This is a genomic window from Paraburkholderia antibiotica, from assembly GCF_012927125.1.
GTDB lineage: Bacteria > Pseudomonadota > Gammaproteobacteria > Burkholderiales > Burkholderiaceae > Paraburkholderia > Paraburkholderia antibiotica.
Genome location: NZ_JABBFZ010000005.1, coordinates 1 through 55,750, shown reverse-complemented (window position 1 = coordinate 55,750; position 55,750 = coordinate 1). Strand labels below are relative to the sequence as shown.

The following is a 55,750-nucleotide window of genomic DNA, read 5'->3' as shown; positions in this document are numbered from 1 at the left end:
AGATCGACCGGATGTTGTCGTGGTTGCGTCACGGGCCGCCGGCGGCGCGCGTGACCGACGTGCACGGCGAAGAGCGCGCGACCGACAGGCGCTACGAGCGGTTCGAGCAGCATTGAGCGCGAGAGTGTGAGGCGGCGCTTGCGCGAGGCTGCAACGACGCTAGAACTTCACACCGAGTCTGCATAAAAGAAGCGGCGCGTCATCCTCAGGATGACGCGCCGCTTTTTCGTTGCCGTGTTTCCGCGCTTATCGTGCTTACCGCGCGACCAGCAGACTCTCCGCGAAGCCCCACTCGTCCTCGATCCATTGATGGCTGCACACGAAGCCGGCGCCATCGGCAATCGCGGGCAACTCCTCCGCGCGGTACTTGTGACTGCTCTCGGTCCAGATCGTCTCGCCCGCTTTCATCGTCACCGTCAACTGCGCGGCATGCACGTGCGCGGTGACGTCGTGCTTCGCGCGCAGATGCATCTCGATGCTGCGCGCGTCCGGATTGAAGCGCGCGACGTGCTCGAACGCATCGAGCGGAAAGTCGCCGTCGAGTTCGCGGTTGATGCGCGAGAGCAGATTCAGATTGAACGACGCGGTCACGCCGACCGCGTCGTCGTAAGCGGCGATCAGCACCGGCGTCGGCTTGATCAGATCCGTGCCGAGCAGCAGCGCGTCGCCGGGCGCGAGCATGTTGCGGATGTCGTGCAGAAAACGCGTGGCCGCGAGTCGACCGAAATTGCCGATCGTGCTGCCGAGAAACAGCACGAGCAGGCGATCGCCCGGCGCGCGCTGCCGGCTGACTTCGGCGAGCCCGGCCAGATAATCGCGCTCGTAACCGACGATCGAAATCCGCTCGATGTCGCCGAGTTCGCGCCGGCACAACTGCAACGCACTGCGCGAAATTTCAATCGGGCAGTAAGAAGTGGGGCGTTTTTTACACAGTGCTTCGAGGATGCGTCGCGTTTTGCGGCCGCTGCCGCTGCCGAGTTCGGCGACGGTCACGTCGTGCGGCAGATGCTCGACGATGTCGGCCGCGTGCTTCGTGAGCAGCCGTTCCTCGGCGCGCGTCACGCCATATTCGGGCAATACGGTAATCACTTCAAAAAGTGCGGAACCGACTTCGTCGTACAGATACTTCGACGGCAGCTCTTTTTGTGGCGTGTGGGTGAGGCCGGCGCGTACGTCGGCGGCGAACGCGCGGCGCAGGTCGGAAGGCGAGTTGCTAAGCGATAGGGCTGGCTGGGTCATGCTGGCTCCAGTAGTCACATTCGATGAGCGGGATAGCTGCCGGGGTGGCATACGCGCTGACGACGCGGTTCGCGCATGCCGTGGGCGAGAAGCGCGGGCGTCGGTTCGCTGCGGCCTGACGGACTGTGCAAGGCTGCGTTCGCCGACCCGGCTCGTGGGTGCTGCCGGTTTCGTTGCTGCCGCGGTTGCCGTTGTTGCGAGCGCCGCGGCCGCCGTGTGCAAAACAGCGTGCAAAAGCTGGTAGCAAGATTCGCGCACGGCGATGACGAACCGGTGATGAAGCGGAAACCAGCGTCTCCCGCCGCGGCGCATGAAGTTAAGTTCTAGTGCATCGACGCGCGCCGCGCACGACTAATTGCAGTCGATCGACGAAAAAGCGCGGACCGGCCGGCGGCGAACCCGTCTAGAATGCCCGATTCCGCCTGTTTCTGCCCGTTGCGCGCTGGCGCGCCGTCGGTGCGGAATGGCTTCAGAACAACAATGCAGGGTTCGCCTGCTCACGAGACACACTTTTCATGACGACCACCTGTGCCGCGCGCCCATTGCGCCTATTTCGCGCGCCGCAAGCCCGCATGCCGGCATGCTCGCCGTGGACCGCGCAATGAACGAGCACGACTTCAGGCGCGGCATCGCGTTGTCGGTCGGCGCGTCGGCGCTGTTCGCATTACTGTCGGCTTACGCGACGCTGCTCAAACCGCTCTCCGGTCTCGACATCTTCGCGTGGCGCATCGTCTGGACCGTGCCCGGCGCGCTGCTGCTCGTCGTATTGCGCAAGCGTCTGCCGATACTGCGCCAGTTGCTTGACCGGATGATGACGCAGCCGAAGCTCGGCGGCGCGATGGTGGTCGCCGCCGCGTTGCTCGGCGTGCAGCTGTGGCTGTTCTTATGGGCGCCGCTACATGGACGCATGCTCGAAGTGTCGCTCGGTTATTTCCTGCTGCCGCTCGTGATGGTGCTGGTGGGGCGCTTTCATTATCACGAGCGCCTCGATACGTTGCAGTGGCTCGCGGTCGCGTGCGCGGCGATCGGCGTCGCACATGAGCTGTGGGTGACGGGTGCGTTCTCGTGGCCGACGCTGGTCGTCGCGCTCGGCTATCCGCCGTATTTCATGCTGCGTCGCAAGATCAATCAGGATTCGCTCGCGATGTTCACCGTCGAAATGGCGCTGCTGCTGCCGGTGGCCGTCGTGTTCATCGTCAGCGGCGGCTCGCTGCACGCGATCGGCGCGCGCGTGGAAATGTGGTGTCTGCTGTTGCCGGGCCTCGGCGCGTTGAGCACGCTCGCGCTGGCGTCGTATCTGAAGGCGAGCCGGATGCTGCCGGTCGCGTTGTTCGGGATCCTCGGTTATGTCGAGCCGGTGTTGCTGGTGTTCGTGTCGATCACGCTGTTGCGCGAGACGCTGAGCGCCGCGCAACTCGCGACCTATGTGCCGATCTGGATCGCGGTCGCGCTGACCGCGCTGCATAGCGTGCGTTTCGTTCGCTTTGCTTCGAATTGAGTTAAAGCAGAAAACAGCATCGGGCCGCACGCCGCATTGCTCAGCGATGCGCCTCACTGCGTTCCGCGTTGATGCGCGTCGGCCCCACTTGCGCGTCGATCGCTTCGCGCAGATCGGGACGCCAGCCGAAACCGAACAGCGCTTCGGCGAGCACGAACAGCGGTCCGATCATCAGGCCGATCACGTCGTCGACAAAGGCCGGCTTGCGATGCTCGTACGCGACGTGGCCGACGAACTGGAACGCCCAGCCGATCACGAACAGACCGATGCCGGTGGCGAGCCACACGAGCGTCGTCTGCGCGGCGATCCACTCGCCGAACGCGATGCACAGCGCCGACACGCAGGCCATCATCACGCCGAGCGGCACGTCGAGCGCGAGATAGTAGACGGTCGCCGCGACGAACAGCAGCCACGCCGGCGACAGGCTCACCGGGAACATGCCGGCGCCGAACGTCGGGCGGCTCAGCAACACCGCGAGCGCCAGCACGATCATCGGAATGCCGACGAAGTGCGTGGCGATATTGCGCCGGTCGCGATGGTAGGCCGCGTATTGCGTCAGTTGCTCGGTCAGCGTTCTCATCAGTGCCGCTCCTGTGTGAAAGTCAGCATAATCGCGGGCGATGGAATTTGAAACCATCGGCTACCCGACAATTCACGCCAACCTTCGACCCCGCCGCCAGTATGCCGTCCATCACCGAGCGTTTTTCATCGCATGAGCTGGCCGCGCGGCTCGCGCGCAGCGCATGGTTTCGCGCGGCCCCTGCTGGAATGCAGACGCAGTTGCTCGACACGGGACGGGTGGAAGCACTTGCGGCCGGCGAACGGCTCTTCACGCGCGGCGATGCCGACGACGGCCTCTACTGTGTGCTCGACGGTCTGATCCGGATCGGCGCGGCGAGTTCGGCGGGCAAGGAAGCGTTGCTCGCGGTGATCGAGCCGGTGAACTGGTTCGGCGAGATCGCGCTGTTCGACCATCGGCCGCGCACCCACGATGCGTATGCCGAGCGCGATTCCGCGCTGTTTCATGTGCCGCGCGCGGCGCTCGCCACGTTGCTCGAACGCAATCCGGCTTACTGGCATGCGTTCGGTCTGCTGCTCACGCACAAGCTGCGTCTCGCGTTCGAAGCGATCGAGGAAGCCGCGCTGCTGCCCGCCGCGCCGCGTATCGCGCGACGCCTATTGCTGATGGCCGGCGGCTATGGCGAACCCGGCGCGTTGCGGCGTGTGCTGAAGGTGCCGCAGGAAGATCTCGCGATGCTGCTCGCGTTGTCGCGGCAGACGATCAATCAGACGCTCAAGCTCTTCGAGACGCAGGGCGCGTTGAAGCTGCGCTACGCGGAGATTGAAATCGTCGATGCGGGCCGGCTGCGCGCGTTGGCCGAATTGCCGAACGACGCGTCGCCCATGTCGCCCGTGTGAAGCGATACCGCCGGATGCCGCCCAAGCGGAATTAACGCGCGCTTGTGGACTGGCTGCTGATCCGACGCTTGAGCGGTCCGATCGTCGCGGCAGGCAAGGTCGCGAGCAGCGTATGCAAGGTGAAATCGAGATCTTCACGCGCGATGTCGAGTTGCACGCGAACAGCTTCGCGCACGGTTTCCGTGCTGACCACGTACACGCCGAGCGGCGAGTGCAGGAGCGTCTTCAACAGGAGATGCGGCAGCGTCACGTCGAGCAGCGCGCGTGACGACGGAAACGGAATGACGTTGTTGCGGCGAGTCGGTTGCTGGCCGGCGGATTGCGATGCGAACGCGTCGAGCGATTGCGTGAGAGCCATTTGAGGCGGCGTTCAGGTGACGCCGGTAGTGAGTCGGAACAGTTGGAGCGTACTCGTCCGCGAATAAAGACAGTGCAAAAATTCGGGCTTGCGTCGGTAAAAAGACACGGCACGCGAATAAGCATCAATCGCCATGAAGAAAAAAAGGCGAGTCATACGACTCGCCCTCCCTGAACGGCATCACCCGGCTTCGATAGACTTTTATTTCAACAGCATTTGCCTGGCCGGTAAGCGCCGGAACCGATCACGTGTTATTGCGTTTTCGTCGCGTCGGTTTGTGCGCCGTCGGCTTTTGCCGGGGCAGTGCTGGCCTCTTTCGCGCTCTCCGTTTTAGTCTTTGCGGCACTGGTCTCGACGGCTTTCTTCTTGCTGGACTTGTGGGTCTTCTTCGTATGGGCGGAAGTCTTCTTCACGTGCTTTTTCGGTGCGGCTTCGGCGGGCGCTTTGGTCGTGGCCGCGCTGTCGGTCGTCGCGCCGGCTTGCGCCGTGGTGCTGGCCTTCAGATTCGCCTGACCGGCAGCGGGCATCTGCGCGGCTTGAGCAGCGGGTGCGGCTTGCGTCGGTTGGGCGGCGGTCGGTGCGGCCGTTTGAGCGAATGCGGTCGACACGAGCAGAGCGGAAGCAACAGCGGCGAAAAGCGTCTTCATGGTGTGACTCCTTGTTGAATCGGTGGATTCGTTTTATCGCGGCTGAATTATTTCAGCGCTGCCGGTTTAACGTAGGCCGGAATACCGCAGTTGACGCGGTGCTGGTGACAAAACGTAACTAGTGCATCGGCGCTGATACATGTCGGAATGCGCGAATTGCGCGAGCGGCGCGCCGGATAAGGCGAAGCGGGCAGAGCCAAAGAAAAAGGCGGGAGAAAAGTTCTCCCGCCTCTTAACGATGCTTTGCATTTGCCGATGCATGCACCGGTCAACGCATGGTGAAGCCGCAGCGAATCGACTGTCAGTGAAGTGTTATTCGCGCGTGAATCAAGCAGTGAAACTACCGCTCGTCACTGAAACGGATTCTTGACGACGCCCGGTTTCTCATCCGGTTCGTCCTTCACTTTCGCCGGCAAGTCCGCTTGCGCCTGCAGACTCGCGACGATCGCATCGACCGCTTCCTTCAGTGCGAGCGCCGCCTTCAGGCCGCGCTGGTCGCGCGTCAATTCGAGCTCGCCGTTCAGCACGACGCGCGTCGTGCCGTTGCTGAGCGTGAGCGCGTCGCCCTGGATGTTGAGTACGTCGTCGTCGTTCGAATAGGGTTTAAACACCTTTCAGTCCTCCTGGCCGCTGGTCCTTGATGTTCTCCGGAATGCCCGGAAAACGGATACCCGATATCGCTTCGAGTTCGTGAATCGTACGGATGTCGTAGCGATTGGTCGACACATTATCGACCACGATCGCGAACGCCAGTTGCCGTGACGGCACATAGACGACCTTGTACAACTGTGTCGGCACGAATACGCGCGTCGGTCCGATGGTCTGCAACTGCTGACCGTTGAAAAGCGGGCCGGTGACGACATAAGTGTCGTCGTAAGAGATCGCGATCTTGCGCACAGCGGTTTCGATGCGTGCCCACAATCGTTGGTTGTTCTGACGGTTTTGCGGCACCACGTTCGCGAGCGAGAACGATTGCGCCATCGCCTGCTGGTTCCAGCGATTACCCGCCGGGCTCATATGGCCGCGATCGAAACCGCTGCGCTTGTAGTCGGCGAGCGTCGCGCCTTCGCCGTCGGGCAGACGCGCGTCTTCGAAGAATTTGTTGGTGCGCGTGATGTCCTTCGCGTCTTCGATGTGCGCTCGCGTCAAATGCTCGGCCGACCACAGCGGTCCGTGCGTGATGCCCGAATGCAGTACCGTGAAATCGCTATAGCAGAGCAGGCGCGTTTTCGGCGCCATCTTCTGATTGGTGAGGACGGGCCACTGCGCATTCGGTGTGAACTGGGTACAGGAGGATGCCGCGCTCGCATGAGCGGCGACGGCGAATAACAGACAGGCAAGCCACTTCTTCATGTGTCGGTCGTTCGATGGATGGGGGCGCAAGTATAGCGTCGCGACTCGCGTCGAGCGATCTCGATATGCGCGTTAAAAAAGCAGGGCGAAGAAGCAGGTCGAAGAAGCAGGCGGAAAAAGCGGGAACAAATGCGGCGGAGGAAAAGCGCGCTGCGTAGCGTGAGGGGTGGCGTAAAGCGTGGCGTAAAAAAATGGGCCGCTTCACAGCGACCCGAATGCGTGGACTTCCGACTCTACGCATGCAAGCTTAAGGAGTTCTGAAGCGTTGCGACGACGTCGAGCCGATCTGTGCGCTCGCGCACGCACATCTCGACATGAGCGAACGGCCGCTCGCTCATGAGCCGGAAGTTTCGACTGAAAAAAACAGCGCGACGAAGCGTGCAGGACCTAATTACCGAACAGACTGTTTTCGGCGTTGACCTTCTGACGGTCCACCGCCTGCAGACGCCAGAAGCCGTGGGTCGGCTTGCGGGTTGGCAGCGCGGTCCATGCGGCGTCGCCTTGCGCGGCGCTCACCCGTTCCTTGCGATCGACGTGCAGACCGCGCAGCGTACACAGCGGCGCATCGGCGCTAGGCGCGCAGAGGGCGGTCACGCCGTTCTGGTCGCGCAGCTCTCCCCATGGGGGCAGGTCGATCCCTTGATGCGCCTCTCTCGACCACCGGTGTTCGTCGGTGTCGAGCCAGAGCACGGCGTAATCATGGCTTACGGTGGGATCGGAACCGTTGATCAGGATGGTCAGTCGCATGTCAGTTCCGTACAAAGTGCGAAGTGGCGAAGTGCTTTATCAGTCTAGGCGGCGCCGTGCGTTATGCAAGGCAAAGGTATGACGAGCGGGACGAAAATATTTTTATCGAACGGGCGTGCCGAGGTATGGCTGTTGCTGCGATGCGCGGCGGCATCGGCGGTGTGCGCGTGGTCCGTGAAGGCACGCGCACACCGCGACCGCGGGCGACCGACTTCGGCGCGAAGCGGTCAGGCCAGATCGAGTGTGGCGGTCAGATCGCCGAGCGGTGCGAGACCGTTTTTCGCGAAGGCCTGATCTCGCGCGACCACGCCATCGAGCGGCGCGAGTCCGTGCACGCGGCTGATGAAACGCAGAATCGAATTGGTGTCGTACACCGTGTGATCGACGTAGCCTTTCTTCGCGAGCGGCGAGATCACCAGCGCGGGAATTCGCGAGCCCGGACCCCAGCGGTCGCCGATGGGCGGCGCGACGTGATCCCACCAGCCGCCGTTTTCGTCGACGGTGACGATCACGACCGTGTTCTGCCATTGCGGTCCGCGCTGGATGTGATCGATCAGCGTCGCGATGTGGCGGTCGCCCGACGCGACGTCCGCGTAACCCGCGTGCATGTTCAGGTCGCCCTGCGGCTTGTAGAACGTGACCGTGGGCAGACGACCCGCGTCGATATCGGCGATCAGGCGATTGGTCGACGCGTCGTTGCCCATGCCGCCGTCGCGCAGATAGCGGCGGCGCGCGGCGGTGCCCGGCGCGTAGTTGGCGAAGTAGTTGAACGGCTGATGGTGATACTGGAAGTCGGGCATCGCGCCGGTGTCGCGATGTTCTAGCGCGAATTGCCACGCGCCGCTGTACCACGCCCAGTCGACGCCCTTGTCGGTCAGCCGGTCGCCGATCGTCGCGTAATGCTGCGGCGGCATCACGTGCGGGTCGGACTGATCCGCGAGCGCGGGGTCGCCGCCTTCGGCCGGCCGCACGCTGCTCGGCTGATACGGCGGCGCCATCGTGTTGACCGCGTAGCCGTCGGCGGTGAATGCGCCGTCGTGGACGAATTTCGGCGGACCGTCGAGCGCCGACGCGGGCGAGTTCGGCGCGAGCTTCAGCCGGGTGCCGGTCGGATCGTCGCCTTCGACCACCGACACCATCTTCTTCGCCGGGCTGTTCTGAATGTTCGGGTAGTACGGCGCCTGCGCGGAGATCAGGAAGATGTGATTCAGCCACGAGCCGCCGAACGCGGCCATGAAGAAGTTGTCGCACAGCGTGTACTGCTGCGCGAGACCCCAGAGCCGCAGCGTATCCGGCGAATTGCGGTAATGCCCCATCACGAGACCGCCGGAATCGCCCCACGCGGCGAACTGGTTGTTGCGCCCGGCGTTGATCTGCATCTGGTTCTGATAGAAGCGATGCACGAGGTCGCGCGTGATCACGCCGGTCGGCAGCGGCGCGCCGTGTGCGTCGACGATGCGAAACGGCCGGTTGTGCAGATGATCGAGATCCTTCTCGCCGATCATGTAGCGCTTGCCGTCGACCTCCTGCGCCTGCGGCACGAGGCCGCCCCAGATCGCCGGCAGTCGCGGCAGCGGCGTCTTGCCGTCGCGGTCGAACTGGATGTATTGCTCGGCGGCGACCGCGTCGAGCGGATGCTGGACGCCCGGATAGTTGCCGTACAGGTTCGCGAAGCTGCGATTCTCCGCGTAGATCACGACGATGTTCTTCACCTGATCGTGCAGCGCGGCGTCCAGCCGCAAGTCGGCGGCGCTGCGTGGCGCGCCGTTACCGGCGAGGCCGTCGGTCTTGCAGCCGCTCAGCGCCAGGCCGAGACCGACCGCCGCGAGACCGGTGAGGACGCGGCGGCGCTCCGGGTCGTCGGGGGCGTCGCCGGCGTTATCGAGCGAGCTGGGGTTGTCCAGGTTCGGCGGCAGGTGAGGGTCGTGGTCGGTCATCGATGAGTTCCGAAGGAGACATGACGTTCGTATCGGCGACGCCCGCAGCGGCGCGAGCGACACCGGTTGCGATTCGAAAAGGCCGGCAGGCCTCGCGGTTCAAGGAAGTCGACGCTTCACGCGCCAGCTGTGATGCGTTGCATCGACGGCTAATAGTAGCCAGTGCCGTGCGTCGACCGGATGACGCTTTTGCGTTGCGTAACGGTCGACGGTCAATTCGAGTTCGTCGTGCGCGCGCAGATGGCAGGTGGCGTGCGCGCCGGAGCCGTCCGCGAATTCGACCCGCGCCTCGGCGAGCCCGGGCGCTACCGCCGGCTCGGGCAGATGCGCGATGCGCACTGCGCAGCCCGGATAAAGATGCGAGTCGGCGACCTGGATCTGGATGGCATCGGACATGGCGGGGCCTCCCTACGCTCGAGCGGCGCCAGCGCGCGGCAGCCGTGCCCGCGCTGCCGGGCCGGATCAAAGCATAGCACCGGGTGGCCGATTCGCCGCATGCTTCGCGCTATCATCATGGACTGGACCTAACGAACCGCACGAAAACGGCAGCCAAGATGGCAAAAGAAGAGCAGACAGGAGTGAGACGCAGGCAGGCCAAACCCCGCGGAGCCGCCGCATCGGTTTCGCAGAACGAAGCGGCGCAGTCGCTCGCGCAGAGCGAAGCGCTACCCGTTGCCGCCGACGACGACAGCGCCAGCGGATCGACTTATCTGGTGCCGGGCCTCGAACGCGGCCTGCGCATCCTCGCCGAATTCAGCGCGCGCGAGCCGGTGCTCGGCGCGCCCGAGCTGTCGAAGCGGATCGGCATTCCGCGCACCACCACCTTCCGTCTGCTGCAGACGCTCGAAGCGCTCGGCTTCCTCGAACGCGTCAATGGCGACCGCTATTTCCGGCTGAGCGTCGCGGTGCTGCGGCTCGGCTTCGAATATCTGAGCTCGCTCGAACTGACCGACGTCGGCACGCCGATTCTCGAACGCCTGCGCGATGCGACCGGCCTCAGCACGCATCTGTTGATCCGCGACCAGCGCGACGTGGTGTTCGTCGCGAAGGCTCAAACGCACGAGCCGATGTTCAGCTCGGTGAAGGTGCACGTCGGCACGCGCCTGCCCGCACACGCGACCGTGCATGGCCAGGTGCTGATGGGCGATCTGAGTTTCGAGGAGTTGCGCCAGCTTTATCCGGAGCCGCAACTCGAACGCTTCACCGAACGCACGCCCGCGACCGTCGAGGAACTGTACGGCCGGGTGCGCGAGAGCGCGGCGCTCGGCTATGCGGTGAGCGAGGCGTCGTTCGAGCGGGGTATTTCGGTGGTGAGCGCGCCGGTGCGCGATCAGAGCGGCAAGATCGCCGCGGCGTTGACCATCACGATTCCGCGTTCGGATATCGGCGAGTCGGCGGAGCGCGAGCCGCTGGTTATCTCGGTGTGTCAGGCGGCGCTCGAACTGTCCGAGCGTCTGAGCTATCGTCCGCGTTCGGACGATCCGACCGCGATGCAGGCGCGTCGCCGGCCGGTGCCCGCGCATTGAACACGCGTTGAGCGTGGCCGTCGCCGGCCGCCGCTCGTTATAGCTGTTACTTCACGCGCTTACTTCAAACCGCGTTTTTAAGTGGAGCGGCGAGTCCTGCTGTGTTGCACAGCAGGACTCGCCACATCGCATCACGCGCGTCGACTGATGTCGACTGATCAGAACGAGTGATGAATGCCGCTCAGAACGATCGCCTGGTTGCGGCCGCTCGATACGCCCGCGGTGAAGAACGCCGCATCGGTGTTCGACCCCGCGCGCTGATACAGCGCGTTGACATACACCTGGGTCGACTTCGACAGCGAATAGATGTTGCCGATCATGAACTGGGTCCAGCGATGGCCCGCCAGCGTCGTCGTCGCGGCGCCGCCCGCGATCGTGTTGAACGGTGTGACCTGCCAGTTCGCGCCCGCGTCGTAGCTCTGGTAGGTATCGGAGTGGCCGGCGCTTTCGAGCTTCACGCGCGTGTACAGACCGTGCACCAGCACGCTGCCGAACTGGTATGACAGACCGGCGCCCATGTTCTGCAGCTTGTCGGCCGTGTAGGTCGCGGCCGGCTGACCCTGGAAGGTCGTGATGCCGGTCGTGACGATCGACGGCGTGCGGTTGTTTTCGTTCGAGTAGCTCGCGCCGGCCTTGAAGCCGCCGTTCGCGTAGGTCGCCGCGAAGCCGTAGGTGCGGCCGGTCGCGAAGTTGGTCTGGTTGCCGAGACCCATCATCGCGCCGACGGTGAAGCCGCCGAACGACGTCGAGCGGAATTTCACCGAGTTGTCGTACGGCACGACCGCGGTGTTGGCGAGCGCGTCGATGTTGCCCGGGTGGAACGCGTACCAGCTCGCGCCCTGATAGGCCGTGCTGAAGGTGCCGAGCACGTCGAAGCTGAACGGCGTCTGATGGCCGAAGGTCAGCGTGCCGATCCGGTCGTCCGAGAGGCCCACGTAAGCCATCCGGTTGAACAGCACGCCGGATTTCGCCATCGCGCCGGTGTTCGTATAGAAGCCGTTTTCGAGCTGGAAGACCGCCTTCAGGCCGTTGCCCAGATCTTCCACGCCCTTCAGGCCCCAACGGTCCGGCTGCGTGTTGCCCTGTTCCATCATCCACTTCGAGCTGCCGCCCACGTTGCTGATATACGCGATACCGGCATCGAGGCTGCCGTACAGCGTCACGCTGCTTTGTGCCCACGCGCCCGTGGTCATGCAAGCTGCCGTCAAACCGGCCGCAATAGTTCGCTTCACCGTTGGTTCTCCTGATCAAACGACGTAGACACTCGCCGAATGCACCGTCCCTGATCTGTCTTCTTGGGGTTGATACGGCTCTGATACTTCGCCAGAGCCTCCTCGGGTCTTACGTTCCACCTATGGACAAACGTATCGCCTATGGAAAGTATAGATAAGCCGAGATCGGTCGAAATAAATATCGAGACCAGGACAAACCCTCCCGTTTTGGTTGCTGATCGTCTGAACATAGGCGCGCAGCCGCGCCCGCAAAGCGCTGCGTGGCGTGGACTTCAGCGCGATTCGCCGCGGCCGGCCGTCGGCGAAAAACGACACTCGGTGTTTTCCCTTAAGAGCGCATTTTTTTATTTTCTTCCGCTCCGGACGACTCCTATAATTGTCCATACACGAACTGATGTTCCTTATATGGAACATCTGGGCTCAGGAGAACGTGAGAAATGACTGAACAATGGCGCTGTGCCGGACATGCCGGTGACCTGTCCGAAGACTCCCCGCTCGAATTCAAATTCGACGACACGGAGGTCGGCATCTACAAGGTGGGCGACGAGATCTACGCGATGGAAAACGTTTGTCCCCACGCGTACGCGTTGCTGACGCAGGGCTTTATCGACGGCGATACCGTCGAATGTCCGCTGCACGAAGCCGTGTTCCATATCCCGACCGGCAAATGTCTGAAAGAGCCGGGCGGCCGCGACCTGAAGATGTACTCGGTGCGTCTCGCAGGTGAAGAAATCCAGATCAAGGTGGAATGACATGCGAGAGGTAGCCGTGAATTTCAATCCGTTTCTGAAGCCGTGGCTTGCGCCGCAACCGAACAACGTCGCCGGCAAGGGTGTGATCGAGAAGCCGGGCGAGAGCGGCAATATGGTCTGGCAAAACCGCAAGGCCGAGCCGACCCAGTATGAAAACGACTTCGGCGATGCACTCGAACGCGTTTTCGAAGCCGGCGCGATGGAGTTGCAGGAAGTCGTCGACGGCTTGAACCGCGATGGTTTCCGCACCCCCGAAGGCGCGCAATGGAATGCCGAGCGTCTTGCCGCCGAATTCCGTCTGCTCGCCGACTAAGCGCGCATTTCCGAACACGTTTCATCGCATTCGTACTGGAGCCTCTTCATGACGTCCCCCACTACAACCGAAGGCACGGCCGATCCCGTCAAGTCGTATCTGGACCGCGGCCTGCGCAACTACTGGTATCCCGTCGCACCGAGCTGGCAGGTCGGCAACGCGCCGATCGGCGTGACCCGCCTCGGCGATCAGATCGTGCTGTGGCGCGATAGCGAAGGCAAAGTCCACGCGCTCGAAGACCGCTGCCCGCATCGCGGCGCGCGTCTGTCGCTGGGCTGGAACCTCGGCGACCGCGTCGCCTGCTGGTATCACGGCGTCGAAGTGAACGGCAGCGGCACCGTCGTCAACGTGCCGGCCGTGTCGAGCTGCCCGCTCGAAGGCCGCACCTGCGTGAAGTCGTACCCGGCCGAAGAACACGCCGGCGCGATCTTCCTGTGGTTCGGCGACGACGCGAACAAGGAACCCGCGCCGCTGAAGCTGCCGGAAGAACTGGTTGGTGAGGAATACGCAAGTTTCCTGTGCATGTCGAACTGGAAGTGCAATTACCAGTACGCGATCGACAACGTGATGGACCCGATGCACGGCGCCTATCTGCACGCGACCTCGCACTCGATGGCCGAAGGCGACAAGCAGGCCGACATGCGCGTGCGCAAGACCGAAACCGGTCTGATGTTCGAGAAGATCGGCCAGCGCGACGTGAACTTCGACTGGGTCGAACTCGGCGATACCGGCGCGCTGTGGATGCGCCTCGCGATTCCGTACAAGAAGAAATTCGGCCCGGGCGGCAGCTTCGGCATCATCGGCTTCGCGGTGCCGGTCGACGGCGACAACTGCCAGGTCTACTTCTGGCGTACGCGCAAGGTGCAGGGCTGGCAGCGCGACGCATGGCGCTTCCTGTATCGCAACCGCCTCGAAGGTCTGCACTGGGACGTGCTCGAACAGGACCGCTACGTCCTCGAAAGCCTCGCGCCGAACGCGCGCGAACACGAGTTCCTCTATCAGCACGACGTCGGTATGACGCGTGTGCGCCGCATGCTGCGTCAACGCGCGCAGCAGGATCTCGCCGCGCTCGACGCGCATCGCGCGGCGAACGCGACGCCCGCCGCCACCGAAGCCGGTCACAGCCATGCATAACGACGCACTCGCGGCACTCAAGGGCCGGCGCGTTCTCGTGACGGGCGGCGCGCGCGGTCTTGGCGCGGCGTTCGTGCGCGCGCTCGTCGCGGCCGGCGCGCAGGTTGTATTCGGCGACGTGCTGCACGACGAAGGCCGTGCGCTCGCGGCATCGCTCGCCGAGCAGGGTCACGCGGCGACGTACTTTCCGCTCGACCTCGCCGATCCCGCCAGCATCGAGCAGTTCGCGCAAGACGGCGCGACACAGCTCGGCGGTCTCGACGCGCTGATCAACAACGCGGCGATCACCAACTCCGGCGGCAAGTTCGCGGACGAGCTGTCCGTCGAAACGTGGGACGCGGTGATGAACGTCAACGTGCGCGGCACCTGGCTGATGAGCACCGCCGCGCTGCCGTATCTGCGCGACTCGGGCCGCGGCGCGATCGTCAACATCGCGTCGGACACGGCGATGTGGGGCGCGCCGAAGCTGCTCGCGTACGTCGCCAGCAAGGGCGCGGTGATTTCGATGACCCGTTCGCTGTCGCGCGAATTCGGCACGCACGGCGTGACCGTCAACGCGATCGCGCCGGGCCTGACCGAAGTCGAGGCGACCGCCTACGTGCCCGCCGAGCGTCATCAGTATTACCTGCAAGGCCGCGCGCTCACGCGCGCACAAGTGCCCGACGACGTAACCGGGCCGGTGCTGTTCCTGTTGTCCGATGCCGCTCGCTTTGTGACCGGCCAACTGCTGCCGGTCAACGGCGGCTTCGTGATGAATTGATCTTGTCGAATCGAAAGGAGAAAGAGATGGCGGACGCCGACAACGAACGCAAATCCTGGGACCAACCCGCCGAGGCGAGCTTTGGCCAATGGCTTGACAGCCGCGTCGCACGTTTCGAAACGCGGCGCTACGACTGGGACGCGCTGAAGTTCCAGGCCGACTACGACCCGAAGTATCGCCGTGCGCAGATGCGCTACGTCGGTACCGGCGGCACCGGCGTCGCGAAGGACATGAACACGGTGCCGGCAGGCAACTTCACGTTCTCGACGATGGTGATCCCGGCCGGCAACATCGGCCCGAGCCATATTCATACGGATGTCGAAGAAATTTTCTTCGTGCTGCGCGGCAAGATGAAAGTGATCTGCGAGCGCGACGGCGAGACGTGGGAAGCGGTGCTCGGCGAGCGTGACCTGATCTCGGTGCCGCCCGGCGTGTACCGCACGGAAATCAACATCGGCGAGGAAGACGCGCTGATGTGCGTGATGCTCGGTTCGTCGAAGCCGATCACGCCGACGTATCCGCCGGATTCGCCGCTCGCGAAGATCAAGCGCTAACCGGGCTTAGCCAGGTGTGACCCAGGCGTCGCCAAAGCGCCACAAGAGCGCTGGCGACGCACTGCAAAACCATCCACGTCATTCCATTTCAGCCACGAAAGAAATCATGTCCGCCGTTCCGTCCGATCCATCCGCCCAGGCTGCGCAGCCTGCCGCGCTCGAAGCGTTCGAGGCACGTCTCGCGCGCTATCCGGCGCAGCCAGGCAGCCTCGCGGCGCAGCGCGTGCTGAGCTATCGCGAAGTCGATCGCGCCGGCCATGACGCGCTGCCGCTCGTGCTGTTGCACGGCATCGGTTCGGGCGCGGCGTCGTGGGTGCAGCAGTTCGACGCATTCGGCGCGACGCGTCGCGTGCTGGCCTGGGATGCGCCGGGGTATGGCGCGTCCACGCCGGTCGGGGCTTCATCACCAGTCGCAGCGGATTACTCGGAAGTACTGAAGGAATGGCTCGACGCGCTCCGTATCGAACGTTGCGTGCTGGTCGGACATTCGCTGGGCGCGATCATCGCCGGCGCGTTTGCCGCCGCTTATCCGCAGCGCCTCGCGGGCCTGCTGTTGTTGTCGCCGGCGGGAGGCTACGGCGCGGCAGCGGCTGAAGTCCGCGAGGCGAAGCGCGATCAGCGCCTCGCGATGCTGAACGAACTTGGGCCCCAAGGGCTCGCCGACAAGCGCAGCGCCAACATGCTGTCGGCCCATGCCAGCGACGAAGCGCGCGCATGGGTACGCTGGAACATGTCGCGCGTGATTCCGCACGGCTATGCGCAGGCCACGCATCTGCTGGCCAACGCGGACCTCGCGGGCGATCTCGCGCACTACCACGGCCGCGTCAACGTCGCGGTCGGCGCGGACGATGCGATCACCACGCCCGAAGCCTGCGAAAAGATCGCCCAGGCCGCGCGTACCCGCCTGCAGATCGTGCCGTGCGCGGGACACGCCGGTTATATCGAAGCACCGGCCGCGTACAACGCGATCATCGACGCGTTCTGCCGCGTCGGCGCCACCGAAGCAGGCCAGCAGCCTGCCCAGAATCAGAGCCAACGCGGAGCCAATCCATGACCCCCGACACTCTTGACGACGGGCGCGAAGCCGACGTCGAGCGCAACGAAGCGAGCAGCGACACCGGCTACCGCGTGCCGGGTCTCGAACGCGGCTTGAGAATCCTGATGGAGTTCTCGCCGCGCGAGCCGGTACTCGGTGCGCCCGAACTGTCGCGCCGCCTGAACATTCCGCGCACGACGGTGTTCCGTCTGCTGCAGACGCTCGAATCGCTCGGCTTTCTCGAACGTGCCGACAAGGACCGCAACTATCGCCTCGGCGTCGCGGTGCTGCGTCTCGGCTTCGAATACCTGAGCTCGCTGGAGCTGACCGATCTCGGCCTGCCGATCATCGAAGGTCTGCGCGATGCGACCGGCCTCACGGCCCATATCGTGATTCGCGACGGACGCGACGTCGTGTTCGTCGCCAAGGCGCAAAGCCATGCGCCGATTTTCAGCTCGGTGAAGGTCAACGTCGGCACGCGCCTGCCCGCGCATGCGACGACCCACGGCCAGGTGCTGATGGGCGATCTTACGTACGACGAACTGAAGAAGCTGTACCCGGAGCCGGAACTGGAGCGCTTCACCGCGCAGACGCCGGCCACGATCAACGAACTGTATGACCGGATTCGCGACGATGCGCGGCGCGGTTTCGCGATCAGCGAGTCGTCGTTCGAGCGCGGCATTTCGGTGGTCAGCGCGCCGGTGCGCAACGACACGCGCCGCATCGTCGCGGTGATCACGACCACGATTCCGCGCCGCGAGATCGATGCGGCGCTGCTCGACGGCGGTCTCGTCGACAAGGTGCGCCGCGCGGCCGACGAACTGTCGCAGCGGCTCAATTACCGGCCGACGTCTGGGCCGAATGGTGGCAACAAGTACATGAAGGCACTGGGGCTCTGATGATCCAAATCGATTTGACCGGACAGGTTGCGGTGGTGACGGGCGGTTCGTCCGGCATCGGTCTCGCGACCGCCGAGGTGTTTTTGCGCGCGGGCGCCTCGGTCGCGATCTGCGGCCGCGACACCGAACGTCTGCAAAGCGCGCAAGCCGCGCTGACGGAAAAGTTTCCGGGCGCCCAGTTGCTCGCGCAGCGTTGCGACGTGCTCGACGCGAACGACGTCGCCGCATTCGCGCAGGCGGTGCAGCAGCGCTTCGGCCGCACCGACATGCTGGTGAACAACGCAGGCCAGGGCCGCGTGTCCACCTTCGCCGACACCAGCGACGAAGCGTGGCGCGAAGAACTCGACCTGAAGTACTTCGGCGTGATTCGCCCGACCCGCGCGTTTCTGCCGATGCTGCGCGACACCGCCAGCGCCGGCCGCAACGCGGCGATCGTCAACGTGAATTCGCTGCTCGCGCTGCAGCCGGAGCCGCACATGGTGGCGACTTCATCGGCGCGTGCCGGTTTGCTGAGTCTGACGAAGTCGCTCGCGGTCGAATTCGCGCCGCAGCAGATTCGCGTCAACTCGATCCTGATCGGCATCGTCGAGTCGGGGCAGTGGCGCCGCCGTTATGCGACCCAGGCCGCGCCCGGTCAGAGTTGGGAAGACTGGACCGGCGAACTGGCGCGCAAGAAAAACATTCCGCTCGGCCGCTTCGGCCGCCCCGAAGAAGCCGCACAGGCGCTCTTTTATCTGGCTACCCCGCTGTCGTCGTACACGACTGGCAGTCACATCGATGTTTCTGGAGGCGTTGCACGACATGTCTAACAAAACCACCGTTGGCGAACTGATCGCCGCCTTTCTCGAGCAATGCGGCGTCAAAACCGCATTCGGCGTGATCTCGATCCACAACATGCCGATCCTCGACGCGATCAACACGCGCGGCAAGATCCGCTATGTCGGCGCGCGCGGCGAAGCCGGCGCGGTGAACATGGCCGACGGCCTCGCGCGCGTCTCCGGCGGCCTCGGCGTGGCCTTCACCAGCACCGGTACGGCGGCGGGCAACGCGGCGGGCGCGATGGTCGAAGCGCTGACGGCGGGCACGGCACTGCTGCACGTGACCGGCCAGATCGAAACCGAATACCTCGATCAGGACCTCGCTTACATCCACGAGGCACCGGATCAGCTGTCGATGCTGCAATCGATCTCGAAGGCCGCGTTCCGCGTGCGCTCGGTCGAAACCGCGCTGCCGACGATCCGCGAAGCGGTGCGCGTCGCGCAAACGGCGCCGAGCGGCCCGGTCAGCGTCGAGATTCCGATCGACATCCAGGCCGCCGAAATCGAATGGCCGAACGATCTTGGCGCGCCGCACGTGAGCACGCTCACGCATTGCAGCGAGCGCGTGAAGCAACTCGCTGAACAACTGGCCCAGAAGAAGCGCCCGTTGCTGTGGCTCGGCGGCGGCACGCGCCATGCGCGCGCGGCGGTCGAACGTCTGGTTGCACTCGGCTTCGGCGTGGTGACCAGCGTGCAGGGTCGCGGCGTGCTGCCCGAAGATCATCCGGCCACGCTCGGCGCGTTCAACGTGCACAGCGCGGTCGAAAGCTTCTACAAGACCTGCGACGCGCTGGTCGTGGTCGGTTCGCGTCTGCGCGGCAATGAAACGCTGAAGTACAAGCTCGCGCTGCCGCAGCCGCTGTATCGCATCGACGCTGACGCGCTCGCCGACAACCGCGGCTATCGCAACGAGCTGTTCGTTCACGGCGATGCTTCTGCAGTGCTCGACGAACTCGCCACGCTGCTCGAAGGCAAGCTGAAGATCGATCCGGCGTTCGCGCAGGATCTGGCCGCCGCGCGCGAAAGTGCGGTCGCCGACGTCAGCAAGGGTCTCGGTCCGTACAAGCGTCTCGTCGACGCGCTGCAGGACGCAGTGGGCCGCGACTACAACTGGGTGCGCGACGTGACGATCTCGAACAGCACGTGGGGCAACCGCCTGCTGAAGATCTTCAATCCGCGCGCCGGCGTGCACGCGCTCGGCGGCGGCATCGGCCAGGGCATGCAGATGGGTATCGGCGCGGCGCTGGCAGGCAATGCGGCGAAGACGGTGGCGCTGTGCGGCGACGGCGGCCTGATGGTCAACGTCGGTGAACTCGCGACGGCCGTGCAGGAAAACGCCAACGTGATGATCGTGCTGATGAACGACCAGTGCTACGGCGTGATCCGCAACATCCAGGACGCGCAGTACGGCGGCCGCCGCTGCTACGTGCAACTGCATCAGCCGGATTTCGCGCAGTTCTGCGAAAGCCTGAAGCTGCCGCACTACCGCATCAAGTCGCTCGACGACGCCGCTTCGATCATCCGCGAAGGCATGGCGCAGACGGGTCCGGTGCTGGTCGAAGTGGACATGCTGTCGGTCGGCTCGTTCGCGACCGCGTTCGCGGGCCCGCCGGTCAAGAAAGAGGAGCCGGAACATGCATGAGGCCGCGTACGCAGGACAGCACGCGCCCGTCGACATCGCGATGATCGGTTTCGGCGCGATCGGTCAGACGGTGTATCGCTCGGTCGTTGCCGATCCGGCGGTGCGCGTGTCGCATGTGATCGTGCCTGAGCATCAGGTGGCGTCGGTGCGCGAAGCGGTGGGCGCGTCGGTCGATGTGGTGTCGTCGGTGCCGGCGCTGAGCACGAAGCCGCAGTTCGTGCTCGAATGCGCGGGCCACGGCGCGCTCGTCGATCACGTGGTGCCGCTGCTGAAGAGCGGCGTCGATTGCGCGGTGGCGTCGATCGGCGCGCTGTCCGACGTCGCGTTGCTCGACGCGCTGGCCGCCGCGGCCGATCAGGGTGATGCGACGCTCACGCTGCTGTCGGGCGCGATCGGCGGCGTCGACGCGATCTCGGCGGCGCGCTTTGGCGGCCTCGACGAAGTGCTGTACACCGGCCGCAAGCCGCCGACCGGCTGGCTCGGCACGCCGGCCGAACAGGTCTGCGATCTGGCCACGCTCAGCGAAGAGAAAGTGATTTTCGAAGGTAGCGCGCGCGACGCGGCGCGGCTCTATCCGAAGAACGCGAACGTCGCCGCGACGATCGCGCTCGCCGGGCTCGGGCTCGACCACACGACGGTGCGGCTGATCGCCGATCCGCACGTGACGCGCAACGTGCATCGCATTCTCGCGCGCGGCGCGTTCGGCGAGATGTCGCTGGAAATGAGCGGCAAGCCGCTGCCGGATAACCCGAAGACCTCCGCACTGACCGCGTATAGCGCGATCCGCGCACTGCGCAACCGCGCGGCGCGCTGCGTGATTTGAAGAACCTGGCCTGACAGCAACCGGAACGACCGACATGACTCACTTCGATACCAGCCTCGTGCCCAACGGCGATATTTTTATCGGCGGCGAATGGCGGCCGGGGCGCGGCAACCCGTATAAAAGCCTGTATCCGGCGGATCAGTCGGTCAACATGGAAATCTCGACGGCCAATGCGGACGACGCGCGCGACGCGATCGAAGCCGCCGACGCGGCATGGCGCAAGCCGGACTGGTCGGGTCTGAAGCCGCATCAGCGCGCGCTGATCCTGTACCGCATCGCCGATCTGATCATGGCGCGCCACGAAGCGCTGGCGAATCTGCAACGCCGCGACAACGGCAAGCCGATCGGCGAGACGCGCGTGCTGGTCGCGAGCGCGGCAAACACGTTCCGCTATTTCGCGGCCTGCCTCGAAACGCTCGACGAAGAGCTCACGCCGTCGCGCGGCGACTATCTGACGATGAGCCTCTACGAGCCGATCGGCGTGATCGCGGCGATTACGCCGTGGAATTCGCCGATCGCCTCCGACGCGCAGAAGCTCGCGCCGGCCCTCGCGGGCGGCAACGCGGTGGTGCTCAAGCCGGCCGAAGTCACGCCGCTGGTGTCGCTTGCGCTCGCGCGCATCTGCGAGGAAGCGGGCGTGCCGAAGGGCGTGGTCAGCGTGCTGCCGGGCAAGGGCTCGGTGATCGGCGACGTTTTGGTGCGTCATCCGCTCGTGAAGAAGGTGTCGTTCACCGGCGGCACCGAAGTGGGCCGCGGCATCGCGCGCATCGCGGCGGACAAGCTGATGCCGGTGTCGCTCGAACTCGGCGGCAAGTCGCCGACCATCGTGTTCGACGACGCCGATCTCGATCATGCGGTCAACGGCGTGCTGTACGGCATCTTCAGCTCGTCGGGCGAAGCGTGCATCGCGGGTTCGCGGCTCTTCGTGCAGCGCTCGATCTACGACGCGTTCATGCAGCGCCTCGTCGAAGGCGCGCGCAAGCTGCGCGTTGGCGATCCGTCGCGCGAGAACACGCAGATGGGTCCGCTGATTACGCAGGCGCATCGCGAAACGATCGAACGCTATGTCGCGCTCGGTCTCGAAGAGGGCGGGCGTCTCTTGTGCGGCGGCGAGCGTCCGGTCGGCGATGGCCGCGAAGCCGGCACCTACTTCCAGCCGACGATTCTCGAAGGCCTCTCGAACGACGCGAAGATCTGCCAGGAAGAAATCTTCGGCCCGGTGCTCGTCGCAATGCCGTTCGACGACGAAGCGGCGCTGCTGAAGGAAGCGAACAATAGTGTGTTCGGTCTCGCCGCCGGCATCTGGACGCGCGATTACAAACGCGCGTACCGGATCGCGCGCGGGCTGGACGCCGGCACCATCTGGATCAACACCTACAAGCTGTTCTCGATTTCGACGCCGTTCAGCGGCTGGAAGGAGAGCGGCATGGGACGCGAAAAAGGCCGTCTCGGCATTCGCGAATACATGCAACAGAAGAGCCTCTACTGGGGCTTGAACGAAGCGCCGCTGGCGTGGGCGAACTAAAGCGGGCAACGAAGAGGCACGTTATGACGATTCTCGGCATTGAACAGATTACCTACGGCGTGACGGATCTCGCCACCTGTCGCAGCTTTTTCGCGGACTGGGGCATGAAGGAAACCGCGCACGACGACAAACACGCGCGCTTCGTCACGCAGAACGGCTGCACCGTGCTCGTCGTCGATGCGAACGAGCCGTCGCTGCCGCCCGCGTTCGAGGAAGGCCCGACGCTGCGCGAAGTGACATGGGGTGTTGCCACTAAAGCGGAACTCGACGCACTGCGCGGCCGCTTCGCCGGTCAGCCGGGCCACTACGAAACCGACGACGCCGTCGGCTGCATCGACCCGAACGGGATGGCGATCCGCGTCGAAGTCACGCGCAAATGGGCGATCGACGTGCAGGGTTCGCCGTCGAACGTGTGGGGCCAGACGCTGCGCGTCGATCAGCCGTCGCCGGTCTACGAACGCGCGGAGCCGGTCGAAGTGGGCCACGTGGTGTTCTTCACGAACAACCTCGCCGAGCAGGAAAAGTTCTATCACGAGCTGCTCGGCTTCGAGACGTCGGACCGTTATCCGGGCCGCGGCGCATTCATGCGCTGCGCGCCGCACGGCGGTCACCACGACCTGTTCCTGCTCGCGCTGCCGAACGGCAAACGCGGCCTGAACCACGTCGCGTTCACCGTGCGCGACATCCATGAAGTATTCGGCGGCGGCATGCACATCAGCCGCTGCGGCTGGGAAACGCAGCTCGGGCCGGGTCGTCATCCGGTGTCGTCGGCGTACTTCTGGTACTTCAAGAATCCGGCCGGCGGCCTGATCGAGTACTACGCGGACGAAGACCAGTTGACGCCCGAATGGCAGCCGCGCGATTTCGAGCCGGGCCCGACCGTGTTCGCCGAATGGGCGATCGACGGCGGCATCGACGGCAATACGCGTCGTCAGAGAGACGCGAAGGCGCCGGAGGGCAAGTTCATGACGGAGCGTAAAAATGACTGACGCTGCCACCGAACACGCGCAAGTCGCGCACGCCGGGCTCGAAGCGCCGCGCACGATCGTCGTGATCGGCGGCGGTCAGGCGGCCGGCTGGGTCGTGAAGACCTTGCGCAAAGAAGGCTTCGACGGCCGCCTCGTGATGATCGCCGACGAAGTGCATCTGCCGTACGAGCGGCCGCCGCTGTCGAAGGCGGTGCTGGCCGGCGACGCCGACATCGACACGGTGCGGCTCGTGAAGCCCGACGATTTCGACGCGTTGAACGTCGAGGCATGGCAGCCGGATTGCGCGACCTCGATCGATCGCGAGCAGCGCATCGTGCGCACCAAGGCGGGCCGCGAAGTGCGGTACGACCGCCTCGTGATCGCCACCGGAGGCGCCGCGCGCCGTTTGCCCGACGCGATCGTGCAGACCTCGCACATCGCCTATCTGCGCACGCTCGACGAAGCGGTCGCGCTCGGCGAACGGTTGCGCGCAAGCCGGCGCGTGCTGGTGATCGGTGGCGGCTGGATCGGTCTCGAAGTCGCGGCGACCGCGCGAAAGCTCGGTGTCGAGGCGAGTGTGGTGGAAGGCGCGCCGCGTTTGTGCGCGCGCTCGCTGCCGCCGCTGGTGTCGGATTTCCTGCTGGAGCTGCATCGCGCGAACGGCGTGGACGTGCGGCTGAACGCGGCGCTCGTCAAGCTCGAGGATCACCCGCACGACGCGAACCGGATTCGCGCGACCTTCGCCGACGGCTCGACGCTCGATGCCGATTTCGCGGTGGCCGGCATCGGCCTCACGCCGCACACGGCGATTGCGCAGGCGGCGGGCGTGAAGGTGGAAGACGGCATCGTGGTCGATCACTTCGGCGCGACCGACGATCCGCGCATCTTCGCGTGCGGCGACGTCGCGAATCATCCGAGCGCGTGGCTGAAGCGCCGCGTGCGGCTCGAATCGTGGGCGAACGCGCAGAACCAGGCGATCTCCACCGCGAAAGCGCTGCTCGGCACCTTCGAACCGTACGCGGACATTCCGTGGTTCTGGTCCGATCAGTACGACGTGAATCTGCAGATTCTCGGCGACATTCCGGCCAATGCCGAACTCGCCGTGCGCGGCGATCTGCCGGCGAAACGCGCGACGCTGTTCTATCTGGAAGACAACACGATCCGCGGCGTGATCGCGATCAACACTCCGCGCGAACTGAAGCTCTCGCGCAAGTGGATGAACCAAGGCCGGACCATCGACCTTGCCACCCTGACTGACGCCTCTACGGCGCTTGCCTAACCATTCTTACGGACGGCACCTCGGCATGAGAACCATCGATAACACTACTGGAGACCGTAGCAGCGCCGGCGTTTCAGGCGCAGTTACGCAAGGCTCGATCATCGCGCGTCTGGAGCGCTTGCCGAGGAACGGGATGCAGGTGCGCGCGCGTATCCTGATCGGCCTCGCGACGTTCTTCGACGGCTTCGACGTGATCGCCATCGCGGCGACGCTGCCGCTGCTGATCGCGAAGTGGAACCTGACGCCGTGGGACGTCGGCTTCCTTCTGGGCTCCGGTTCCGTAGGACAACTGATCGGCGCGTTCCTGTTTCCGTGGTATGCGGAACGTGCCGGCCGCGTGAAGGCGATTGCGCTGAGCTCGGGCATTATCGGCATCACCAGTATTGCCTGCGGCTTTGCACCGACCTTCGCGGTGTTCGTCGCGCTGCGCATCGTCCAGGGTCTGGGCCTCGGCGGCGAGTTGCCGGTGGCCGCGACCTACATCAACGAGATCAGCCGCGCGCACGGTCGTGGGCGCTTCGTGCTGCTGTATGAAATCGTGTTCCCGATCGGTCTGCTTGCGTCGAGCGCGCTCGGTGCGTGGATCGTACCGCGTTTCGGCTGGCAGGCGATGTACTTCATCGGCGGTATGCCGTTGATCCTGTTCTTCGTGCTGCGCCGGCTCGTGCCCGAATCGCCGCGCTGGCTCGCCGTGCGGGACCGGATGGCCGAAGCCGATTCCTCCGTGCTCGCGTTCGAACGCGCGGCCAAGGTGCCGCTGCCGCCGGTGGCACAGGCTGCGGAATTCGACGAGATGGTTAATCGCCATCCGAAGCGTCGCGTCGCGGATCTGTTCGGCCCGGCTTATCTGAAGCGCACGATCGCCGTGGCGATGCTGTGGGTCACCTGCGGCTTCATCCAGTACGGCCTGTCGACGTGGCTGCCGACGATCTACCGCACGATCTATCACGCGCCGCTGCAGCTCGCGCTGAACCTGGCGGTCGCGGCATCGGTGCTCGGCGTGCTCGGCTCGCTTGCCTGCGCGTTGCTGGTCGACAAGGTGGGGCGCAAGCCGATCATCAACATCTCGTTCCTGCTGTGCGCGTTGTCGCTGGCGCTGGCGGGTGTGCTGCACGCGTCGTCGGTGTATGTGGTCGCGACCTGCTGCGCATTCGCGCTCGGTTTTCTTGCCAGTGGCTTCATCACCGCTTACGTGTACACGCCGGAGCTGTACCCGACCAGCATCCGTGCGATGGGCTGCGGCGTCGGCGGCGCGTGGCTGAAGGTGGCGGCGATCTTCGCGCCGGCGATCGTGTCGAAGACGATGATCGGCGGCAATCTCGAAGTGGCGTTCTACATCCTCGCGGCCGTGCCGTTCCTCGCGGCAGTGGTCGTGCATCTGCTCGGGATCGAAACCAAGGGCAAGGTGTTGGAGCAGTTGGAGGCTTGAGGCCCGGCATCTAGCGCCGCGCTTTGACAGGCGGCACAGTAGCGAACAAAAAGGCGCACCCAGTGGTGCGCCTTTTGTCTTTGATGGGCTTTGATGAAGCCCCGTGTTTTAGAGCGCCTTGCGATACACGACGAACCCTGATTTATCCGCGACCTTGTCGTAAAGCCTCATCGCGGTCTGATTTGTCTCGTGCGTCTGCCAGTACACGCGTTGCGCGCCATCGGCTTGCGCGCGGGCATAGACGGCCTCGATCAACGCGCGGCCGACGCCCTTGCCGCGCTCGCTGTCGAGCGTGTACAGGTCCTGCAGATAGCAGATCGGCCCGGCCATCGTGGTGTGCCGGTGATAGAGGAAATGCACGATGCCGTGCAGTTGGCCGGCGCGTTCGGCGACGAACGCATGCATCGGCTCGTAGCCGTCGAAGAAGCGGCTCCACGTGATCTCCGTGATTTCGCGCGGTAACGCGGTGTCGCCCGAGCGGCCGTAGAACGCGTTATACGCGTCCCAAAGCGGCAGCCATGCGGCGAAATCTTCACGGGTGACGGCGCGAATCTGGAGCGGAGCGGACATGAGGCGGTTCCTGGTTGGCAAACGGTCGAACCGCCAGCATAGAAAATTCGTGGCGCGATTGTTAGCTCCACGCTTCGCGCGAAATCTGGGACCACCATCTGTGCGACAACAGGACATGGGGTACGCAAGCGTTCAGCGAATGCCTACTGAACGCTTGCGTTTGTCAGAGGAATGAACTGCGCGTCTGTAGCGACGAGGACGGTTGTGATGAGTCGCGGCACCGCGTGCTAGTCGCGCGTATCGCGTGTTCAGCGGAAGCCGGCGATGCGTCTATCTCCACGCAACGCCGCGAATCGTGAACTCAATGATCGTGCATTCAATGCTTGCGATGCGACTTGTGGCGAAGCTCGTTGCGCACCTTCTTCGCGGCGAACAGCGGCACGTAGTCGAACACGCGCGCCTCATGCCGGTAATCGGCCAGCGTATCGGCATACATGCGGGACACCGTGTCGGCCGGCGTGTCGGTCTCTTCGGCAATGCTTCGGACTACTTCGTCTATGTTCGGCTCGGGCTGCGACATGGGGCACTCCGGGTAGGGCGGCACTCAGGCTGGATGAACGGAACGGCGACAGCAGGTGTTCATTACAGGATGCGATTCGCGGGTGCGCCAATTGAATCGAACTATCGTGCGATTCGCTCCACAGAGATTTTTGTCTTGCGCCGAACCAGGTGCCCAGCCGACGGGGCGGCGCGGAAAATCAATGGCCGTAACGGTGGTGAATGTCCGGGAAATGTCTATGGGTGTGCGTAATTGGCGCATGGTGATGTGGATGGCTGTGCGGTTCCTCACCGTTCCATGCGAAATCGTGTTCGTGCTGATGATGCGCGTCATGGCGATGCCGATGCGTGTGATCGAGCGCGTCGTGCGTATGCGGATGTTCGTGGCGTTCGCGCATATGCAGCCAGACGCCGAGCGCCATCAATGCGGCCGCGATCCGGCTCGGTTACGGCGGAGTAAGGCTGGAGGCCGCGGGTTTGCAGTTTGCAGCTCGAAGCTTCAGGCTCACGCCACGCAGCTATTTGCCACTCCTCTGCGCAACATGCTCGATCCGATCACGCACGATGCCGATCGCCTGCTTCAGCGCGTAAACGTCCTGAAAGTAGCGATAAGGAATCCGTATCTGACTCGCGTTGGCGTCGATGCTTTCGATCTCGTCGCTCCATTGCGCGATTTGCGCGCGCGTCGGCTGACTGTTTTTCCACACTTCGTCTTCGAGCGATTTGATCTCGCGATACCAGACCACGAGCCGCTTTTTCATGCGCGCTTCGAGCATGCGCGGCAACGCCTGGATCAGACCGATCAACAGCGCCATGAACGGCAGCAGGATCAGCAGCCGTCGTTCGATCAGGCTCGCGAGCCAGAACGGCAGGTAACGATAGAGAAACGGTCGGCCCGATTTGAAGTAGCGCACGCTTTCGTCGGAGATCGGGAATTCCTCGGTGCGCAGATTCGGGAACGTGCCGAGCGGCGTGAAGTAATCCTCGCCGCCGTGCACGGTGCGCGCCGCGTCGAGCAGCAGATAGACGAGCGCCGGATGCAGCGTGTCCTTCGAGACCAGCAACGCGGTCGCCGCGAGCAGCGTGACGTCGCTGCGCGGCAGATCGTCGGCGACGCTGGCCGACGCGCGCGGCAACACGATCTTCGACAGCGACGGGAATTTCTGCGTCAGCGCATCGGCCTGCGCGAAACTCATCAGCTTCAGATGGCTGGCCAGCAGCGTGCGCTGCATCTCGGCATCGGGTCGGCCGATAAAAAACGCCGCGTCGATCTGGCCGTTTTCGAGCGCTTCATAGGCGGCGTTCGCATCCATCTGCAGCAGCGTCGTGTTCTGATTCGTGACGCCGCTATAGCCGAGCAGGGTCTGCGACACGTTGAGCAGGCCGCTGCCGGGCACGCCCATCGACACGCGCTTGCCGCGCAATTGCGAGAGCCGGTCGATCGTCACGTCGCCGCGGTAGAACACCCAGATCGGTTCGTACGAGACCGCGGCGATGGTTTGCAGGTTGTCGGTGTCTTTGGGGCTGGTCGTGCCGGACTGGATGAAGCCGACGTCGTACACGCTGTCGGGGTCGGTCAGCCGCTGGTAATTTTCGACCGAGCCCGACGAGCTGCGAATATCGAGCTTGATGCCCTCGCGTTTGAGGAGCGGCGCATAGCGATCGGCAAAGCCGCGGTAAATGCCGTTGTCCGCGCCGCTCGTGATGACGATCGTGCGCTGGAACGCGGGCTGCAGCACGAGCGTGAGCATCCAGCCGAGCGCGGCCAGCAGCACGATCGCACTGACGATCAGAAGACGCCGGCGTCGCCGCGTCATGGGCGTGTGTTGACTGCGGTGAAGCGTGGGATTGTATTTCGGCATCGTTACCCGTCTCGGCTCAGGTCCGGCCTTGGATGAATGATATGAACTCGGTTTATTTGAACTCTATTTGAGCTTTACGATACCAGACGGTTTGCTTCGAGCGGTAGTGATGCGACCTCGCGCGCTGAGCAACGCTCGGGTTGGGCTGAACCGGCCGCCGGTCCTCGCACCGGCGGCAGGCGCGAATGCTTCCGTCATGCGATCGTGCGATCGCCGCGGCTAGCGGAAGCCGTAGATCAGAATCTTCTTCCCTTCGAAACTCTCCTGTACGCCTTGCACGCAATTCATCGGGCAGCTGTAGCCGTCGGGTGCCGATGCGGCCGACGGAATGCTCGCGCGGTAGACCATGGATTTGATCAGCGTCCCGTCGTCGGCGATCACGATGTTCAGGTCGGTTTCCACGCCGGCCGGCACGGGGCCACCGCTGGTATAGCGGACCGACATGGTGCCGGTGCAATCGGGATTCACCGTGTAGGTGCCGCTCTGGTACGGATTGAAGCTCGTCTGGCCGCCCTTCGGCACGCCGTTGATGCTGCCGAAGTCGGTGCGTGTGAAACCGCCGGTGCCGTCGAAGGTCACGAGCGCGACGTCGTCGAGGATCGACGGGCTGGCGAACGCGTGCAGCACGTTGCTCGAATCCAGCAGGCCGAGAATTTCGCCGTGACCGCTAAAGCCATACGGTCCCTTCAGCGTGGCTTTCGAGCACAGGCCGCCGCCGTTACCGCCGCCATTGTTATTGCCATTGCCGCCAGCCTGGGCGGTGCCGCTCATTAGTAGAAGCACAATGGCGGTAGCCGACAAAATGCTTAAATGCGGGGTCTTCATCGTCATCTCCTTGTCAGCGAATCAGGCGAATCAGGCGCGCGAAATCTCAGCATGCGCGTGTGCCAATTGCGTGTCGGAAGCGGGCGCCCGATTCAAACGAATGAAACGAATGAAATGAATTGGACATGGCCGCGCGACTACCTGGCTGCCGCCGTCTGCAGGAACAAACAATGAGAGAACGAAGTGCCGTGAGTGCGGCGAGATGTTCCCGGCGTGCGAGAGGAGGAGCCCAGGTACGGGCCAAACTCATGAAGGTGCAATGCTTTCACCAGGCAACGATGCTTCACCCGGTGCCGGCGGATACGTGCCGAAAGGGTGCACGAAAGTCCGCGCGATTTTGTGACTTCGTGGGTCAGCTACGCTTTAAAGGCGCATAGCGAAAACCAGTGTAATGCACGCTATTCGCGGCGACCTGATGAATATCGGACAAAAGAGAGGCACATTCAGATCGCACGACGCGAATCGTCGTGTGGGCATCGGGCTCGTGCAAGAGCCTCGAAATAAAACGGCCGTCGGTGTGCAACACCGGCGGCCGTCGTTATCGATACAAGTCCGTGAGTGAGCGTGCGGGCGACTCACTCGCGTTCCCGCATGTCACGCGCTCAATTCTGCTTGACCCACACCCCGCCGCTGCTCGGCACATCGCCCTGGGTCCACCACTTCGCGCAGTACTTCACGTTGGCGTACATCACGCACGAACCGCCCGTGTAGGCCATCGTCGACGACCACGTCGGCGTTGTGCCGGCGGTCTGCTTCCAGACGGCGGCCTGCCCCGGCACGTCGCCCTGGGTCCACCACTGCGCCTTGTAGGTCGAGCCTTGATAGGTGACCGTCATGCCGGCGGTATAGATCTGCGTCGCCGACCATGCCGCGCCCGCGATCGGCGTGGTGCTGCCCGTCGTGCCGGTGCTGCTCGACCCCGTCGAGCCGGAGCTTGCGCTGCTGCCCGAAGAGCCGTTGCCGGAAGAACTGCTCGACGAGCTACCCGACGAACCGCTCGACGAACTGCCTGAGCTGCCGCTGGAACTGCTGCTACTCGACGATCCGGTGTACGAAGCATCGGTCGTCACGCCGGTGCCCCAATGTCCGTTGAGTTGCTCGAAGACCGACGCGAATGCATACGGGGTCTGCGTGATGCCGGAGCAATCCGACGCGGTGTACGCGCCGTTATTCGGGCACGACTGATCGCGGCCGACCGACCAGTTGGCCAGCATCCCGAAGCCGTCGCTGCGCGCGACGTTCAGCAGCGTCTGCGCATCGGCGAGCGTAAACGTTTCGCCCTGCACGTCGTTCATGCCGATCATCGGCGTGACGCCGACCATCTGCCACAGTTGCGCATCGGTCAGCGTCTGGCCGGCCGACTTGAACGCGGTGTCGAGTTGCGAATACAGCGACGACGCGGCCTGCGTAGCCGCCGTGCCCATTTCGATCGACGCGCTGCCGTAGTCCATCGCCATCACGTTGATCGCGTCGAACGTCACCTTGTTGGAGATCGCCGAATTGAGGATGTTGATGCCGTCCTGCGTGAGGCCCGTCGGCATGACCGGCAGCGTGAGCGTCACGTGCAGCGTCGAGCCTTTCGCGGTCGCGGCGGTCTGCAAGGCTTTCACGGCCTGGAAGTTGCGCGTGATCGCCGCGGTGTCTTCCTGAGCCGCGCCTTCGATGTCGAAGTCGATGTGCGTGACCGCGTAGCTATCGAGCACGGTCTGATACGCGGTTTGCAGCGCGGACGCGGTCGAGCATGCCTGCATCAGCGGCGTGCCGTTCTCGCCGCCGAACGAGATCGACACTTCGCCGCCCTTCGCGCGATAGTTCGTCAGCGACGTCGACAGCGACGTAAGCAGATCGGAGCTGTTGCCCGAGCCGATGTTCTGCACGCCGCCCCACGACGGCACGCACTGGCTGCTGCCGGCGGCGACCACGAAAGCCATCGTGAACTGCTGGATGCCGTGCTGTACGCCGATCACGTCGAACTGTGGCGTCGGCCAGGCCGTCACGTCGACATAGGGTGCATAGACGCCGGTCGCGAATGCGCTTGTCATCGCACTCAGGGACAGGGCCGATGCGGCAAGAATCCTCGTTGACTTTCCCTTCATTTTTCTCTCTCTCCGTTTTAATAAGAGACGCCGAAGCTTCCGTATCAACGGACTAGCGGTCGTCCCGCGTTTGAATGCGCGCAGTATTATTGGCAAACGTTTGCGCGCCGGAAAGTCGATTCAGCATAGATCGCGGCACCCTAGGGAATCTCCTTATCTCAAAATTACCGCAGGTGATGCGCGATGGATAAAACGGTGTGCAGAAGACGATTTCGTCACGTGTAGCAGCGGAGGGCGCGTGACGGCTGCGTGAAAAATATGCAAGCCCGATCGCTCGCTCGAACGCGTTCTGCCCAGCGTCTTCGAAGCGCGCGGTGTGCTCGGGTTGCGCGCGGGTTGTGCGTGTGCGACGAATAACCGCGCAGCGTCTATCCTGAAGGACGTGATACATCGACGCGACGGCTCGCCGGGCTGTCGCGTCTGCATGCACGACCTTCCCCGTGACCTCGCGGGATACGGAGACGAGATGACAACGCACGATGCTTCGCAGGCGCTCGATCCCTCGGACTATGTCGCCCAGCATTTGCAGCATTTCTCTACGGCGTCGTCGGCCTCGGCCTCGGCAGTGTCGGGGCAACACGTGGGCGTCGTGGTGTGGAACCCGTATGCGCTGCTTCTGGCGGCCGCGGTGTTCGCGGTGCTGATGGCCGTCGCCGCGCGCAGAGATCGCGGCGCGGTTTTCAGTCTCGGTCGCGACACGGGTTTCGCGCGACGCCTGTACGTCTGGTGGTCATGCGCGTGGCGCCAGGGGCTCGCGAGCACGCTGCTTTTCATCGTTGCCGCGGTGGCTTTCCATTTCCTGATGCCGCGGACGGCGGTGCCGCTGATGAAGTTTTCGCACGAACTCGTCACGTCGGAGCGCGCGCGGAATTCGCCGATGTTGTCGCTGATGATCGCGGCGATGCCGGTGCTCGTCGCGATCGGGATTTACTTCGTAGTGAGTTTGCCGCTGGCGGGATACATGGTGCGCAACGGATTCGACGCGCACGCTTTTCCCGGCCCCGAACGTTTCGGCTTCCGGCACGCGGTCCTGCTCGGACTCACGACGTATGTGTGGTCCGTGCCCGCGAGTCTCGTGCTTGCCGACTTTGCGGTGACGCTGCCGGATCATGCCGCCGATGTGCTGCGGGCCATTTTTGTCGTGGCGTGGGGCATGTACATCGTGCTGCCGCGACAGGTTCGCAGAGTGGGGCGGCTGGCGACGGCGTGAACGATAGCAGCGGGAAGCAGTGCTCAGGTGTCGGCATCGAGGCTCGAACGTGTGCATTGCAATTGCCGCCGTCGCACGATCATCAACAGGCAAACGCCGACCGATGCGGCGATATTGACCGCCGGATAAAAAGCGACGGCGACGCTCCACATGGGCAGCGCGAGAATCGCCAGCGCGTACTTGAGCACGCACAGCGCGAAATAGGAAAGACTTTCGCCCCACGGGTCGCGAATGGTTTTGCGCACCGTCGGCCCGAGCCCGACGAGCTCGATGAAGGTCACGAGGCAGATCGCCAAGGTCGGATCGCTGGTGAGCATCCACAGCGGGATCGCCGATAGTGCGGCAGCGAGGCACAGCCAATCGAATGCGGTCCGGCTGCGCTCGCCTCGAAAAATACTCGCCACGAAAACGAACAGGCAGGTGGCGGCAATGACCGCCGTGCACCAGGCCGAGGGACCGGCGCCGGCAACGAACTGACCCGCCGCCGCGATCGCCGTGACAACCGACCAGATGAGCCACGTGAAAAGATGCGGCCGCGTGGTGCCGCGCCAGATCGCGAGTCCGTATGGCAGAAACGCGAGCAACGAAACGATCGCACCCGCGACGCCGAAGAGGCGGGTCAGGTTGGGGGCGAGGGTGATCATGAGGACATCGCGGCGCTCACGGCGGATTAAAGAGAATTGGCGTTCGGTGCGACGCCTCAGACTACCATTCTCTTCGTGTTGACCCGCAAGCCCGGCGAAGCGCCATCACGTCATGCGCCGATCCGCTGCGTGCTTTGCGATTTGACGATCGACCCACCGCTGTCCCCATTCGAACGCGTACTGCGTGGCGTCGCTGCAGGTCCGAAACGGCGGCCCGACCAGTCCCGATCGTTCTATTCGTTTGCCATCCTTAATGATTTCGGCCTCGGCACGAAACATCTGGTTGCGTCCGGGCTGTGCCGTCGCATGGATGATGTAGCCGCGTTCGTCGGCGAATAACGCGCCGCCAGGCGAACGGTCGACCCGCCACGGATGGTTCGTGATCTGCTGCGCCGCGTCTCTCTGCGGGTCACTCGCATGGCGGACGGGATTAACGTTCTCGACGAGATGCAAATGCGTGACGTTTGTCGCGACGTCATGCTGCGACGCATTCGCACTTGCGATCGCGCGCACGTGGTCGCGCGTGCTGGTCAATTGCCGGGTCATTTGCGCAAAGGGATCGGCGGGCGCCGCTTCGCCGACACCGACGCGTGGCGGTTGCCAGAACTCGGGGCTGGTCCAGTGCGCGAAGCCGGGGTTGTCGGCGGCGCGTCGCACGCAGGCGACCGTACGGACTTCGCCGACAGACTGCCCGACGACGGACGGCACGTCCGGCACAAAGGCAAACTGCCGGCCAGTCAGCGAGAGAATCTGGACCATCCGCGCGAGCGTGCCGTTCAATTGCCACTCGGCGAAACGGCGCCGGCAGGTGGGACCCGACGGGAAGCGGCGCGGCAACCTCGACCAGGGCTCGCCGGTGGTGAGAATCCACAGGACCGCGTTGATGACGATTCGGAGGCTTGCGCGGGGCCGGCCGCGCTGGCCAAACCTTACCGCCGGAACATCCTTAAAGAGCGTCGACAGACACGCCCATTCGTCGTCGGTCAAATCATCGAAAGACATCTATTTCTCCATGCGGTGCGGTCGGCCCTTGACTTCGAAAACCGCGATTTTTATCCGCTCAATAACGGCGATTTGCACTTTCCGCCTTTGCTGAGGGAGATCGCTTCTGGACGTGTCGCACCCACGGTGGTTATCCAACGCATGCCGGGCAATGAAGGGGCGTTGTGCTGTGGCCGGTTAGATAGTTAGGATAGCTTTTGGTATTTTCGATCGTCAAGATGGCAAGTCGGCCTGCGTCATTGTTTTCGAGCGCCGAAATGCATTATCGAAGTATTTTACGCTGCGGCTGACAAAATTTAAACGTTAAGTAATTCAATTCGCTGACTATGGGATTTTTCATAAATCCGGACTGAACGGAATGCGAACTTATTGATGGGAAATGAAAAGCATCAATCATCAAAAAATGATGCGGCTACTTTGAATGCGATGTCATGACCAATATCCTGAAATAACGGTTCGCGGCCGATGGCGTGGGGGCAGGCTTTGATCTATATGCGGGTTATGCATCACGGATTTATTCGTGCGAGAAACAATATCTCATAAAAACTATTCAATCTGGTTATTCCGAATAAAATCGCAAATTGCGTATTAGAAATGCATTTTCTTATCCCAATATCATAAAGGCGAATATATTTGATATCCTGATCGGGAAAGCAGTGTTTTTGTTCTCGTATGAACTTCGATGTGAAATGCAAAGGCGCGTGATACACCCGGCGCTCACGGGAAATAAAAATCAGTATGAACGGGGTCAATCGGTTTTCTGCTGAACGGTTTTCTCAACTCAATGCGCTGAGGGGAATTGCCGCGCTCACGGTCGTATTGAACCACTTTACGGTAATTGATCCATTGCGCGAGCTATGGCGCACGCCATTGCGTTTCGTGTTGAACGGTCACAACGCGGTGATCCTGTTTTTCGTTATTAGCGGCTTCGTGCTGACGTTGCAGTTGACGTCGCCCGAGCCGCCTGGCTATCAGGACTATCTGGTCAAGCGCGTCTGCCGCATCTATCTGCCGTATCTCGCGGTCTTCGGGGCGGCCTGCGCGATCATGCTGCTGGTCTATCGCGGGCCGGTGTCCTGGGCGGGTGTGTGGACCAACAGTGCGTGGGACGGCAGGATCCCGGTCTCCGAGGTGCTGCAGCACGTGTTCTTCGTCGGCGTGTATCGGGCCGAACATATCGTGCCGGTGATCTGGACGCTGATCTACGAGATGCGCATCGCGCTGTTCTTTCCGCTGCTCGTGATGGCGGTTCGCCGCCTGCGTGTGCATCATGCGCTCGCGCTGGCCATCATCGCGTCGGCGTCGGCCTATCTGGCGCTACTCGTCGAAGGCAAGAACCCGTACAACGCCAATCTGAAAGTGCAGTGGGAATTGACCGCGCACTTCGCGGGTATTTTCGTCGTGGGGACGTTGCTGGCGTTGCATCGCGCGCGCTGGTCCGCGTGGCTGCAGGTGCGCGGGCGCAAGGCGTTGGTGCTCGGTGTGTCGCTGGCTCTGTACTTCCTTTCGCAAGCGGTGCTGCGCGTGGCGCCGAGCGGCATCGCGGACTTCCTGTTCGACTGGGGCGTGGCGACCGGCGCGGCCGGTATGGTGTGCGTCGCGTTGTCGTCGGCGCATATCACGTCGATACTGGCGTGGAAGCCGATCGTCTTCGTCGGGATGATTTCGTACAGCCTGTATCTGACGCACACGGTCGTGCTGCTGGCGGTGATTCATGCGATGCCCGCAGCCAATACTGCATGGCTCGCGCTCGCCATCGCGGCGCTGCTCGTGATTCCGGTGGCGACGCTCGTTTATTTCGCGGTCGAGCGTCCATCGGTTGCGATCGGCCGGGCGTTGACGTTGCGCAGGGTGTTACCTGTCGACAGAGATCGTCGGCGCAGGGGCGAATCCGCCAAAGAACCCGGCAACGCCTCCGCCGTTCAATCGCCCGGCAGACGATAGGCAAACTCGTACGAATGCGCGCCGTCGACGATCTCGATCCTGAACTCGCCGTCGATGCCGCTCAGCTCGCCCGTGCCCGAATCCGGCACGACGGTGACGGAGAGCGAGGAGGCGCCGCGATTCATCATGCCGTGATGCTGCAGCACGAACGTGCCCTGCTTGCCCGCGAGCGTGCCGCTCACCTGTTCGATCGCGACATAGCCGGCCGAGCCCTTCACGTCCGTCATCGCGCTCAGCATCTGCCCTTGCGTGGTCGCGACGAGGTCGCCGGAGATCTGCTTGTCGATCGACATGCGGCCGAGTTTCGCGTCGGTCGGCGCGTTCTCGAACGGCAGCGGTTGCAGTGAAACGATGAAGGTGCCTTTGGCGATGCGGGTCATCGGAGATGCCTCCTTGCATGAACGGGTGTGAGAGAAACGGCGACTCCAGGTAGCCCTGGGAGCGGCGCCACGGTGGCGACAATCGCGCGTTGCAACCGTAGCACACGCGGCTGTCAGGAAGCTGTATCCGCGTTGGCGTTTGCCGTGCCGAACGCGTCCGCGAACTCGCGCCGCAGCCACGCGAGCCCCTGATCCTGATCGTGCGCCGCGGCCCACATCGACGAAACCTCGTAGCCGGGCACGTCGAACGGCAGCGGACTCAGCGCGAGACCGAGCGTATCGCGCCACACGCGGCCGATAAAATCCGGCACCGTCGCAATCGCCGCCGTGCGTTGCACGATGAACGGGCTGGTCGCGAAGTTCGAGCTCGAAAACACGACCTCGCGCTCGACGCCCTGCATCTCGAGCCGTTCGTCGATGAAGCCGTGCAGCCCCGCGCTGAACGAGGTCAGGATATGGCGGTGACGCAAGAATTCGTCCATCGACAAACGCTTGCGCCGCGTTCTGACCAGGCTCGGGTTGTAGACGCTGACGAAGCGCCACGAAAACAGCGGGAACCGGCGCTGCCACGGCACGCATTCGCGGAACACGCCGAGCGCGAGTTCGATCGCGCCTTCGTCGAGCATCGCGGCGGCGCGCGTCGAATCGGTGGCGCGCGCGATCAGCTTGACGCCGGGCGCCTTGTCGGCGAGACGCGCCATGATTTCCGGCATCAACAGCACCTCGAGCGAATCGCTGAGGCCGATCCGAAAGACCCGCTGCGCGTGCGCCGGATCGAAGCCGGGCGGCTGCGTGAGCGCCTGATGCAGCGATTGCAGAAACGGCTCGATCTGCCGCGCGAGTTCGAGCGCGCGCGGCGTCGGCGTCATGCCTTGCGGCGTGCGCACGAACAGTTCGTCGCCGAAAGTTTCCCTGAGACGTTTGAGTGCGCCGCTCACCGCAGGCTGGCCGAGAAACAGCCGTTGCGCGGCGCGCGTGACGCTGCGCTCCTGCAGCAACGCGCGGAAGGTCAGCAGCAGGTTCAGGTCGAAACGCCGAAAATCATTTTCAATGATGTTGTCCATGATCTCAAACGATTTGAATGATGGGCGTGCACCGCGCATTCTACTGCCACGGGTCTTCCGTTCATCCACAGGAGCAGGGACATGGACTGGCAAAATCAGAAGGTCGTGGTGCTGGGCGGTTCGTCGGGCATCGGTCTCGCGACGGTCAAACGGCTTGCGGCGGCAGGCGCGAGCGTCGTGGCGGTGGGCCGCGAGCGCGCCAGGCTGGACGACGCGCTGCGCGACGTCGGCGGCCAGGTGACCGGCGAGGCGCTCGACTGCACCGATCGCGCCGCGCTCGAACGCTTCTTTGGCGGCCTCGGCCGCGTCGATCATCTGGTGATCACGCTGTCCGGTGGCGAGGGCGCCGGCCCATTCGCCGAACTCGATCTGGCGGCGCTGCGGCGCGGTTTCGAAGCGAAGTTCTGGCCGCAGCTCGAGGCCGCGCAGAGCGCGCTGCCCACGCTGCGCCGCGACGGTAGCCTGACGTTTCTGACCGCGATCTCGGCGCGCATCGCGAATCCGGGCACGGCGGGGCTGGGTGCGATCAACGGCGCGCTCGAAAGCATGATCGGCACGCTGGCGCGCGAGCTGGCGCCGCTGCGCGTGAACGCGGTGTCGCCGGGCGTGGTCGATACGCCGTGGTGGGACCGGTTTCCGGCGAGCGTGAAGACCGAGCTGTTTCGTCAGCAGCGCGAAACCTTGCCGGTGCGGCGCGTCGGCCAGGCCGACGACGTCGCGCATGCGCTGCAATTTCTGCTGGAGAACGCGTTCATGACGGGTGCGGTGATCGAATGCGACGGAGGTTTGCGGCTGCTGTGAATTCGCGTGCCGGCGTGCGTGGGGTGTGGTCAGGCGTGGTTTGCGCGATTCACCCGCCGCGGCAGGAACAGCGTGGCCGCGAAGCACAGCGCATGCAGCGCGGCGAGCAACGCGAAGACTGGCAGGAACTGACGCGGTTCGGCGTGCGCGGGACCGTGCATCGTCAGCGCGACGATCATCGACAGCACCGTCGCCGCGAACGGCCCGCCGATCCTCTGCGCGATGTTCAGCGACGTATTCGCGTCTGTGTTCCTGCTATTCGCTTATCTACCCGCTCAGGCCGTTTCGCGGCTCGCCGCCACCACGGCGGCCGGCTGCACCTGCGCGAGATGGCGCAGCAGCTTCGTCACCATCGCGACGACGACGAACGCGATCACGACGAAGAACAGCGCGAGCGGTGTGAGAATCTGCACCGACACGAAGCCGGCGAGCGCCATCATCGCCGACGACACCAGCAGCAGCGCGCAGCCGAGGATCGCGCTCGTCAGCCCGGCGATGTGCGGGAACAGCGAGTTGCCCTTGGCCATCAGCGTCGGATACATCGCGCCCGCGCAGAAGCCCATCACCAGTACCGGCGTGGCGAGCGTCCATACGCGCAGGCCGACCGTCAGCGCGAGCAGCAGCATCGCCACCGCCGCGCTCGCCATCAGTCGCGCGCCGATGCGCAGGCGTTGCTCGGCGCTCGGCAGACGCGGACCGTGCAGCCGGTTCGACAGACCGCCGAGGAAGTACATCATGCCGATGCCGAGCGCGAGGTAGCCGAAGAAGGTCGGCGGCTTGTGCAGCGTGTTCTGCACCATGAACGGCCCGATGATGTTGAAGATCAGCAGGATGCTGTAACACAGGCCCTGCGCGAGAAAGCAGCTCTGGAACACTGGGCTCGCGAGCACCTTGCGCGCGTTGGCGATCAACGTGCGCGGTTCGAGATGCACGGGCTTCGGCAAGGTCTCGCGATAACGCCACAGCAGCGCCCACATCACCAGCGAATAGAGCAGCAGGAACACGAGGCACGCGCGCCAGCCGAACAGCGTTTGCAGATGCGCGCCGATCACTGGCGCGATGATCGGCGCGAGTCCCCACGCGATCGACATGTAGGTGAACGCGTGCATCAGCGCGGCGCCCGCGAACGAATCGGTGATGATCGCCTTCGCGAGCAGGTTGGTGCTGGCGATGCCGAAGCCCTGCAGCGCACGGGCGAGGATGAACGTTTCCAGATTCGGCGCGGCGAGCGACAGCAGGCAGCCGATCGTGTAGACGGTGAGGCCGAACGCGAGCACGCGTTTGCGGCCGTACGCATCGGCGATCGGGCCGAAGATCAGCTGACCGAATGCGTAGGCGGCCATGTAGCCGGTCACGCTGGTCTGGATCGCCTGCGGCGAGGTCCCGAAGTAGCGCGCCATGGCGGGCAGCGCGGGTACATAGATGTCGATCGCGAGCTGCCCGGCTGACGCGAACAGGCAGATCAGGAATAGCAGGAAGCGCGGCGAATTCGGGGCGGAGGCGGCGGAAGCGGGCTGGTCGGCGGTGGCGTGGTTCATGGGTGCATCGAAAGGAAATACTGGCGGCGCGGCATCGGCGTGTTCGGATGGCGAACGGGATATGCGGAATGCCTGCCATTATCGCCGGGTATTGTGCCTGCGCGCTGGCGGGGAGAGGGATTTCCCCCTGGTGGGGGAGTGGATTGGCGGGGCTGGGAATGGTGCTGCCTGGGTAGTCGGGCGCGGAGTGAAGGCCGGCTGTTGGCGTTTGGCGGGTTTTTTGCGCCGATAGCGTGTCCGTTGCCAGTCCACGCGGTTTTACTTCGAGCAGGCCTCAAGCGCTTGCAGCAGCTCGCTCTGATCCGCCGGATCCTGGAAGAACGCCTCGTTCAGGCTTCCAGGTTCGTCGTTTGCGAAGCGGCTGCCCGGGCATGGCTGGCTGCGGGGCGGCACGCTGGAGGCCGCCCAGACCATCGCGCCAACCATGACGGCAAGCAACGCGGTGCATACGCCGAGGCCGATGATCCAGCGCTTCGTATCGGTGGCCATGGGCTGGCTGCCGCCCGCAACCCGCGAGGACTTGTTGTTGTGCGTCGAGGATGGATTCATGTTGGGTTCCCGATAGTCGGCGTTGAAGAAATCAGCATCACCATCTTCCATCCGCGCGTAAGATTGGAAAAGTTGAATTTACTGATCTATTAATTCAGTTTTTCTGACCAACGACTTTCGAGCGATTTCAATGAGAGAACTCAGTCTCGATCGCCTGCGCACGCTGGTTGTCATTGCCGATCTGGGCTCTTTCGCCGAAGCGGCTCGCGTTCTGCACCTCGCGCCGCCCACGGTGAGTCTGCACATCGCCGATCTGGAAAGCCGCGTCGGTGCGCCGTTGCTGTCGCGCAAGCGCGGGCAGATACGGCCGTCCGCGATCGGCGAGACATTGGTGGCGTCTGCCCGCCAATTGCTGACCAACGCCGAGCAGGCGCTCGACGAGATACGGCGGCAGGTGGAAGGCATCGGCGGGCGGGTTCGTCTCGGCGCTTCCACGGCGGCCATCGCGAATCTGTTGCCGCGGGCGCTGGAGAAGCTTGCCGCGGCGCATCCCGGGATCGACGTGCAGATCGCGGTGCTGACTTCCGGGGAAACGCTCGGCCGACTGGCGGACCACTCGCTCGATGTCGGCATCGTGGCGCTTCCTCAGGCACCGATCCGGGGACTCGCTATCGAGCGATGGCGCCACGATCCCGTTGTCGCCGTCATGCCGGCGAGCTGGAAGTGTCCGGCCCGCGTCACGCCGCAATGGATCGCCGCCAGGCCGCTGATCCTCAACGACTCCGGCACCCGACTTGCGCGTCTGACGACCGAATGGTTCAGCGCCGCGGGTCAACACCCGACGCCCCGCATCCAGCTCAACTACGCGGATGCGATCCGGAGTCTCGTGGCGGCGGGCTACGGCGCGGCACTGCTGCCGCAGGAGGGCGGCAATGCGTTGGCGGATGCGCGTGTCGTGACACGTCCACTGCGTCCGGCGCTCTGGCGGCAACTGGGTCTTGCCTACCGTGCGGGCACCACCGAGCAGCCTGTGCGGCATGTCCTCGACGTACTGCGGAGCTTGCGGGCGAGCCAGGCGTGAACCTGCGCTTCGGCGTCGGCTAATAACCGCTCATGCGGGACATTTGCGCGACGTCTGCGCAACGCTTGTGCGCTCGGCACTCGAAACAAACGGAAACATGTACGTTAAGCGCCCCAGGGAATAAACCGGCACACTTTGGCGTTAGCCTGCTACGGGCCGCGCGTTAGTGTGCGCGGCGACCCCGGATTCGAGAGCACATCGCCCGTCTCGGGTCAGTGGATTTTCAACCAGCTTTCGCCGTCTTCATCGCCTTCGCAACCGGAACGACCATGACTACCCCCGCGGACCCCCTGGCCGAGTCGACCGATGCCGCCGCACCGCGACGCTATACGCGTACCGCGATCACGCTGCACTGGCTGATCGCACTGCTGATGATCGTCAACGTCGTGCTCGGCCTGTCCGCCGATTCGTTGCCCGACGACTGGGTGCGTCCGGTGATCGACACGCACAAGTCGATCGGCATCACCGTGCTCGGCCTCGCGCTGCTGCGCATTCTGTGGCGCGTGTCGCACCGGCCGCCGCCATTGCCGCGCGAGTTTCCGGCGTGGGAAAAGCTCGCCGCGCATCTTGCGCACTTCGTGCTGTATCTGCTGATGATCGCGTTGCCGCTGTCGGGCTGGCTGCACGACTCGGCGTGGAAAGACGCGGCCACGCATCCGATGCAGTGGTTCGGCCTGTTCCAGTGGCCGCGCATCGGCTACGTGATGCAGCTCGCCCCCACGCTGAAGGAAACCTTGCACGACCGCTTCGGCGCATTGCATACGTGGCTCGGCTACGCGCTCTATGCGTTGCTGGCGATGCACATCGGCGGCGCGCTCAAGCATGAGTGGATCGACCGCAAGTCGGTGTTCCGACGCATGACGCCGTAAGCCGCGGCGCCGCCGCTTCCAAACCAGAGTCGACACGTCTTGAAGAAAACCCTCGAACAGGCCCTCGCGCTCGCGTCGCCCCGCATCCTGCCGCGTCGCGCGACGGCGGCGAGCGCGCTGATCCATGCCAGCGTCGTCGTGCTGTGGGCGTTGCTATTTGCGCGCGCGTTCTTTCTGCGCGGTACGTTCGCATGGTCGACGGGCATCGCGTATGTCGTCTACGACACGCTGCTGCTCGCGTTCGTCACGTGGAAATCGTTGCCGCTCACGCGCCGCGCGCCGCCGCTCGAAGCCGATTACGAGCAGCGCGAGTTGCCGGCGATGGGCGTGATCGTCGCGGCGCATAACGAAGCGGCCGTGCTGCCGGTCACGCTCGCCGCGCTGCTGCGGCAGACGCACGGCCCCGCGCAGATCGTGATCGCCGACGACGGCTCCACCGACGCCACCCGCGCACTGCTGACCGACCGCTTCGGCCTCACGCCCGCCGCCGACGGCGTACTGAGCGCACCGAGCGCGCTTTATCCGAACCTCTACTGGCTGCGCGTGCCGCACGGCGGCAAGGCGCGCGCGCTGAACGCGGCGATCACGCTGATGACGACCGAGACGGTCATGACCGTCGACGCCGACACGCTGCTCGACGACGACGCCACCTACGCGATGCGCGTCGCGTTCGCGAACGAACCGAAGCTCGTCGCGGCGACCGGCATCCTCGTGCCGGTGTGCGGCAAGACGGTATCGGGTCGCGTGTTCCAGTGGTTCCAGACCTACGAATACATGCGTAATTTCATCGCGCGCTTCGCGTGGATGCGTGCTGACAGTCTGCTGCTGGTGTCGGGCGCGTTCGCATCGTTCCGGCGCGATGCGTTGGTCGACGTCGGCGGCTTCGATCCGCAATGTCTGGTCGAGGACTACGAACTGATTCACCGGCTGCGCCGCTATTCGGTCGATCACGGCCTCGATTGGGACGTACGCGTGGTCGGCGAAGCGCACGCGCGTACCGACGCGCCCGACACGCTCGCCAGCTTTCTGCGTCAACGGCGCCGCTGGTTCGCGGGTTTCCTGCAGACGCAGTACTGGAATCGCGACATGACCGGCAATGCGCGCTACGGCACGCTCGGCACGCTGATGCTGCCGGTCAAGGCATTCGACACGATGCAGCCGATCTACGGGCTGACCGCGTTCGCGTTGCTGCTCGGCTTCCTGTTCGGCGGCCATGGCGCGATCGTCGTGTCGATCTTCAGCGTGATCGGCCTGAAAACGGCGATCGACCTCGCGTTCTATCTGTGGAGTATCCATCTGTACCGACGCTGGACCGGCGAGCGCAGCGGCAACAGTCTCGGCATGGCGATGCTCGCGGCGATCGCCGAGCCGTTCTCGTTCCAGCTCGCGCGTCATCTCGGCGCGGCGCTCGGCTGGCTGCACTTTCTGCGCGGCGGCCGTGCGTGGGGTGCGCAGCGACGCTCGGGGCTCGTCGCGAGCGACGAGCATTGAGTGTTCAGCATTGAGTGTTGAGCGGGACGCACGGTTCGCGAAGTCGACGTGTGTGCGGTCCGCTGAACGTGCCGCTGTGCCCGATCGGAGTCGACCCGGCGCACCTTCCCGCAACGTCCACTCAGGTCATTTTTTCCGTCGTGTCCGCATCGCGCAGGTAGCTCCTTCGCGTCGACGCGTGATGGTCCGCGTGGTCGTTTGCGCAAGCCGTGCTGCGACACTGGATGCATGCCGGCGTCGGACCTATCCGCTGGCGGCATCGGGTAGACTGGCGGCGATGCCTCTCGCGACATCGCAAGGCGGCAACCCACTATCCGCTCGCGCACGGAGGCTTGACTTTTATGCATGCTGTTCCCCCGCTCGAACAAGACATCGCCGACACCACCGTCGCCGCATCGCCTGCTCAGGCGGCGCCGCAGAATTCCGCCACGCCCGCATCGTCGAGCGGCGCCCACGCTTCCGGTCTCGCCACCAGCGGCGCGCCGGTGCGCGATCTGCGCCGCGTCGGCATCCATCCCGACTACTGGTATCCACTCGCGTGGTCGCATGAAGTGAAGCGCGGCAAGACGCATGGCGTGACCTTCGCCGGCGATCCGATCGTGCTCGCGCGCACCGAAGGCGGCAAGGTGTTCGCGCTCGAAGACCGTTGCGCGCATCGGCAGGTGCCGTTGCATCAGGGCGTGGTCGACGGCGAGTCGATCCGCTGCGGTTACCACGGCTGGACCTACGACTGCTCCGGCAAGTGTATCGACGTGCCCTATCTGGGCCGCGAGCGTCTGCCGAACGGCGTGCGCTCGTATCCGTGCCAGGAAGTGGAAGGGCTGATCTTCGTGTTTCCCGGCGATGCCGCGCTCGCCGAACAGCGTCCGCTGCCGGGCCTCGGTTCGGTGTCGGACCCGAAGTACAAGACGCGCCGCTTCGGCCGTCCGGTCAAGTGTCATTACTCGTTCATGCACGAGAACCTGATGGACATGAACCATCAGTTCCTGCACCGCCGCCAGATGGGGCAGATGCGTGCGCGTTCGCTCGGCCGGCGACACGGCGACGGCTGGGTCGAGGTGGACTACACGTTCGCGCGGATGGCGGGTCAGCAGCCGCTCGGCGAGGCGATCGTGTTCGGCCAGAACCGCAAGACCGGCGGGCACAACGACAAGGACGTGATGACGATCCGCACCGAGTATCCGTATCAGACGCTGCAGATCCGCAATGCCGATCAGACGCTGGTGATGGACCTGTGGATCGTCTACGTGCCGCTCGATCGCGAGCAGCGCACCAACCGGACCTTCGGCCTGCTGTCGATCCGCAAGCCCGGCATTCCCGGCGTGATGAATCTCGCGTGGCCGCTGCTGGTGTGGTTTACCGAACGCATCTTCAAGGAGGACCGCGAGATCGTCGAGGCTGAGCAGCGCGCGCACGATTCGCAGGGGGCGGACTGGAATCACGAGGTGTTTCCGGTCATCAACGATCTGCGCGCGTTGCTGCGCGAGTACGGCGCGCCGGATCAGGTGGTCGGCGTCGGCACCGGCGACACCGCGGTGATCCGCTTCTGGGATTCGCGCCAGGGCAATCCGCTCGCGAAAACCTGAGCGCGGCGGCGCGGCGCGCATCGGTTGATTCAGCCGGGCGCGCCTCGCTCCACGTCGCGCCCCAACTCCTCCCTTCCTGCATTGCTTCGCGCGGGTTTCCCGCCCTTCGCGAATTAATCCATCTCCCCACGGTAGACAATGCGCGCCACGCGAGCGGCGATAATGTCGCGCCGGTACGTTATTGCGCGCCGGCTTGCGCCAGATCGACGTGAGCCGCAAACGCGTGCGTGTACCATTGCGCTTTTTCCGAACTTCAAGACACGCCCGTGACCACGCAAACGACTACCACCACCTCGCGTAAATCCCTCACCCTGATGCAACTGCTGGGCCTGATCGGCGCCGCCGGCCTGATCTCTTCGATCGCGCTGAACATGCTGATCCAGGCACGCTGAAGCATCGCCCGCATTGCGCGGGTAGCCCGCAGGTAGCCTTACGCCGGCGTGCGTCGCCGGCCTCATCCAGATTCCGATTGCCATGTACAAGAAGGGCGTAGCCGTAGAAATCCAGTTTTCCCCCGAGCGACTCAACGACGGCGCCGGCGATCCCTACTGGATCGACCTGACCCAGGACGAAGCGCAGCGTCTGCTCGACGCGCTGCAGGCGCGGCTCGCGGGAACCGGCAGCGGCACGGTCGCGCCGCTCGTCGTGAGTCTCGACGCGACGTCGCGCGCTGCCGCGCCGCATCTCGAGACCTCGACGGCGCCCACGGCCGAACCCGCCGCCTCCTCCGACGATTTCAAGCAGTGGGTATGCGTGATCTGCGGCTGGGTCTACGACGAAGCCGCCGGCCTGCCGGACGAAGGCATCGCGCCGGGCACGCGCTGGGCCGACGTGCCGGCCGACTGGCGCTGCCCGCTGTGCGACGTGGGCAAGGAAGACTTCGCGCTGGTGGAGTTTTGAAGCTCTGAAGCTCAGACGCGGGACAGGGCCGAGGCCGATGGTTTGAGCCCCGGCACTTAAAGCCTGAAGCGTTGCGGCGCTTTTCACATCCCAGCGCTTCGACGGCGCCCCGCGTTCCCCCGCGTTTTCCAGGTTCCCCGCTCTCCGTTACGCCGTCCCTTCCGGATAATCCGCGCCTTCGGTCGTCGCCTTCCAGTCGTCGAAATCCTTGCGCATGAAATCGAGCTTCTTGTGCGCAAGTTCGAGCGCGATCTTGCCGAGCAGCAGACGCAGCCAGAGCGCGGCGTCCACGCTGTAACTCACCTGATCGGCATCTGACTTGACCGTCCCTGAGCCACTGCTGTACGAAACGTTCGACACGCCGAACGACGTCAGGTTGGCGTTGAATACGACCGCAGCCTTGCCAGCATCGACACGGTAGTTGACCGCAAAAATGTTGCTGGGAACGCCGGTCGTCATCGAGCCGTAGCGCATGAATCCGATCGGCCCGTCGCCTCCCACCAGATTCGTGTTGATCACGGTGCTGTTGTTCGACGTAAAGTTGCTCGCGTTGAGCTCGGTCGCCCGGAAAACGTCCGTGTTCGTCACGTAGATGCCGTCCTAGTCTGTCTCGTCGATGTGCGCCCCATCGGTGTTGACGTTGCCGGCGGACCGGATACCGTGGTAAAGCAGACCGGCCTACAGATTGCCGTTCACGTCTTTTGCGGACGATGCCCGGTTGCCGCATCGTCGATACCGATTCAGAATTGAGCCGTTAGCTGAAACCCAATCGTCACGCTCGACGCAGGAAAGCCCGACGGCGCATAGATGGGCGTACCCGCGAATACGTCGTAGCTGTACGTACCGAGACGCGAAGGCACCGAGCCCTTCAGGCCGATGGCCGCGCCCGCTAGTTGCGTGCCGGCAAGACTCGCCGCGGACGGACCCCACAGGTGGCCATAGTCGAGGCCTGCGTAGAGAACCTGTCCCGAAGCCCCAAGCAGATACTGGAGTTCGTTGCGCCAGTAGAAACCTTTTTCGGCCGCGAGCATCGTCTCGCCACTGAAACCGCGCACCGTATAGCGGCTACCGATGGTCAGGTCGTCGATATAGTTCAGTTCGTCGTTGGTGAACTGCCCGTGTACGGTTCCCTCGTAGCGTAGCGATTGGCCTGCCATCTTAAACGGCACCGAGAGGTTCGCGTCGAGCGTCGCCATGTGGAAGCGGTAGGTTGGCCCGCCAGGCGTATCAGGCTGGGCGCCTAGCCCGCCGATACCCTGCCGGTAAGCGAGCGTGCCGTCGAACTGCGCCGCACCAAAGTAATGCCGGTTGGTCAGCCCCGCCTCGATGAATGTGTTGTTGCGGTACTGCTGGGGTATTTCGGCATCCTCGATAAAGCTCGCGCCGAACCGCTTGACAAGCTGGAACTCGACGCCCGACACATCGTTCTGACTGCGGTGGATGACCCGTTCAAGTTTGAAACCCGCCGTCTGCGCATTGCCGCTCGCGACGAAAATCTGGCTGGCCTGTGCAACCTGCTGGTAGTAGGTGTTCGTGTAGCCGTATAGCGTGCCGGTCCAGTAACCCCACGGCACTGCATACGACGCGTTCCAGCCGTGCGTACCGAGGTCGTGATTGCCAAACTGCAAATCCTGGTTGAACCCCGCCGAGAGAATGTCGTTCAGGCCCAGGATGTTATATAGACCAAGCGATACGTTACCGATGTAGCGTCCCGTTTCGTCGGTCCCGGAGTTGTCTGCCGAGACGACGAGCGACCACGGTTTTGTACGCTTGACGGTCACGACGACATCGCTCTCGCCGGGCGACGTACCGGGAACAATCTGCATGGTCGCGTCCTGGTTCGGTACGCGCTTCATCTGTTCGAGACCCTGCTCGAGGTCGCGCAGCTGGAGCACGTCCCCATCGCGTGCGGGGAAAGCGGTTTTGAGGGTGCCGCGTGTATTGGTGTCCGCAAACTTCAGATTCCGGATGACGCCTGGTATGAGGGCAAACTTGAGCGTTCCCTTGGAGAGGTCCTGCGCGGGCAGGAGGACCCGCGTCGTAATGTAGCCACGACTCAGGATGACACCTTGCAGGCCCCTGGTCAGCAGGTCGAGGCCCTGTTTGCCGACGCATTGGCCCTCGTAGTGCCGTAGCCAGTCATTCAGGAACGCGAACGGGTCCACCGGCAATGCCGACGCGCCCTTTACGCGGTCGACCTCGGGCAACGTATCGGGTACGTCGACCGTGAAGGTGTCGATACGGAAACACGGCGTCTCGACGGGCAGCACGGGCCATTCTCCTGCCAATGGCGCAGCCGAGCGCACAACCGGCGCGGCGACCGCCGCCGCGCGTTGCTGCGCGTCGCGCTGCTGCTGGAGCTGCTGGTTCTGTTCGGCGTTCGTGCGGACCGCTGCCGCGGTGTCGGCTGGCGTAGGCGCTTGTTGAGCATTTGACGCGAGTGATACTAAGGCTATGAGCGGCAACGCCGCCAGCCTCTTTCTGATTTTCATGCGAGAAGTCTTTCTAGAACTAAATTTCATAGGGATTGCCGCGATGGTTGATCAACGCTTTCGCGTCACAAGCCGAATTTTCGTTTTCCATACTGACGGATCCCTTCACCACTTAGATTTGACCGATAAGGTCACTTGCCGGCAGTCTTCTCAGTAGTTCGCTGGAATCAGAACTGATTTCATCGTTGCCATGAGTGACTTTGACGTGGCCGTCCTTGAGCACAGCCGAAGAGGGAGCAGGTAATGCCAGAAACGGAATCACTTCCGGCCGCTTGCTCGCAATCTCAAACAGTGACGCTAAACGTCCATCGCTAGAAGTATTCTGCTCAGTCGTGAACAGCCACCCCGAATCGGTTCCGTTAGGCGTTTCGCGGAACATCTGAAAATTTTTCGCCCCCATGAAGTCGAGGGAGATGACTCCAGACTGCCTCAATGATGGAAACGAAGGCTCTACGCCCAGCTGTTCCGCTACGCTCTTTTGAACAATCAGTTGTTTGTACGTTTTGCTCGCGCCTCGCTCCCAAACAATCGAAACTTCACCGAACCGCGGTTCCCAAATGTCCAGCTCACCTGTTTCAGTGGATTTGAGCATGAGTAGCATCCAGCCCATCTGAACGGTTTCTCCCGCCTTGAAGACAGTGCCCTGTCTAACCGCGTCCTCAAAGTAAGAGAGTATTGGCTGTGCTCCGAACGCTGGGCCGGAAGGTAACGAGACAACGATGTTGGGATGTGCCGACAGTCCCCGAAAATTCGTTTTCACTTCAGTCATGATGTCATTTTCCAAGCATCACGTTAATCCGGCCAGTGATGTAGTTCTTCAACGCTGCGGCTTGTGCAGCACTAGCCTCAATGTAGTTCGGATCGAGCGGTTGTCCCTTATAGGTCGTCCACTCTCCTGGCATCTTCGCCTTTCGACGAGTTGAGTGAACCGGGTAGACCTTGCATGTTTACAGGATCGTTCAATAAGTCACTCTGGCGCACGGGGGGTGAGTAGTTTGAAGCCTTCCTGTTGTTTGATCCAGTTCTGCGGCAGGATACGGTCTGCTGCGAGTCTACCTTCAGCTTGCTTTACGTCGTTTGACAACGGATCAACGTATGTCCCGTTCGCGTTCGCGTTGTCGCGCGTGTCTGGATTCGGAGACTTGCTTAACGTGGCGTAGCCGTGGTCGTAACCAGCAATCGTACTACCGCTAGAGGCCGCCCCCGCAGCGAGCGCCCGAGCCGCCGCCGATTCCACCAGCACCGCCCCCGGACTCGCCACAGGCGGGACACGCCTCCGCCCATACCAACGACCGCATTCAGGCCGTTCGCAATGCTTTGCAGTGCCAGCGAGAACAGCGACGGCGACTTGCTCCCACTCTCTTATGTTTCAGAAATCGACATCACTGTTCATCGCCTAGCAATTGTTTGTCTTCCCATACATCTTCGTAGGCTTCGGTAACACGAAAACGCCAACCCGGTGGCAGGCCAAGATATGGCAACACCAAAGGCGCCCAATCCTGTAAATGTGCGGCGTGCAAAGGGACAAAGAAGTCGTGGTCTTCCGACATTTTCTCGCCGGCCCAGATATACCATCCACACGTATCACCTTCAGGAGTAACACGAAGGCCGTTTAGCGGACGCACGCCATCCTTAACGTTGCGAGAAATACCGACCTTTAGATTCAGATCGCAGCCTACGAAGGACGTGCCGAAGCGAGAACAAACGTTCTTTTGCTGTTCGTTGAGGTTCACGTTCATTGATTAAAATCCAAAATAATTTCGCGTCAATTTGCCAAACGCGCCCAATTGCCCACCTTGGATGTCACTGTTGCCCGTCGCGCCCGCAATCGCATCGGCCACGTTGTTCAGGCTGCCCGCGAGCGTAGCGGAGACACCCGCACCCGCCGCACCGCCAAGCGCTCACATGCCGCCCAGCCCGCCGGTAAGCGCTCCGCCTGCCCCGTGCAGCGCCACGCGGTACGTGCCGCCCTCATCCCGGTCAGCCGCCTCCTGCCCGTACTGCGCAACGAGCGCCGGGGCGCCGGCAGCAATGGCTATGTCCTGGTTGCGCAGAGCTTCGTTCTGTTTGCCTTCCGCGTACTGTCCGATCCAGGTCGCCACCGCTTCGCCCGCCGCAGTGTCACGCCGACGTTGAAAATGTAATTTCCGCAAGGAAATGCAGCGACATATCGTAAGCGGACGCCTGTTCCCAGATGTTCATATTTTTATTCAAAGAGCAGAGAGAAGACTTCACCTTCTAGTCGAATCTCCCTTCGCTTCCTTAGATAAAAATCTATCAACACCTTCGCAACGTTAGTTGAAAATTCAACATCAACCCCGTCCAGATAAAGCGAAAAATCGTATGCGCTACCATTCCTGCTCCACGCGACAAACACGTCAACTTCTTCTGACTTCCAAAATTGAACATTTGTTATTTCTCCTGTTCCGATCTTCTCCTGCAAACTAATTTCTTCGAATGAAATTTGCTCGCCTTCGTCTGTGCATGACGTTATTCGGCCATTCCCTGGATTCTCCAGCGACAGGCCGACAGTCCGTAGCAAAGAGGCTATCAAGCCGAATACAAGATCGATCTGTCCGGGAACAGTTAAACGATAGAGCGCTGACATCATTTACTCCCAGAGAAAATTTTTACATTGGATTCGCCAAGTATTTTGGTCGCAAGATTAATGGCCGATTGTGGCGTTCCTTCGGCAAAGTAGACTTGCGCAGAGACACCGCGTTGATCCGCGATGGTCTGATAGATACGAAGCTCCGTCCCCAGCTTACCCAAATTGTTTGCTTTGGCAGGCCCACCAACTGCGATCAAGTCACCATTTTCTGCAACTACATCTATATCCGTCGAGCCCAACCCCTTAACGGCGACTTGTTCGCCTGATGTTGAGCCGTTGACCAGATTCGCAACCGTTTCTTCTCGTTGCTGTCCAACTAGACGAGCTGCCTCGCCAGAAGAAGAGGTGCCTCCAGTGTTAGCGCCTTGGCTACTGCTTTCATCATTCCCGCTATTGAGCGTCGAGTTACCCGGCCCATACCCCGTAGTAGTGCCCCCGGCCATTGCCCCTTTAGCCGCGCCGCCGCCTGCCGACACCGGACTCGGACTCGGGCCAACCGGTGGACCTCCTTCCAGCGCCAACCCCACTCCCAGCGCATCCCTTACGCCCATCATGAGCATATCAAACAGCGTGGGTGACTTCTTCCCAGGATCGCCCGTCAATGCCCGTTCGTCATCGACTGACTGGTTATACAACTGGACGTTCGACGCCATCGCCGCGCCCGCCGTACCACCGACCACAGCTCCGCCTACGCCCGCTGCAATGTTGGCCGCGAGATTGCCGATCAGGTCCGACCCCGTCGCCGATGCTACACCCTTCGAGATATCGTTCAGTGAACCGGCCATCTTCGATGCCGCGCCCGCGCCAGCAGCGCCGCCAATTGTGCTGAACACGCTACCGCCGCCGAGCCCGCCAATCAGCGCGCCGCCTGCGATGTGCAGTTCGGCGCGCGAATCGCCGCCTTCCTTCCAGTTGTTGTAGTCAGCCGCCGCCGCTGCCATGCCCTCGCTGTCACCGCTCTCGGACGCAGCCTTGTAGGCCGCCGCCGCGTCGTCGCGCTTCATATCCGCATACGCGCCGATACCCTGCGATACCACCTGACCCGCCGCCTGGGCAGCCTGCATCGTGTCGGCCTGCTGCGACAGGATGGCGTTCACGTCCGGCGTTTTCGCGACCGTGCCATTCGTGTTCGCCGTATCGCGGGAGAGACCCGCCACGTCCTGCGTCTGGTCGGCGCCGTTCGTCACGTTGATCGTGCCCGCGCTGATCGCGCTGCGCGTCGTTGCGCTCTGGTCGCCGCCTTCGTTCTGCGAAATCATCGGCGACACGCCTGGATGGCCGCTCACCGAACCGGGGCCAGCCGCGTTGCCGGTGCTACCGCCGAAACCCACACCTGCGCTGACGCCGTTGCTGGTCGCGTCATAGTGATCCAGCTCGGCCGCCCCGTCATCACGCCAGACTGAGCAACGCCATAAACAGCAAACCCAGCTCGAAGGTTGGGTTTGCTTTTAATGCACCTTGGTTCTCGTTGTCTGCCAATGCTTACGGGCCTCATTCAGGCTGCTTTGATTGGCACCTCCTGCGAATGTGGGATCATCTGACTGCACTGGATCGTCTTCCCAGCCACACACAGGACAGATTTCATAATCGTCTCGTACACCAATTGTCAAGCTCTCACAGCATGGGCACGGTAAGCGACTTTCTTTCTCTTGCATCATTGTTTATTCCAATAGTCCATTCCAGCCGCCGGTTTGAACATCGTCTTTGGCGCACCGTCTTTGGTTTTTGATGCAAACGTGTTCGTCGCTGGATCGTAATACAAGGTATCGCCATTGGGCCGCGTCTTGGTAAGCGTCCCATCGGGTGGATTGTTCACGAAGTCCTGCGCTGCCTGAACATATTGCATCGAGTTTTGATACTCAGGGAACTCGTCGCCGTGTTTCGTCGAATGGCCGTAGGCATTCTCAACTGGCGTCTTGTCCTTTGTTGAAGACCAGAACGTACTCTTATCGCCATCGCCGCTGTTTGCGTCGCTATTGTTCCCACTATTGAGCGTCGTATTACCCGGCCCATACCCCGTAGTGCCCCCGGCCATTGCCCCTTTAGCCGCGCCGCCGCCTGCCGACACCGGACTCGGACTCGGGCCAACCGGTGGACCTCCTTCCAGCGCCAACCCCACTCCCAGCGCATCCCTTACGCCCATCATGAGCATATCAAACAGCGTGGGTGACTTCTTCCCAGGATCGCCCGTCAATGCCCGTTCGTCATCGACTGACTGGTTATACAACTGGACGTTCGACGCCATCGCCGCGCCCGCTGTACCACCCACCACCGCTCCGCCCACGCCCGCTGCAATATTGGCCGCGAGATTGCCAATCAGGTCCGACCCCGTCGCCGATGCTACACCCTTCGAGATATCGTTCAGTGAACCGGCCATCTTCGACGCGAAGCCCGCGCCAGCAGCGCCGCCAATTGTGCTGAACACGCTACCGCCGCCGAGCCCGCCAATCAGCGCGCCGCCTGCGATGTGCAGTTCGGCGCGCGAATCGCCGCCCTCCTTCCAGTTGTTGTAGTCAGCCGCCGCCGCTGCCATGCCCTCGCTGTCACCGCTCTCGGACGCAGCCTTGTAGGCCGCCGCCGCGTCGTCGCGCTTCATATCCGCATACGCGCCGATACCCTGCGATACCACCTGACCCGCCGCCTGGGCAGCCTGCATCGTGTCGGCCTGCTGCGACAGGATGGCGTTCACGTCCGGCGTTTTCGCAACCGTTCCATTCGTGTTCGCCGTATCGCGGGAGAGACCCGCCACGTCCTGCGTCTGGTCGGCGCCGTTCGTCACGTTGATCGTGCCCGCGCTGATCGCGCTGCGCGTCGTTGCGCTCTGGTCGCCGCTTTCGTTCTGCGAAATCATCGGCGACACGCCGGGATGGCCGCTCACCGAACCGGGGCCAGCCGCGTTGCCGGTGCTACCGCCGAAACCCACGCCTGCGCTGACGCCGTTGCTGGTCGCGTCATAGTGAGACTGGTTCTGGATGTCACTGAACGTGAGCGTGCCGGTCGTCAGGCTGTTCTTCGATGCGTCTGCCGTGCTCGATATCACGCCGCCCGTCAGGTCCGTGTTGCCCTTGACGTTGACGTTAAATCCACCATCACCCGCATTGATCCCAGCCTGTTCGTTGACGCCTGCGTAGTTCGAATCCGCATGGCCGTTCTGCGCGCTGAAGCTGGCGCTTCCGCCACCCTGGCTGATCGTGAACCCGCCGCCTGTGCTGCTCTGATGCGCGGCGCTATTCGTCACGTCCTGCACACTCACGATATTCAGGTTGCCGCCCACGTCGGCCGCAATCTGTTTGCCATTGATCTGCGAGCCGATGATGTTCGTGTCTCCACCCGATATCACCGTGACGCTGTTCGCACCGTTCACATGCGAAGCGTTCTGGATCGACGCGTCGCTGTTGGCATCACCATGCGCGTTCGACATCGCAGCCGAGACACCAAAGCCGCCACCCAGCGTGTACTGCACGCCAACACTTGCGCTGCTGGAACTGTTCGAGCTACGCGTCGAATCCGTGTCCGTCGTGTTGATGACGTTCACCTGGTTTTTCGCCGCCAGAATGACATCGTTCGCGCTTACGTTCGACCCGGCGATAGTCAGGTCGCCGTTCGTCGCCACGAACCCCGCCGTGCCGCCTGCCTGCACGCTGGAGCCGCGTTGCATCGTTTGATCTTCCGACGACTGGCTTTCGCTTTTGCTCGATCCGATGCTGACCTTGATGCCGATATCCGGCTTGCCGTCCGCTGTCACGCCCGCAGACGTCAGGCCGGTCAAGGCCACATCGCCCGCCGCCGCAATACTGTGCAGCGCAGCCGCACGGTCGTTGCCGGTGCTAGCCGAATTCTTCGCCGCCTGGCTTTCCGAATACGCGTTGTTGATCGCATCACCGACCGAACCCGCCAGACCGATCGTGA

The 55,750-nt window shown here is 63.3% G+C and carries 57 protein-coding genes and 2 pseudogenes (1 of these 59 cut by a window edge); 28 read left to right on the top strand and 31 right to left on the bottom strand.

Features of this window, described 5'->3' with window-relative positions; all coding sequences use genetic code 11:
* On the top strand, positions 1 to 116 hold the final stretch of the coding sequence (locus tag HHL14_RS11215) for an acylphosphatase (protein WP_169497677.1). It extends 178 nt beyond the left edge of the window; the window shows 116 of its 294 coding nt (coding positions 179-294); the start codon falls outside the window, past its left edge; the stop codon is at positions 114 to 116.
* Positions 117 to 255: 139 nt separating this feature from the next.
* Here the strand turns inward: HHL14_RS11215 and egtD are convergent, their stop codons facing one another.
* On the bottom strand, positions 256 to 1,239 hold the full coding sequence (gene egtD, locus HHL14_RS11210; protein ID WP_169497676.1) for an L-histidine N(alpha)-methyltransferase: 984 nt from the start codon (positions 1,237 to 1,239) through the stop codon (positions 256 to 258).
* Positions 1,240 to 1,840: 601 nt separating this feature from the next.
* Here egtD and rarD point away from each other — a divergent pair.
* Positions 1,841 to 2,737 (top strand): EamA family transporter RarD, encoded by an 897-nt coding sequence (gene rarD, locus HHL14_RS11205; RefSeq protein WP_169497675.1) that lies wholly within the window; start codon positions 1,841 to 1,843, stop codon positions 2,735 to 2,737.
* A gap of 40 nt (positions 2,738 to 2,777) precedes the next feature.
* Here the strand turns inward: rarD and HHL14_RS11200 are convergent, their stop codons facing one another.
* Positions 2,778 to 3,317, bottom strand: a complete 540-nt coding sequence (locus HHL14_RS11200) for an Mpo1 family 2-hydroxy fatty acid dioxygenase (protein ID WP_169497674.1) — start codon at positions 3,315 to 3,317, stop codon at positions 2,778 to 2,780.
* A 101-nt stretch (positions 3,318 to 3,418) separates the two neighbouring features.
* On the opposite strand from HHL14_RS11200, the gene HHL14_RS11195 reads away from it, so the two are divergent.
* Entirely contained in the window at positions 3,419 to 4,156 is a 738-nt protein-coding gene (locus HHL14_RS11195) for a Crp/Fnr family transcriptional regulator (protein WP_169497673.1), read from the top strand.
* 31 nt (positions 4,157 to 4,187) lie between these two features.
* Here HHL14_RS11195 and HHL14_RS11190 read toward each other — a convergent pair whose 3' ends face one another.
* The 7 genes from HHL14_RS11190 to HHL14_RS11160 form a co-directional block, all read right to left on the bottom strand.
* Positions 4,188 to 4,514 carry a hypothetical protein gene (locus HHL14_RS11190; protein ID WP_169497672.1) on the bottom strand — a complete coding sequence of 109 codons (327 nt, stop codon included), beginning with the start codon at positions 4,512 to 4,514 and terminating at the stop codon, positions 4,188 to 4,190.
* A 251-nt stretch (positions 4,515 to 4,765) separates the two neighbouring features.
* Complete coding sequence (locus HHL14_RS11185) at positions 4,766 to 5,161, bottom strand: hypothetical protein (protein ID WP_169497671.1); 396 nt, start codon at positions 5,159 to 5,161, stop codon at positions 4,766 to 4,768.
* Between the two features lie 350 nt (positions 5,162 to 5,511).
* Positions 5,512 to 5,772: a hypothetical protein gene (locus HHL14_RS11180; RefSeq protein WP_169497670.1), complete on the bottom strand. Its 261-nt coding sequence runs from the start codon at positions 5,770 to 5,772 to the stop codon at positions 5,512 to 5,514.
* Positions 5,765 to 6,514: a DNA/RNA non-specific endonuclease gene (locus HHL14_RS11175; RefSeq protein WP_169497669.1), complete on the bottom strand. Its 750-nt coding sequence runs from the start codon at positions 6,512 to 6,514 to the stop codon at positions 5,765 to 5,767. The genes HHL14_RS11180 and HHL14_RS11175 overlap by 8 nt, the downstream gene beginning before the upstream one ends.
* A 387-nt stretch (positions 6,515 to 6,901) precedes the next feature.
* Positions 6,902 to 7,261, bottom strand: a complete 360-nt coding sequence (locus HHL14_RS11170; protein WP_169497668.1) for a DUF3564 domain-containing protein — start codon at positions 7,259 to 7,261, stop codon at positions 6,902 to 6,904.
* Positions 7,262 to 7,488: 227 nt separating this feature from the next.
* Complete coding sequence (locus HHL14_RS11165; RefSeq protein WP_169497667.1) at positions 7,489 to 9,198, bottom strand: acid phosphatase; 1,710 nt, start codon at positions 9,196 to 9,198, stop codon at positions 7,489 to 7,491.
* Between the two features lie 99 nt (positions 9,199 to 9,297).
* Positions 9,298 to 9,594, bottom strand: a complete 297-nt coding sequence (locus HHL14_RS11160; RefSeq protein WP_169497666.1) for a hypothetical protein — start codon at positions 9,592 to 9,594, stop codon at positions 9,298 to 9,300.
* Between the two features lie 158 nt (positions 9,595 to 9,752).
* On the opposite strand from HHL14_RS11160, the gene HHL14_RS11155 reads away from it, so the two are divergent.
* Entirely contained in the window at positions 9,753 to 10,724 is a 972-nt protein-coding gene (locus tag HHL14_RS11155) for an IclR family transcriptional regulator (RefSeq protein WP_169497665.1), read from the top strand.
* 158 nt (positions 10,725 to 10,882) lie between these two features.
* Here HHL14_RS11155 and HHL14_RS11150 read toward each other — a convergent pair whose 3' ends face one another.
* The gene (locus HHL14_RS11150) at positions 10,883 to 11,956 is read right to left on the bottom strand and encodes a porin (protein WP_169497664.1); all 1,074 of its coding nucleotides are present in this window, start codon (positions 11,954 to 11,956) and stop codon (positions 10,883 to 10,885) included.
* Between the two features lie 437 nt (positions 11,957 to 12,393).
* On the opposite strand from HHL14_RS11150, the gene HHL14_RS11145 reads away from it, so the two are divergent.
* The 14 genes from HHL14_RS11145 (at position 12,394) to HHL14_RS11080 (ending at position 25,888) form a co-directional block, all read left to right on the top strand.
* On the top strand, positions 12,394 to 12,708 hold the full coding sequence (locus HHL14_RS11145) for a non-heme iron oxygenase ferredoxin subunit (protein WP_075298394.1): 315 nt from the start codon (positions 12,394 to 12,396) through the stop codon (positions 12,706 to 12,708).
* A gap of 1 nt (position 12,709) precedes the next feature.
* Positions 12,710 to 13,021: a recombinase-like helix-turn-helix domain-containing protein gene (locus tag HHL14_RS11140; protein WP_169497663.1), complete on the top strand. Its 312-nt coding sequence runs from the start codon at positions 12,710 to 12,712 to the stop codon at positions 13,019 to 13,021.
* Between the two features lie 48 nt (positions 13,022 to 13,069).
* Positions 13,070 to 14,155 carry an aromatic ring-hydroxylating oxygenase subunit alpha gene (locus tag HHL14_RS11135; RefSeq protein WP_169497662.1) on the top strand — a complete coding sequence of 362 codons (1,086 nt, stop codon included), beginning with the start codon at positions 13,070 to 13,072 and terminating at the stop codon, positions 14,153 to 14,155.
* Entirely contained in the window at positions 14,148 to 14,915 is a 768-nt protein-coding gene (locus HHL14_RS11130; protein ID WP_169497661.1) for an SDR family oxidoreductase, read from the top strand. The genes HHL14_RS11135 and HHL14_RS11130 overlap by 8 nt, the downstream gene beginning before the upstream one ends.
* Before the next feature lie 26 nt (positions 14,916 to 14,941).
* Positions 14,942 to 15,469 carry a cupin domain-containing protein gene (locus HHL14_RS11125; protein ID WP_169497660.1) on the top strand — a complete coding sequence of 176 codons (528 nt, stop codon included), beginning with the start codon at positions 14,942 to 14,944 and terminating at the stop codon, positions 15,467 to 15,469.
* A 106-nt stretch (positions 15,470 to 15,575) separates the two neighbouring features.
* Positions 15,576 to 16,523: an alpha/beta fold hydrolase gene (locus HHL14_RS11120; RefSeq protein WP_169497659.1), complete on the top strand. Its 948-nt coding sequence runs from the start codon at positions 15,576 to 15,578 to the stop codon at positions 16,521 to 16,523.
* Positions 16,520 to 17,404 (top strand): IclR family transcriptional regulator, encoded by an 885-nt coding sequence (locus HHL14_RS11115; protein WP_169497658.1) that lies wholly within the window; start codon positions 16,520 to 16,522, stop codon positions 17,402 to 17,404. Before HHL14_RS11120 ends, HHL14_RS11115 begins: the two co-directional genes overlap by 4 nt.
* Positions 17,404 to 18,213 (top strand): SDR family oxidoreductase, encoded by an 810-nt coding sequence (locus HHL14_RS11110; RefSeq protein WP_169497657.1) that lies wholly within the window; start codon positions 17,404 to 17,406, stop codon positions 18,211 to 18,213. Before HHL14_RS11115 ends, HHL14_RS11110 begins: the two co-directional genes overlap by 1 nt.
* On the top strand, positions 18,206 to 19,864 hold the full coding sequence (locus HHL14_RS11105) for a thiamine pyrophosphate-binding protein (protein WP_169497656.1): 1,659 nt from the start codon (positions 18,206 to 18,208) through the stop codon (positions 19,862 to 19,864). The genes HHL14_RS11110 and HHL14_RS11105 overlap by 8 nt, the downstream gene beginning before the upstream one ends.
* Complete coding sequence (locus HHL14_RS11100) at positions 19,857 to 20,687, top strand: aspartate dehydrogenase (RefSeq protein ID WP_169497655.1); 831 nt, start codon at positions 19,857 to 19,859, stop codon at positions 20,685 to 20,687. Before HHL14_RS11105 ends, HHL14_RS11100 begins: the two co-directional genes overlap by 8 nt.
* A gap of 34 nt (positions 20,688 to 20,721) precedes the next feature.
* On the top strand, positions 20,722 to 22,212 hold the full coding sequence (locus HHL14_RS11095) for an aldehyde dehydrogenase (RefSeq protein ID WP_169497654.1): 1,491 nt from the start codon (positions 20,722 to 20,724) through the stop codon (positions 22,210 to 22,212).
* 23 nt (positions 22,213 to 22,235) lie between these two features.
* Positions 22,236 to 23,201 carry a VOC family protein gene (locus HHL14_RS11090; RefSeq protein ID WP_169497653.1) on the top strand — a complete coding sequence of 322 codons (966 nt, stop codon included), beginning with the start codon at positions 22,236 to 22,238 and terminating at the stop codon, positions 23,199 to 23,201.
* Positions 23,194 to 24,459: an NAD(P)/FAD-dependent oxidoreductase gene (locus HHL14_RS11085; protein ID WP_169497652.1), complete on the top strand. Its 1,266-nt coding sequence runs from the start codon at positions 23,194 to 23,196 to the stop codon at positions 24,457 to 24,459. Before HHL14_RS11090 ends, HHL14_RS11085 begins: the two co-directional genes overlap by 8 nt.
* A gap of 25 nt (positions 24,460 to 24,484) precedes the next feature.
* Positions 24,485 to 25,888: an MFS transporter gene (locus HHL14_RS11080; protein ID WP_169497651.1), complete on the top strand. Its 1,404-nt coding sequence runs from the start codon at positions 24,485 to 24,487 to the stop codon at positions 25,886 to 25,888.
* A 108-nt stretch (positions 25,889 to 25,996) separates the two neighbouring features.
* On the opposite strand, the gene HHL14_RS11075 is transcribed toward HHL14_RS11080, so the two are convergent.
* The 6 genes and pseudogenes from HHL14_RS11075 to HHL14_RS11050 form a co-directional block, all read right to left on the bottom strand.
* Positions 25,997 to 26,458 carry a GNAT family N-acetyltransferase gene (locus HHL14_RS11075; RefSeq protein WP_169497650.1) on the bottom strand — a complete coding sequence of 154 codons (462 nt, stop codon included), beginning with the start codon at positions 26,456 to 26,458 and terminating at the stop codon, positions 25,997 to 25,999.
* A 316-nt stretch (positions 26,459 to 26,774) separates the two neighbouring features.
* Positions 26,775 to 26,978: a DUF3562 domain-containing protein gene (locus HHL14_RS11070; RefSeq protein ID WP_169497649.1), complete on the bottom strand. Its 204-nt coding sequence runs from the start codon at positions 26,976 to 26,978 to the stop codon at positions 26,775 to 26,777.
* A 178-nt stretch (positions 26,979 to 27,156) separates the two neighbouring features.
* Positions 27,157 to 27,390, bottom strand: a pseudogene (locus tag HHL14_RS33160) (EamA family transporter); the annotation flags it as partial.
* 84 nt (positions 27,391 to 27,474) lie between these two features.
* Positions 27,475 to 28,773, bottom strand: coding sequence for a TAXI family TRAP transporter solute-binding subunit (locus HHL14_RS11060; RefSeq protein WP_169497648.1), 1,299 nt, complete (start codon positions 28,771 to 28,773; stop codon positions 27,475 to 27,477).
* Between the two features lie 264 nt (positions 28,774 to 29,037).
* Complete coding sequence (locus HHL14_RS11055; RefSeq protein WP_169497647.1) at positions 29,038 to 29,643, bottom strand: hypothetical protein; 606 nt, start codon at positions 29,641 to 29,643, stop codon at positions 29,038 to 29,040.
* Between the two features lie 602 nt (positions 29,644 to 30,245).
* Entirely contained in the window at positions 30,246 to 31,739 is a 1,494-nt protein-coding gene (locus tag HHL14_RS11050; RefSeq protein WP_407945280.1) for a chitinase, read from the bottom strand.
* 466 nt (positions 31,740 to 32,205) lie between these two features.
* Here HHL14_RS11050 and HHL14_RS11045 point away from each other — a divergent pair, with 466 nt between their 5' ends.
* A complete protein-coding gene (locus tag HHL14_RS11045; RefSeq protein WP_169497646.1) occupies positions 32,206 to 32,949 on the top strand; it encodes a hypothetical protein in 744 nt (247 codons plus the stop codon).
* A gap of 23 nt (positions 32,950 to 32,972) precedes the next feature.
* Here HHL14_RS11045 and HHL14_RS11040 read toward each other — a convergent pair whose 3' ends face one another.
* Positions 32,973 to 33,593, bottom strand: coding sequence for a hypothetical protein (locus HHL14_RS11040; RefSeq protein ID WP_169497645.1), 621 nt, complete (start codon positions 33,591 to 33,593; stop codon positions 32,973 to 32,975).
* A gap of 105 nt (positions 33,594 to 33,698) precedes the next feature.
* The gene (locus tag HHL14_RS11035; protein WP_169497644.1) at positions 33,699 to 34,580 is read right to left on the bottom strand and encodes a transposase; all 882 of its coding nucleotides are present in this window, start codon (positions 34,578 to 34,580) and stop codon (positions 33,699 to 33,701) included.
* 753 nt (positions 34,581 to 35,333) lie between these two features.
* On the opposite strand from HHL14_RS11035, the gene HHL14_RS11030 reads away from it, so the two are divergent.
* Positions 35,334 to 36,539 (top strand): acyltransferase family protein, encoded by a 1,206-nt coding sequence (locus HHL14_RS11030; RefSeq protein ID WP_169497643.1) that lies wholly within the window; start codon positions 35,334 to 35,336, stop codon positions 36,537 to 36,539.
* Here HHL14_RS11030 and HHL14_RS11025 read toward each other — a convergent pair.
* Together HHL14_RS11025 and HHL14_RS11020 are read right to left on the bottom strand one after the other, a co-directional pair.
* The gene (locus HHL14_RS11025) at positions 36,518 to 36,919 is read right to left on the bottom strand and encodes a DUF3224 domain-containing protein (protein WP_169497642.1); all 402 of its coding nucleotides are present in this window, start codon (positions 36,917 to 36,919) and stop codon (positions 36,518 to 36,520) included. The two genes, HHL14_RS11030 and HHL14_RS11025, sit on opposite strands and share 22 nt — an antisense overlap.
* A 113-nt stretch (positions 36,920 to 37,032) precedes the next feature.
* Complete coding sequence (locus tag HHL14_RS11020; RefSeq protein WP_169497641.1) at positions 37,033 to 37,983, bottom strand: LysR family transcriptional regulator; 951 nt, start codon at positions 37,981 to 37,983, stop codon at positions 37,033 to 37,035.
* An 81-nt stretch (positions 37,984 to 38,064) separates the two neighbouring features.
* Here HHL14_RS11020 and HHL14_RS11015 point away from each other — a divergent pair, with 81 nt between their 5' ends.
* Positions 38,065 to 38,784, top strand: coding sequence for an SDR family oxidoreductase (locus HHL14_RS11015; RefSeq protein WP_169497640.1), 720 nt, complete (start codon positions 38,065 to 38,067; stop codon positions 38,782 to 38,784).
* A gap of 29 nt (positions 38,785 to 38,813) precedes the next feature.
* Here the strand turns inward: HHL14_RS11015 and HHL14_RS11010 are convergent, their stop codons facing one another.
* From HHL14_RS11010 to HHL14_RS33155, 3 genes are all read right to left on the bottom strand, one after another.
* Complete coding sequence (locus HHL14_RS11010) at positions 38,814 to 38,963, bottom strand: hypothetical protein (RefSeq protein ID WP_169497639.1); 150 nt, start codon at positions 38,961 to 38,963, stop codon at positions 38,814 to 38,816.
* Positions 38,964 to 39,059: 96 nt separating this feature from the next.
* Positions 39,060 to 40,322 (bottom strand): multidrug effflux MFS transporter, encoded by a 1,263-nt coding sequence (locus HHL14_RS11005; protein WP_169497638.1) that lies wholly within the window; start codon positions 40,320 to 40,322, stop codon positions 39,060 to 39,062.
* 258 nt (positions 40,323 to 40,580) lie between these two features.
* A complete protein-coding gene (locus tag HHL14_RS33155) occupies positions 40,581 to 40,922 on the bottom strand; it encodes a hypothetical protein (protein ID WP_230412997.1) in 342 nt (113 codons plus the stop codon).
* A 79-nt stretch (positions 40,923 to 41,001) separates the two neighbouring features.
* Between HHL14_RS33155 and HHL14_RS10995 the strand changes: the two genes are divergently transcribed.
* The 6 genes from HHL14_RS10995 (at position 41,002) to HHL14_RS10975 (ending at position 46,738) form a co-directional block, all read left to right on the top strand.
* A complete protein-coding gene (locus tag HHL14_RS10995) occupies positions 41,002 to 41,892 on the top strand; it encodes a LysR family transcriptional regulator (protein ID WP_169497637.1) in 891 nt (296 codons plus the stop codon).
* A gap of 269 nt (positions 41,893 to 42,161) precedes the next feature.
* The gene (locus tag HHL14_RS10990; RefSeq protein WP_169497636.1) at positions 42,162 to 42,761 is read left to right on the top strand and encodes a cytochrome b; all 600 of its coding nucleotides are present in this window, start codon (positions 42,162 to 42,164) and stop codon (positions 42,759 to 42,761) included.
* Positions 42,762 to 42,800: 39 nt separating this feature from the next.
* Positions 42,801 to 44,252: a glycosyltransferase family 2 protein gene (locus HHL14_RS10985; RefSeq protein WP_169497635.1), complete on the top strand. Its 1,452-nt coding sequence runs from the start codon at positions 42,801 to 42,803 to the stop codon at positions 44,250 to 44,252.
* A gap of 341 nt (positions 44,253 to 44,593) precedes the next feature.
* A complete protein-coding gene (locus HHL14_RS10980; RefSeq protein ID WP_169497634.1) occupies positions 44,594 to 45,838 on the top strand; it encodes an aromatic ring-hydroxylating oxygenase subunit alpha in 1,245 nt (414 codons plus the stop codon).
* Between the two features lie 266 nt (positions 45,839 to 46,104).
* Positions 46,105 to 46,230 (top strand): hypothetical protein, encoded by a 126-nt coding sequence (locus HHL14_RS33560; RefSeq protein WP_268966603.1) that lies wholly within the window; start codon positions 46,105 to 46,107, stop codon positions 46,228 to 46,230.
* 82 nt (positions 46,231 to 46,312) lie between these two features.
* On the top strand, positions 46,313 to 46,738 hold the full coding sequence (locus HHL14_RS10975; RefSeq protein ID WP_169497633.1) for a rubredoxin: 426 nt from the start codon (positions 46,313 to 46,315) through the stop codon (positions 46,736 to 46,738).
* Positions 46,739 to 46,885: 147 nt separating this feature from the next.
* On the opposite strand, the gene HHL14_RS33150 is transcribed toward HHL14_RS10975, so the two are convergent.
* The 4 genes from HHL14_RS33150 to HHL14_RS10955 form a co-directional block, all read right to left on the bottom strand.
* Entirely contained in the window at positions 46,886 to 47,326 is a 441-nt protein-coding gene (locus tag HHL14_RS33150) for a hypothetical protein (RefSeq protein WP_230412996.1), read from the bottom strand.
* A gap of 152 nt (positions 47,327 to 47,478) precedes the next feature.
* Positions 47,479 to 49,230 (bottom strand): ShlB/FhaC/HecB family hemolysin secretion/activation protein, encoded by a 1,752-nt coding sequence (locus tag HHL14_RS10965; protein WP_169497632.1) that lies wholly within the window; start codon positions 49,228 to 49,230, stop codon positions 47,479 to 47,481.
* A 112-nt stretch (positions 49,231 to 49,342) separates the two neighbouring features.
* Positions 49,343 to 49,999, bottom strand: coding sequence for an immunity protein Imm33 domain-containing protein (locus tag HHL14_RS10960; RefSeq protein WP_169497631.1), 657 nt, complete (start codon positions 49,997 to 49,999; stop codon positions 49,343 to 49,345).
* Positions 50,000 to 50,612: 613 nt separating this feature from the next.
* Complete coding sequence (locus HHL14_RS10955; protein ID WP_169497630.1) at positions 50,613 to 50,969, bottom strand: immunity protein Imm33 domain-containing protein; 357 nt, start codon at positions 50,967 to 50,969, stop codon at positions 50,613 to 50,615.
* A 48-nt stretch (positions 50,970 to 51,017) separates the two neighbouring features.
* Between HHL14_RS10955 and HHL14_RS10950 the strand changes: the two genes are divergently transcribed.
* Positions 51,018 to 51,374 (top strand): hypothetical protein, encoded by a 357-nt coding sequence (locus HHL14_RS10950; RefSeq protein ID WP_169497629.1) that lies wholly within the window; start codon positions 51,018 to 51,020, stop codon positions 51,372 to 51,374.
* 62 nt (positions 51,375 to 51,436) lie between these two features.
* Here the strand turns inward: HHL14_RS10950 and HHL14_RS10945 are convergent, their stop codons facing one another.
* From HHL14_RS10945 to HHL14_RS10930, 4 genes and pseudogenes are all read right to left on the bottom strand, one after another.
* On the bottom strand, positions 51,437 to 51,841 hold the full coding sequence (locus HHL14_RS10945; RefSeq protein WP_169497628.1) for a hypothetical protein: 405 nt from the start codon (positions 51,839 to 51,841) through the stop codon (positions 51,437 to 51,439).
* Positions 51,838 to 53,100, bottom strand: coding sequence for a hypothetical protein (locus tag HHL14_RS10940; protein WP_169497627.1), 1,263 nt, complete (start codon positions 53,098 to 53,100; stop codon positions 51,838 to 51,840). The genes HHL14_RS10945 and HHL14_RS10940 overlap by 4 nt, the downstream gene beginning before the upstream one ends.
* Positions 53,101 to 53,289: 189 nt before the next feature.
* Positions 53,290 to 53,496, bottom strand: coding sequence for a CPCC family cysteine-rich protein (locus HHL14_RS10935; protein WP_230413006.1), 207 nt, complete (start codon positions 53,494 to 53,496; stop codon positions 53,290 to 53,292).
* Positions 53,497 to 54,017: 521 nt separating this feature from the next.
* Positions 54,018 to 55,750: pseudogene (locus HHL14_RS10930) on the bottom strand (hemagglutinin repeat-containing protein); the annotation flags it as partial.

Coding starts and splice junctions, on each gene's coding strand:
- egtD (WP_169497676.1), bottom strand. CDS start 1,239: ATGACCCAGCCAGCCCTATCGCTTAGCAACTCGCCTTCCGACCTGCGC.
- rarD (WP_169497675.1), top strand. CDS start 1,841: ATGAACGAGCACGACTTCAGGCGCGGCATCGCGTTGTCGGTCGGCGCG.
- HHL14_RS11200 (WP_169497674.1), bottom strand. CDS start 3,317: ATGAGAACGCTGACCGAGCAACTGACGCAATACGCGGCCTACCATCGC.
- HHL14_RS11195 (WP_169497673.1), top strand. CDS start 3,419: ATGCCGTCCATCACCGAGCGTTTTTCATCGCATGAGCTGGCCGCGCGG.
- HHL14_RS11190 (WP_169497672.1), bottom strand. CDS start 4,514: ATGGCTCTCACGCAATCGCTCGACGCGTTCGCATCGCAATCCGCCGGC.
- HHL14_RS11185 (WP_169497671.1), bottom strand. CDS start 5,161: ATGAAGACGCTTTTCGCCGCTGTTGCTTCCGCTCTGCTCGTGTCGACC.
- HHL14_RS11175 (WP_169497669.1), bottom strand. CDS start 6,514: ATGAAGAAGTGGCTTGCCTGTCTGTTATTCGCCGTCGCCGCTCATGCG.
- HHL14_RS11170 (WP_169497668.1), bottom strand. CDS start 7,261: ATGCGACTGACCATCCTGATCAACGGTTCCGATCCCACCGTAAGCCAT.
- HHL14_RS11165 (WP_169497667.1), bottom strand. CDS start 9,198: ATGACCGACCACGACCCTCACCTGCCGCCGAACCTGGACAACCCCAGC.
- HHL14_RS11160 (WP_169497666.1), bottom strand. CDS start 9,594: ATGTCCGATGCCATCCAGATCCAGGTCGCCGACTCGCATCTTTATCCG.
- HHL14_RS11155 (WP_169497665.1), top strand. CDS start 9,753: ATGGCAAAAGAAGAGCAGACAGGAGTGAGACGCAGGCAGGCCAAACCC.
- HHL14_RS11145 (WP_075298394.1), top strand. CDS start 12,394: ATGACTGAACAATGGCGCTGTGCCGGACATGCCGGTGACCTGTCCGAA.
- HHL14_RS11140 (WP_169497663.1), top strand. CDS start 12,710: ATGCGAGAGGTAGCCGTGAATTTCAATCCGTTTCTGAAGCCGTGGCTT.
- HHL14_RS11135 (WP_169497662.1), top strand. CDS start 13,070: ATGACGTCCCCCACTACAACCGAAGGCACGGCCGATCCCGTCAAGTCG.
- HHL14_RS11130 (WP_169497661.1), top strand. CDS start 14,148: ATGCATAACGACGCACTCGCGGCACTCAAGGGCCGGCGCGTTCTCGTG.
- HHL14_RS11125 (WP_169497660.1), top strand. CDS start 14,942: ATGGCGGACGCCGACAACGAACGCAAATCCTGGGACCAACCCGCCGAG.
- HHL14_RS11120 (WP_169497659.1), top strand. CDS start 15,576: ATGTCCGCCGTTCCGTCCGATCCATCCGCCCAGGCTGCGCAGCCTGCC.
- HHL14_RS11115 (WP_169497658.1), top strand. CDS start 16,520: ATGACCCCCGACACTCTTGACGACGGGCGCGAAGCCGACGTCGAGCGC.
- HHL14_RS11110 (WP_169497657.1), top strand. CDS start 17,404: ATGATCCAAATCGATTTGACCGGACAGGTTGCGGTGGTGACGGGCGGT.
- HHL14_RS11105 (WP_169497656.1), top strand. CDS start 18,206: ATGTCTAACAAAACCACCGTTGGCGAACTGATCGCCGCCTTTCTCGAG.
- HHL14_RS11100 (WP_169497655.1), top strand. CDS start 19,857: ATGCATGAGGCCGCGTACGCAGGACAGCACGCGCCCGTCGACATCGCG.
- HHL14_RS11095 (WP_169497654.1), top strand. CDS start 20,722: ATGACTCACTTCGATACCAGCCTCGTGCCCAACGGCGATATTTTTATC.
- HHL14_RS11090 (WP_169497653.1), top strand. CDS start 22,236: ATGACGATTCTCGGCATTGAACAGATTACCTACGGCGTGACGGATCTC.
- HHL14_RS11085 (WP_169497652.1), top strand. CDS start 23,194: ATGACTGACGCTGCCACCGAACACGCGCAAGTCGCGCACGCCGGGCTC.
- HHL14_RS11080 (WP_169497651.1), top strand. CDS start 24,485: ATGAGAACCATCGATAACACTACTGGAGACCGTAGCAGCGCCGGCGTT.
- HHL14_RS11075 (WP_169497650.1), bottom strand. CDS start 26,458: ATGTCCGCTCCGCTCCAGATTCGCGCCGTCACCCGTGAAGATTTCGCC.
- HHL14_RS11070 (WP_169497649.1), bottom strand. CDS start 26,978: ATGTCGCAGCCCGAGCCGAACATAGACGAAGTAGTCCGAAGCATTGCC.
- HHL14_RS11060 (WP_169497648.1), bottom strand. CDS start 28,773: ATGACGCGGCGACGCCGGCGTCTTCTGATCGTCAGTGCGATCGTGCTG.
- HHL14_RS11055 (WP_169497647.1), bottom strand. CDS start 29,643: ATGAAGACCCCGCATTTAAGCATTTTGTCGGCTACCGCCATTGTGCTT.
- HHL14_RS11050 (WP_407945280.1), bottom strand. CDS start 31,739: ATGAAGGGAAAGTCAACGAGGATTCTTGCCGCATCGGCCCTGTCCCTG.
- HHL14_RS11045 (WP_169497646.1), top strand. CDS start 32,206: ATGACAACGCACGATGCTTCGCAGGCGCTCGATCCCTCGGACTATGTC.
- HHL14_RS11040 (WP_169497645.1), bottom strand. CDS start 33,593: ATGATCACCCTCGCCCCCAACCTGACCCGCCTCTTCGGCGTCGCGGGT.
- HHL14_RS11030 (WP_169497643.1), top strand. CDS start 35,334: ATGAACGGGGTCAATCGGTTTTCTGCTGAACGGTTTTCTCAACTCAAT.
- HHL14_RS11025 (WP_169497642.1), bottom strand. CDS start 36,919: ATGACCCGCATCGCCAAAGGCACCTTCATCGTTTCACTGCAACCGCTG.
- HHL14_RS11020 (WP_169497641.1), bottom strand. CDS start 37,983: ATGGACAACATCATTGAAAATGATTTTCGGCGTTTCGACCTGAACCTG.
- HHL14_RS11015 (WP_169497640.1), top strand. CDS start 38,065: ATGGACTGGCAAAATCAGAAGGTCGTGGTGCTGGGCGGTTCGTCGGGC.
- HHL14_RS11010 (WP_169497639.1), bottom strand. CDS start 38,963: ATGATCGTCGCGCTGACGATGCACGGTCCCGCGCACGCCGAACCGCGT.
- HHL14_RS11005 (WP_169497638.1), bottom strand. CDS start 40,322: ATGAACCACGCCACCGCCGACCAGCCCGCTTCCGCCGCCTCCGCCCCG.
- HHL14_RS33155 (WP_230412997.1), bottom strand. CDS start 40,922: ATGGAAGATGGTGATGCTGATTTCTTCAACGCCGACTATCGGGAACCC.
- HHL14_RS10995 (WP_169497637.1), top strand. CDS start 41,002: ATGAGAGAACTCAGTCTCGATCGCCTGCGCACGCTGGTTGTCATTGCC.
- HHL14_RS10990 (WP_169497636.1), top strand. CDS start 42,162: ATGACTACCCCCGCGGACCCCCTGGCCGAGTCGACCGATGCCGCCGCA.
- HHL14_RS10980 (WP_169497634.1), top strand. CDS start 44,594: ATGCATGCTGTTCCCCCGCTCGAACAAGACATCGCCGACACCACCGTC.
- HHL14_RS10975 (WP_169497633.1), top strand. CDS start 46,313: ATGTACAAGAAGGGCGTAGCCGTAGAAATCCAGTTTTCCCCCGAGCGA.
- HHL14_RS10965 (WP_169497632.1), bottom strand. CDS start 49,230: ATGAAAATCAGAAAGAGGCTGGCGGCGTTGCCGCTCATAGCCTTAGTA.
- HHL14_RS10960 (WP_169497631.1), bottom strand. CDS start 49,999: ATGACTGAAGTGAAAACGAATTTTCGGGGACTGTCGGCACATCCCAAC.
- HHL14_RS10955 (WP_169497630.1), bottom strand. CDS start 50,969: ATGAACGTGAACCTCAACGAACAGCAAAAGAACGTTTGTTCTCGCTTC.
- HHL14_RS10945 (WP_169497628.1), bottom strand. CDS start 51,841: ATGATGTCAGCGCTCTATCGTTTAACTGTTCCCGGACAGATCGATCTT.
- HHL14_RS10940 (WP_169497627.1), bottom strand. CDS start 53,100: ATGATTTCGCAGAACGAAGGCGGCGACCAGAGCGCAACGACGCGCAGC.
- HHL14_RS10935 (WP_230413006.1), bottom strand. CDS start 53,496: ATGCAAGAGAAAGAAAGTCGCTTACCGTGCCCATGCTGTGAGAGCTTG.